The sequence below is a fragment of the Streptomyces shaanxiensis genome, from assembly GCF_039537145.1.
GTDB lineage: Bacteria > Actinomycetota > Actinomycetes > Streptomycetales > Streptomycetaceae > Streptomyces > Streptomyces shaanxiensis.
On the sequence record NZ_BAAAZY010000019.1, the window covers coordinates 310,645 to 356,957 of the forward strand.

Genomic DNA, 46,313 nt, shown 5'->3' on the forward strand with positions numbered 1-46,313 from the left:
GGACACGGCGGCGGCGCCGGCCGCGGCCGCCAGCCCGAAGTCGCCCATGATCAGTGCGAGTTGGCCCGAACCCCAGCCGAGCGCGGAACCGACGGCGTATCCCGCGCACACCAGGGCCAGAACGACTTGCGGAAGCAGTCCCGAACCGCCGCCGGAGGACGACAGACGGGGCAGCATCGCAGCCGGCGAAGGCCGCGCCCGCAGCACCGAGTCGAGAGTGGTCGTGGGGGGCGGCGGCGCACTCACCGGGCCCTCCCGGTCCACGCCGATCCAGGATCCCGAGTGTCCCGGGGCACCGGCTGCGCATGCCGCCTGTGCCGGCGGTGGTGATGGCCGTGATGACAGCCGGGGCCGCCATGATGGCCGCGTCTGCGCGCGGCCGTGCTCCAGGGTCGCCGGCGGCGGCCCCGCCGCGTCGGATCGCTCGTCCATAGGCCGTGCATCGCCCGTCGCCCCCCTCACAAATCTGAAATGTCCATCCCCGGCGCCGAACAGTGCGGCGCAACCCCTGTCGGGACGATACACCAGTCTCGTCACTCAGGGACATAGTGCCTCTACGCTCCGTGACGACCAGCGCATATGCGAGTACGGACCGCTTCCGCAGGGTTGCGGAGGGTACTCGAACCGCATGAAGAGGCTGTTACGCGCGCCGTGCGAGGCACCCGCGCGATGCTCGGCCCGTGGGCATCACTCGCGCGCCTCGCCCGTCGTAAGGATCACGTTGCGCAGGGGCTCCCGGTTCACGTAACGACGCAACTGGTCCACCAGTAGCCGCTTGGCGCGCGGCAGGAACGCGGACGTCGGCCCGCCCACATGCGGGCTGATCAGCACGCCCGGCGCACGCCACAGTGGGTGGTCGCGCGGCAGCGGCTCGGGGTCGGTGACGTCCAGGGCGGCGGTGACCCGCCCGGTCTCCAGCTCGGCGAGCAGCGCCTTGGTGTCGACGACGCCGCCACGGGCGACGTTGACCAGCAGCGCGCCGTTCTTCATGCGGGCGAGGAAGTCGGCGTCGACCAGGTGCCGGGTGGCCTCCGTCAGGGGCGTGGACAGGATGACGACGTCCGCTTCCGGGAGCAGAGCGGGCAGTTCGGTGAGTGGATGCACAGGTCCGCGCGCCGTGGTGCGCTCAGAGCGCGCGACGCGCGCCACCCGCGCGAGTTCAAAAGGTGCGAGCCGGTCCTCGATCGCGGCCCCGATCGAGCCGTATCCCACGATGAGGACGTTCTTGTCGGCCAGCGCGGGCCGGAACCCGCCGAGCCACTCCCCCTTGTCCTGCGCCCGCACGAAGTCGGGGATGCCGCGCAGAGAAGCGAGGATCAGGGTGAGCGTGAGTTCGGCGGTGCTCGCCTCGTGCACCCCGCGCGCGTTGCACAGCCGCACGCCCGGCCGCAGGTGCTTGAGACCCGGCTCCACGTGGTCGGTGCCCGCGGAGAGCGTCTGCACGACCTCCACGGAACTCATCTCCGGCAGGGGACGCTGTCCGAGCGCGGGCGGCTTCATGTACGGGACGACGTAGAAGACGCACTCGGCCGGGTCGGCGGGGAAGTCCTCGGCCCCGTCCCAGAAGCGGTAGTTGGGGCCCTCGGGGAGACCCTCGATCTCGTCCGGCGGGACGGGGAGCCACACGTCAGCAGTCATGCCCAGGAGGCTATGTCAGGCGAACAGGAGTGCAGAGGTTAGGTTGGGGTGCCGGAAGAGGGAGGGTTACGGCCAGGTGGAGCGCAGGACGATCGGCGCGGCGGCACTCGCGGTGGGAGCCGTCGGGCTCGGGTGCATGCCGATGAGCTGGGCCTACAGCTCGTCGCGGCAGCGGGGCGAGGAGTCGGTCAGGGCGGTGCACCGGGCGCTCGATCTGGGCTCGACACTGCTGGACACGGCCGACATGTACGGCCCGTTCACGAACGAGCTGCTGGTGGGGCGGGTGTTGAAGGAGCGCCGCCAGGACGCGTTCGTCTCGACGAAGGTCGGTCTGCTGGTCGGCGAGCAGCACATCGTGGCCAACGGCCGCCCCGGCTACGTGAAACGGGCCTGCGACGCCTCTCTGCGCCGGCTGCAGACTGACGTCATCGACCTCTACCAACTGCATCGCGCGGACCCCGAAGTACCCGTCGAGGAGACGTGGGGCGCGATGGCGGAGCTCGTCCAGGCCGGAAAAGTACGGGCGTTGGGGCTGTGCGCGGTGGGTGCGCGCGGTGGCCGGCGCTCCGGGACGCGCCTGCACGACGGGACGATCCGGCAGTTGCAGCGGGTGCAGCAGGTCTTCCCGGTGAGCGCCGTGCAGGCGGAGCTGTCGGTGTGGTCGCCGGAGGCGCTGGAGACCTTGCTGCCGTGGTGCGAGGCGCGCGGCGTCGGCTTCCTGTCGGCCATGCCCCTGGGCAACGGCTTCCTGACCGGCACCCTGACGCCCGGCCAGGGCTTCGAACCGGACGACGTCCGCGCCCGGCACCCGCGCTTCACCGGGGAAATGATGGCGGCGAACCAGCCGATAGTCGTCGGCCTGCGCCGGATCGCGGCCCGCCACGGAGACGGGGTCACGCCCGCGCAGGTGGCGCTGGCGTGGGTGCTGGCACAGGGGCGGCACGTGGTCGCGGTGCCCGGGGCGAAGCAGGAGCGCTGGGTGACGGAGAACGCGGGGGCGGAGGGGTTGCGGCTGACCGCGGAGGACCTGGCCGAGGTGGCGGAGCTGCCGGGGGCGCGGGGATCCTGGGACTGACGCCGCGAGGATTCCAGGGCTCCGGGCGGAAACCGGCCGGGGTCGGGCGGCGCTGATTCAAGGTTCATGGATCGGGAACCTCTGAGACGCGAGCGGTGTAAGAAAAGTAGAACCCGCCGCGTCGAAGGGACCTTGATCGTGCAACGTCGAGCTGTGACGGCCGTGATGGCCGCGGCCGCACTCCTACTGACGGCCGGCTGCTCCTCCGACGACGGGGGATCACCGGGCGGGGGCAAGAGCGGGACATCCAGTAATGCGGATCCGGGATCGTCGCCCACCCAGCAGACGGCCGAGACCCCGCCGGCGCAGGGCTCGGTCAAGGTGGTGCGCACCGTCGCCGAGGGCCTGAACACCCCCTGGGGCCTGGCCCCGCTCCCCGACGGCGACCTGCTCGTCTCCTCCCGCGACGAGGCCACGATCACCCGGGTCGACGGGGAGACGGGCAAGAAGACCGAGCTGGGCGAGGTGCCGGGGGTGTCACCGGCGGGCGAGGGCGGCCTGATGGGCCTGGCGCTGTCGCCGGACTACGCCTCGGACCACATGGTCTACGCGTACTTCACCTCGGCCTCCGACAACCGCATCGTCCGCATGCTGTACGACGAGCAGCGGCCGTCCGGCGATCAACTGGGCGCGCCCGACACGATCTTCAAGGGCATCCCCAAGGGCTATATCCACAACGGCGGCCGGATCGCCTTCGGCCCGGACAAGATGCTGTACGCGGGCACGGGCGAGAGCGGTGACACCGGGCTGTCCCAGAACAAGGACTCCACGGGCGGCAAGATCCTGCGCCTGACTCCGGAAGGCGAACCGGCCCCCGGCAATCCCTTCCCCGACTCCCCCGTGTACTCGTACGGCCACCGCAATGTGCAGGGTCTGGACTGGGACTCAAAACAGCGTCTGTTCGCCGCCGAGTTCGGCCAGGACACCTGGGACGAGCTGAACGCGATCAAGCCGGGCGGCAACTACGGCTGGCCGGAGGCCGAGGGCAAGTCGGACAACGCCGACTACCTCAACCCACTCGCCCAGTGGGGCACCGACGAGGCCTCCCCCAGCGGGATCGCCTACGCCGAGGGCTCCGTCTGGATGGCCGGTCTGAAGGGCCAGCGCCTGTGGCGCGTCCCGCTGAACGGCACGGAGGCCTCGGCGGACCCGCAGGCGTTCCTGGAGGGCGAGTACGGCCGCCTGCGCACGGTCGTCCCGGCGGGCGGCGACAAGCTGTGGCTGACGACGAGCAACACGGACGGACGGGGCAGCCCCAAGGACGGGGACGACCGGATTCTGGAGGTGCAGGTGAGCTGAGAGCCCTTCACTCCTCCCCGTCCGCCTCCTCCGCCGACGGCTCGGGCTGCCGCCGTACGACCACCTTCCCGGACGCGAGATCTATCGGCCCACGGCCGGGGTCGTTGTCCCCGACGTCCTCGCGGGTCAGTTCCAGACGGTTCTGCTCGTCGCGGGTGTGCTTGCGGCCGGGGGCGAAGAGTTCCTCGAAGGCGTTGAACACGCAACCTCCCTTGGCCGACGTCCCTTACAGCGTAAACCTCAGCTTCTCGTTCCGGATGTGACCGTTTCAGCCGAGAACAACCCCATCCGATGCGCCATCGCGGCGGCCTCTCCCCTCCCGGAGACGCCCAGCTTCCCCAGGATGTTCGACACGTGGACGCTGGCCGTCTTCGGGGAGATGAAGAGTTCCTCGGCGATCTGGCGGTTGGTGCGGCCGGCCGAGACCAGACGCAGGACGTCCCGTTCCCGGGTGGTGAGGCCGAGGGAGTCGGCAGGGTCGGTCGGGGGCGGGGCTGCCGTGAGGGAGAGGCGGGCTCGCTGGGCCAGGTGGGCCGTGGCGTCGGCGAGGGGGCGGGCTCCCAGGTGGGTGGCGGTGGCCCGGGTCAGGCGGAGCAGTTCCGTGGCGCGGGCGCGCTCGTCCTCGCCGCCGATCGCGAGCAGGGCCTCGGCGAGGCGGTGGCGGACCTGGGCGAGGTCGTAAGGGCGTTCCAGGGCCTCGAAGGCGGTGACCACGTCCGACCAGGTGTCGGGGGTGGCCCGGCTCTCGGCGCGGTCGAGTTCGGCTCGGGTCCACTTGTCGTAGGCCAGCCACAGAGGTGCGCCTGTGGTGAGCTTGCGGACGGCCGCGAAGAGCCGTTCCAGGAAGGCGGCTCGGCCCTCCTGCGCGGCGGGTGGTGCGAGGGCGCGGGCGTCGGACTCGGCGAGGGCGGCGGCCAGCAGCAGCGGCCAGGCGTAGCGCTGGGTGCCGGGCGGGAAGCCGGCGCTCAGGGCCCGGTCGGCCTCGGCGCGGGCGTCGAGGAGACGGCCCTCGGCGGCGGCAGTGCCGATGGTGACGCAGGCCATCGGCAGGTTGTTCTGCGGCATGGGGTCGTGAGTGCCGTAGGAGGCGCGGGCGGCTGCGAGATGGCGGGCGGCCTCGGCGACCTCGCCGCGGGCGAACGCAAGGTGCGCGAGCCAGTTGGAGCCGGCGCCTCGTGGCTTGGCGGCCTGCCCGGTCCGCTGGGCGTTCACTGCGGCCTCGGCTGCCTCCTCCCAACGGCCCAGGGAGAACAGTGATTCGGCGAGGTTCGCCCAGATCCAGGCCTCGGAGTCGCGCAGGCCCATCTTCTGGGTCAGCCCCAGCCCTTCGCGCAGGAGGCCCACGGCCTCCTCCGAGCGGCCGATGCCTTCCAGTTCGGACGGCAGGTTCACATGGCTGCGCCCGACCACGGCGGCGAGGCCGCGGTCCAGCACCTCGTCCCTGACCTCGTACATCTGGGCCAGGCCGGCCTCGATCTGACCTGCGTCGACCATGAGTCCGCCGAGTGTGAGCCGCGCGTTGAGTTCGATGTCCTCGGCGCCCACCATGTGCGCGTACTCGACGGCCCGTTCGGCGGCGGACATGGCGGCGGGGCCGGGGGCGTGCAGCATCGACCAGTTGGCGGCGATGGCAAGCACCTCGGCGTGCACCTCGGACGGTGGCAGGCCGCGCACCAGTTGCTGCGCGGTGGCCAGCTCCTTCCAGCCGTCGCCGCGAGCCTGGGCCTGGACCAGCCGGGAGCGCTGGACCCAGAACCAGGCGGCGCGCAGGGGGTCGCCGTCCTCCTCCAGGAGATGCAGGGCCCGCTTGGTGATCTTCAGGGCGCGTTCGCGCTCCCCGCAGAGCCGTCCGGCGACGGCGGCCTCGGCCATGAGGTCGAGGTAGCGCAGGGGTTTGGTGGCGGGGTCGCAGCCGCAGGGCGGATAGACCTCGGTGTAGTCGACGGGGCGCAGCGTGGCCCGTACGTCCTCGGGGGCGGAGTCCCACAGTTCCATCGCGCGTTCCAGCAGCCGCAGTTGCTCGGAGTGGGCGTGCCGGCGGCGGGCGGTGACGGAGGCGTCGAGGACGGCGGGCAGGGCCTTGGCCGGGTCGTGGGCGTGGTACCAGTAGCTGGCCAGCCGCATGACGCGCACGTCGGCCGGGACGAGCGTCGGGTCGGCCTCCAGGGCTTCGGCGTAGCGGCGGTTGAGACGGGAGCGCTCGCCGGGCAGCAGGTCGTCGCCGACGGCCTCGCGGACCAGGGAGTGCCGGAAGCGGTAGCCGTCGCCGCCCGGCGCGGCGATGAGGATGTTGGCGTTGACGGCGGCCCGCAGCGCCTCGATGAGGTCGTCCTCGGCGAGCCGGGCGACGGCGGCGAGCAGCCGGTACTCGACGGTGGAGCCGCCCTCGGCGACGATCCGGGCGACCCGCTGGGCGCTCTCGGGCAGCCTCTCGACACGGACCAGGAGCAGGTCGCGCAGGGAGTCGGTGAGGCCGGCGCAGGAGCCCTCGTGGGTGGCGACGGCGAGTTCCTCGACGAAGAAGGCGTTGCCGTCGGAGCGTTCGAAGATCTCGTCCACCTGGGCAGGGTCGGGTTCGGTGGCGAGGATGCCGGCGATCTGGCGGCCGACCTCGGCGCGGTTGAAGCGGCCGAGTTCGATACGGCGGACCGTGCGCAGCCGGTCGAGTTCGGCGAGGAGGGGGCGCAGCGGGTGGCGGCGGTGGATGTCGTCGGAGCGGTAGGTGGCCAGGACGACGAGGCGGCCGGTGCGCAGGGTGCGGAAGAGGTAGGCGAGGAGGTGGCGGGTGGAGGCGTCGGCCCAGTGCAGGTCCTCCAGGGCGACGACGACCGTGCGGTCCGCGGCGACGCGCTCCAGGAGGCGGGCGGTGAGCTCGAAGAGGCGGGCCATGCCCTCCTCGTCGGACCGGTCCGCCCCGCGGGCCGGCGCCGTCTCGCCCAACTCGGGCAGCAGCCGGGCCAGTTCCTCCTCCTGACCGGCGGCCGCGGCGGCGAGTTCCCCGGGCAGTTCGCGGCGCAGGGCACGCAGCGCGGTGGAGAACGGGGCGAACGGCAGGCCGTCGGCGCCGATCTCGACGCAACCGCCGAGCACGACGACGGCGCCCTCACGGGCGGCGGCGCCGGCGAACTCCTCGACGAGGCGGGTCTTGCCGACCCCGGCCTCTCCCCCGATCACCAACGCCTGCGGGTCGCCTCCGGCGGCGCGGGCGAGGGCGTCGTGCAGCGTCTCCAGCTCGGCTGCGCGACCGACGAACACGGGGCTGACGGACTGGTTCTCCACGGGGGCGAGCATCGCACGCGGTGCGGGAAGTAGGGCAACGGTTTTCGCCGGGCTCGGCGTCGGTGGTGCCGCCCTCTGGGGGCTGCCGCCCCCAGACCCCCGCTTCGGCCCTGAAAGGGCCTCGTCCTCAAACGCCGGACGGGCTGACTTTGCCTGGGCCGGCGCGGAGAAGCCACCGCCGGCTCTTGTCTCCCCCGTTTTCACGCGGCATGCGGATGCCGGTGCCTGCGACGGCGCGAGCTATGCGCATCCTTCTCCCTCACCCCCTCACCGGAACGTTCCGCTGCCTCGCGGCGTGCCGCCCTGCGGACGCGGGCAGCCTCGCGGGCCAGCCGCTCCTGCTCGGCCCGGCGGATCAGTTCGGCGGCACGGAGGTGGTGGAGTTCGTACTCGTACATGGCGGGTCCCCCTGGCTTTTCCTGGTGAGAATCGGATCTCGGCGTCGCTTTCAGCGATGCCTCAACCTTCGTCTCCCAGGGGGGTCCGCCACATCGGGAGAGTTCCGCATCTTCGGCGGTGGGCGGGGCCTTAGACACGCGTAAGGGGCCTCAGAGCGCCGTCCAAAGTGCTTAGGGCGGCCCTGAGGCCCCTCAGGGCCTGCGGTGGGTCAGCCTGCCGAGGGCAGGCCGAGCAACGCGTCGGTGTACTTGAGCACGGCCAGCAGCAGGCCGATGACGCCGAGCACGACGCCGCCCCAGGCGACCGACTTGATCCACGGGGCCTGCGGCTTGCCGGGCGCGCCGAACGCCGGACGGGCGAGCACGACGACGCCGACGATCAGCGCGGCGAGCGCGAAGAGTCCGGCCCACAGGGCGGAGGTCTGCCAGGCGTCGCCGTAGACCTCCTTGATCTGCTTGGCGACGCTCGCGTTCGACGCGGTCTCCAGCTGGCCGACGAGGGTCTCGCGCGCGGCGGCGACCGTACCGATCCAGCCGCCGGTCAGGGAGACGAGGCCGAGCGCCGCGGAGACGATCGCGCCCGCGCCCTGGCCTACGCCGGAGGGGCCCTCTTCCGTGGCCTCGGCGGTCACCTCGTCCCCGGCCTCGGCCTCGTCGTTCTCCGTCACCTCGTCGGAGGCGGTGGCGTCGGTCGTCTTGGTGACGTCCACCTTCTCCTCGTCGGTCTTCGCCTCGGTGCCCGTCTCGGCCCCGGTCTCGTCCACTGTCTTCGTTCCCATGCCTCGCACCGTACGGACGCTGTCTGAGAGCTTTCTTAATGATCCTTGTGAGCGGCACGCGCGCGTGCCTCACGCCAGTCGGGGGCCAGGATCGACCACACCTCGAGGTCGTGCCGCACCCCACGATAGGGGTAGCTCTCCCGGCGCACGCCCTCGCGGGTCATCCCGAGCCGCCGTGCGACATCGAGGCTCGGCGTGTTCCCGGCGGCCGCGATCCACTCGACGCGGTGGATGCCGCGCCCCTCGATCGCGAAGTCGATGAGGACGCGCATCGCGCGCGTGACGAGCCCGCGCCCGGTGCCGGCGGGCTCCAGCCAGCAGCCGACCTCGCAGTTGGCGTTCTCGGCGTCGAAGTTGAGGAAGAGCACCCCGCCCACCAGCTTGCCCTCCAGCCACAGGCCGTGCAGGGAAGCGGTGTCGGCGGCGCGCATGTCGGCGTACCGCTGGAGCGTCTCGCGCGCGGAGTCCACGTCGACGGCCTTGGAGCCGAAGGGGACGTACTGGTTGATGAACTCCCTCCCCCGCTCCAGGTGGGCCAGGAACTCTTCGGCGTGCCACGGCTCCAGGGGACGCAGTTCGGCTCCGTCGTCACCCAGCGATATCGCGTACATCCCGCTGTCGCTCCTCCTCCGCCAGCACGTCCGCCACCTCGGCGTCCGTCGCGGCGGCCAGCCTCTCATGGGCGGCACGGGACTCGGGCGGCTCGATGCTGATGCGGGGCAGGCGCCGGTCCAGCCAGCGGGGCAGCCACCAGTTGGCGCCGCCGAGCATGTGCATCAGGGCGGGGACGAGGAGGGTGCGGAGCACGAAGGCGTCCAGGGCCACCGCGGCGGCGAGGGCGATGCCGAACATGGCGATCACTCGGTCGCCGCTGAGGACGAAGGCGAGGAAGACCGAGATCATGATGACCGCGGCGGAGTTGATCACCCGGCCGGTCTCGGCGAGGCCGATCCGGACGGCCCGCCGGTTGTCGCCGGTCTCCAGCCATTCCTCGTACATCCGGCTGACCAGGAAGACCTGGTAGTCCATGGAGAGGCCGAACAGCACGGACACCATGATGACCGGGAGGAAGGGCTCGATCGGGCCCGCGCGGCCCAGGCCGAGCAGCTCGCTCCCCCAGCCCCACTGGAAGATCGCGACGACGACGCCGAAGGCGGCGGCGACGGCGGCGACGTTCATCGCCGCGGCCTTCAGGGGGATGCCGACGGACCGGAAGGCGAGCAGGAGCAGCAGACAGCCCAGGCCGATGACGACGCCGACGAACAGCGGCAGCTTGCCGACGATGACGTCGGCGAAGTCGTCGTAGCCGGCCGTCATGCCGCCGACGTGCACATCGAGCGAGGTGCCGGTCTCGGCGCGCGGCAGGACCTCGGAGCGCAGCCGGTCGACGAGGTCGCTGGTCTGCCGCGACTGCGGGGAGGACTCCGGTACGACGGTGAGGTACGCGGTGTCGCCGCCGGTGTTGTACGTCACCGGGGTCACCGACGCGACGCCCTCGGTGGCGCGCAGGGTCGCGTCGAGGTTGTCGAGGGCGAGCTTGTCGTCGCCGCCGTCGACCTCGGTGACCAGGGTGAGCGGGCCGTTCACGCCGGGTCCGAAGCCGTCGGCGAGGAGGTCGTAGGCCTGGCGTGTGGTGGAGGTCTCCGGGTTGTTGCCCTGGTCGGAGGTGCCCAGGCGCAGGCCGAGGGTGGGCAGGGCGAGGACCGTGATGACGGCCAGGGCGATCGCGCCGAGCGCCTTGGGGTGGCGCTCCACGAACGCCGACCAGCGGGCGGCGAACCCGGCCGGCACCTCGGGCTCGGGACCGTGTTCGGTCAGCCGGCGCCGCTCGCGGCGGCTCAGGGCGCGCATGCCGATGAAGGACAGCAGGGCGGGCAGCAGGGTCACGGAGGCGGCCACGGTCAGGACCACCGTCAACGAGGCGGCTATCGCGACGCCGTTGAGGAAGCCCAGCCGCAGGATCAGCATCCCGAGCAGGGCGATGCACACGGTCGCGCCCGCGAACACCACCGCACGTCCGGTGGTCGCCACGGCGTTCGTGATCGCCTCGGGGACGGAGAGCCCTCGTTTCAGCCCGCGCCGGTGCCGGGTGACGATGAACAGCGCGTAGTCGATGCCGACGCCGAGCCCGATGAGCATGCCGAGCATGGGCGCGAAGTCGGCCACGGTCATGGCGTGCCCGAGCAGGACGATCCCGGCGTAGGCGGTGCCGACACTCACCAGCGCGGTGGCGATGGGCAGCAGCGAGGCGGCGAGCGAGCCGAAGGCCAGGAACAGCACGACAGCCGCTACGGCCACCCCGACGACCTCGGCGATGTGCCCGCCCGGCGACTCGGTGAGCCCGACGGCACTGCCGCCCAGCTCCACCTGGAGCCCGTCGGTCTCGGCGGCCTTGGCCGCGTTCACGACGGCCCGCGCCTCGCCCTCGTCGAGGTTCTCGGCGCTGTCGTCGAAGGTGACGGTGGCGTACGCCGTGTGCCCGTCCTCGCTGATCCGGGCGGCGCCCTGCTTGCCGTACGGGCTGCCGACGGCCGCGACACCCGGCAGCTCCGCGATCTCGTCCAGGGTGCGGGTCATGGTCTGCTCGACGTCGACGGCGCGGACACTGCCGGACGAGGTGTGCCAGACAACGGTGTCACTGTCGCCGCCGAGGCCGGGGAAGCCGTCCTCGAGGAGCTGGGTGGCCCGGCCGGACTCGGTGCCCGGGACGTGGTAGTCGTTCGAGTACGCGGTGCCCGTGACGGCGGCGGCCGCGGTCACCCCGCCGAAGGCGAGCAGCCAGAGCAGTACGGCGACGAGGCGGCGCTGGACACACCAGCGTGCAAGAGCTGCCACGAACGAGCTCCCGGGGCGATTTGTGGATCTTTGACCGGGATAAGTCGTTCATGAAGTGAACAGCCCGCAAAGAACGCATGAGCGATGTGAAGCAAACTCTCGCAGGCGGCAGAGATCGTTTGCCGCGTTCGTGGGTTTATTCACAGGAATGCGAGGCAGATCACAGGACAGTAACGTTCACTCTGTCGTTCTCGCGTGACGCCTCTCACATCAGTCGAACTGGTCGCCCATCGCCATCACCATCACTCCGGCGACCAGCAGCCACAGCGCCCGCCGGGTGCGCCCCCGCGAGCCGAGGAACGCGGCGAGTGCGCAGACGGCGGCACCGAAGGCGTAGGCGGCCGGGACGAGGGCCGGGGCGGAGCCTGTCGCACGAAGGGTCGAGGCGGCCAGCCCCGCGAGGGCGAGGAGCACACCGGTCCCGGCCGCCGTCCAGCGGGCCCGCCGCGCCACCTGCGCCGGATCCTCGGCGTCCGCCAGGTCTTCGTCGCGCTCGTCCTCCGGCGTCTCGAACCGCTCCTCCTGCTCCTCCCGCGTGTCGGATATCTCGGAATCACCGCGTCCACTCATGGCGGGCGAGCGTAGCGCGTCGCGCCGAGAAACCGGATGCGGGTCCGAAGGGCGGGCTGCTAGCTTCCGGAGGTCAGCCGTTCCCGCGGCACATCGCCGCCGACCTGGGCAGGTGCATTGTTTGAGCGTCCGGCCGAGCTCCTCCGTATCCCTTTCCGCCTTCCAGGACTCAAGGAGCCCCTTCACCGATGCCGGACATCACCCCGAGGACCTCGAATGAGGACCTCGCCGAGCGGCTGACCCACGCCCGCTACCCGCGCAGCAACAGTTACGACCCCCGCTGGGTCGTCGAGAACCAGATGGGCCCGAACGCACTCTGGCTGCTGGAGTGGCTGGCCCCCGCCCTCGGCCTGGACGCCCTGCGGCCCTGCGCACGCGTCCTCGACCTGGGCTGCGGCCGGGCCATGACCTCCGTCTTCCTGGCCAGGGAGTACGACGCCCAGGTCACCGCCGCCGACCTGTGGATCAAGCCCGACGACAACGCACGGCGCATCGCCGAGGCCGGCTTCGCCGACCGTGTGCTGCCCGTGCACGCCGAGGCGCACGACCTGCCGTTCGCCGAGGGCGGCTTCGACGCGATCGTGAGCATCGACGCGTACCAGTACTTCGGCACGAACGATCTCTATCTGCCCACGCTCATCCGCCTGTTGAAGCCGGGCGGGCGGATCGGCGTCGTCGTACCGGCGCTGCGGGAGGAACCGGACGGCATCGAGCCGCCGGAGCATCTCAAGCCGTGGTGGGAGCCCGACTTCTGGTGCTTCCACACCGCCGACTGGTGGCGACGGCACTGGACACGCAGCGGCGCCGTCGAGGTCGAAGCGGCCGACTGGCTGGACGACGGCTGGCGGGACTGGCTGCTGTGGTGCGACGTGATCGCCGAGGAGAGCCCCGAGGAGTTCCATCGCACGATGGCCCGCCGGGTCGGCGAGATGGTGCGGCTGGACGAGGGCCGCGCGCTGGGCTTCGTACGGCTCGTGGGACGCCGTATCTGAGAACGCGCCGAGGGGGATGCGTCACCGTCGACGCATCCCCCTCGGGGTTCACCACCGTGGGTCTCAGCCCTCGCTGACGCCCAGCTTCTCCAGGATCAGCTCCTTGACGCGCGCGGCGTCGGCCTGACCACGGGTCGCCTTCATGACCGCGCCGACCAGGGCGCCGGCCGCGGCCACCTTGCCACCGCGGATCTTGTCCGCGATGCCCGGGTTGCCGGCGATGGCCTCCTCGACGGCGGTGGTGAGGGCGCCCTCGTCGGAGACGACCTTCAGACCGCGCTTGTCGACGACCTCGTCCGGGGTGCCCTCGCCCGCGAGAACGCCCTCGATGACCTGGCGGGCCAGCTTGTCGTTCAGGTCACCCTTCGAGACCAGCTCGGTGACCCGGGCGACCTGCGCCGGGGTGATCGCCAGCTCGTCGAGCGCCTTGCCCGACTCGTTGGCGCTGCGGGCGAGTTCGCCCATCCACCACTTGCGGGCGGAGGCCGCGTCGGCACCGGCGTCGATCGTGGCGACGATCAGGTCCAGCGCGCCGGCGTTGAGGATCGCCTGCATGTCGGTGGCCGAGATGCCCCACTCCGCGAGGAGCCGGGTACGGCGGGCCAGCGGCATCTCGGGAAGCGCCGCCCGGATCTCCTCGACCCACTCGCGCGAGGGGGCCACCGGAACGAGGTCCGGCTCGGGGAAGTACCGGTAGTCCTCGGCCTCTTCCTTCACGCGGCCCGAGGTCGTCGACCCGGTGTCCTCGTGGAAGTGCCGCGTCTCCTGGATGATCGTCCCGCCGCCGCTCAGCACGGCCGCGTGCCGCTGGATCTCGTAGCGGGCCGCGCGCTCCACGGACCGCAGCGAGTTGACGTTCTTCGTCTCCGAGCGCGTACCGAACTTCTCGGTGCCGTTCGGGCGCAGCGACAGGTTCACGTCGCAGCGCATCTGGCCCATCTCCATGCGGGCTTCCGACACACCGAGCGCCTTGATGAGCTCGCGCAGCTCACGGACGTACGCCTTCGCCACCTCGGGGGCACGCTCGCCCGCGCCCTCGATCGGCTTGGTGACGATCTCGATGAGCGGGATGCCGGCGCGGTTGTAGTCCAGCAGCGAGTGCGAGGCGCCGTGGATTCGGCCCGTCGCACCGCCCACGTGGGTGGACTTGCCGGTGTCCTCCTCCATATGGGCGCGCTCGATCTCCACGCGGAAGGTCTCGCCGTCCTCCAGCTGTACGTCGAGGTAGCCGTTGAAGGCGATCGGCTCGTCGTACTGGGAGGTCTGGAAGTTCTTCGGCATGTCCGGATAGAAGTAGTTCTTCCGGGCGAAACGGCACCACTCGGCGATCTCGCAGTTCAGCGCGAGACCGATCTTGATCGCCGACTCGACGCCGGTCGCGTTGACGACCGGGAGCGCGCCGGGCAGGCCGAGGCAGACGGGGCAGGTCTGCGTGTTGGCGTCCTGACCGAGTTCGGTCGAACAGCCGCAGAACATCTTGGTCTTGGTGCCGAGTTCGACATGGACCTCGAGGCCCATGACGGGGTCGTACGACGCGAGTGCGTCCTCGTACGACACCAGGTCGGTCGTGGTGGTCACGGTGAAACTTCCCTCTCAGCCCAGCAGGACGTCGTCGTCGCCCAGCCGCTTCAGCTCGCGGTAGAGGATGGCGAGGCCGGTGACGATCGCGACGGCGGACACGCCGGCGTCGATGAGCCGCAGCGTGTCGCTCTCGACGCGGGCCTTCTTCGCCTGCTTGGCGACGTTGACCGCACCGAACGCGGTGGTGGCCATGGACAGGTACAGACCGGACTTGGACTTCTTGAAGTCCTTGGCCTTGGACAGCTTGCTCACAGCGACGGTGCCTCCTCCAGGAGCGGGTGCCCCCACTTTTCCACGAAGGCGGCCTCGACGGCGGCCCCCACCTTGTACAGGCGGTCGTCCTTCAGCGCCGGGGCGATGATCTGCAGGCCGACCGGGAGGTTGTCCTCCGGAGCCAGACCGCAGGGCAGCGACATGGCCGCGTTGCCCGCGAGGTTCGTCGGGATGGTGCAGAGGTCGGCGAGGTACATCGCCATCGGGTCGTCGGCGCGCTCGCCGATCGGGAAGGCGGTGGTCGGCGTCGTCGGCGAGACGATCACGTCGACCTGCTCGAAGGCCTTCTCGAAGTCGCGGGTGATGAGCGTACGGACCTTCTGCGCGGAGCCGTAGTACGCGTCGTAGTACCCGCTCGACAGGGCGTACGTGCCGAGCATGATGCGGCGCTTGACCTCGGGGCCGAAGCCCGCCTCACGGGTGATCGACGTGACCGCCTCGGCGGAGTTCGTGCCGTCGTCGCCGGTCCGCAGGCCGTAGCGCAGGCCGTCGAAGCGGGCGAGGTTGGACGAACACTCGGAGGGCGCGATCAGGTAGTACGCCGACAGCGCGAGGTCGAAGGACGGGCAGTCCAGCTCGACGATCTCGGCGCCCAGGTCCTTGAGCAGCGCGACGGACTCGTCGAAGCGCTGGATGACGCCGGCCTGGTAGCCCTCGCCGCGGAACTGCTTGACGACGCCGACGCGCATGCCCTCGACGCTGCCGTTGCGGGCGGCCTCGACGACCGGCGGGACGGGCGCGTCGATCGACGTCGAGTCCAGCGGGTCGTGTCCGGCGATGACCTCGTGCAGGAGCGCCGCGTCCAGGACCGTACGGGCACAGGGACCGCCCTGGTCGAGGGAGGACGAGAAGGCGACCATGCCGTACCGCGAGACGGCGCCGTACGTCGGCTTCACGCCGACCGTGCCGGTGACGGCGGCCGGCTGGCGGATGGAGCCGCCGGTGTCGGTGCCGATGGCGAGGGGCGCCTGGAAGGAGGCGAGCGCTGCGGACGAGCCGCCGCCGGAGCCGCCGGGGATCTTGGTGAGGTCCCAGGGGTTGCCGGTCGGCCCGTAGGCGCTGTTCTCCGTCGACGACCCCATGGCGAACTCGTCCATGTTGGTCTTGCCGAGGATCACGACGTCGGCGGCCTTCAGCTTCTTGGTGAGGGTCGCGTCGTACGGCGGGATCCAGCCCTCGAGGATCTTCGAACCGACGGTCGTCGGAATGCCCTCGGTGGTGAAGATGTCCTTGAGCGCGAGGGGAACACCGGCCAGCGGACCGAGCTTCTCCCCCTTGGCACGCTTCTCGTCGACGGCCCGGGCCTGGGCGAGAGCGCCCTCGCGGTCGACGTGCAGGAAGGCGTGCACCTTCTCGTCGACGGCCTCGATGCGGGCGAGGTGGGCCTCGGTGACCTGCACGGCCGTGAGCTCACCGGAAGCGATCTTCGCGGCGGTCTCGGCGGCCGTGAGCTTGATGATGTTGTCCGTCATGGCGGTTAGTCCTCCCCCAGGATCTGCGGCACCTTGAAACGCTGCTGCTCCTGGGCCGGGGCGCCGGAGAGCGCCTGCTCGGGGGTGAGCGACGGACGGACCTCGTCCGCGCGCATGACGTTCGTCAGCGGGAGCGGGTGCGAGGTCGGCGGTACGTCTTGGTCGGCGACCTCACTGACGCGTGCGACCGCGCCGATGATGTCGTCCAGCTGTCCCGCGAAGTGCTCGAGCTCTTCGGGCTTCAGCTCCAGACGCGCCAGCCGTGCGAGGTGGGCGACCTCCTCGCGCGTGATGCCAGGCATGCAGCGATCCTCTGGGGTGAGTGTGTGTGGTTTGGGGCCAATCCTATGGGGCGGGCACCGATGCCCGTGAAACGGTTTCCCTCGGGCCGCGTGCCTGGACTCCACCACGGTTCGACAGCGCCCCGATAGGGGCGCGGGGAACTGCGCGACCAGCCACGACGATGCCCGCAGACGAACGACGACACATCGCAGCACTTCCAGCGAAGCGTCCGTCACTCTGCGGCAGGCAGTGCCGCCCTCGGTCGCTGCCACCCGCGCGACCCCCGCGCCCGCAGCCACGCCGTCGTCTCCTCCGCCGGCATCGCCGCCGCGACCAGCCACCCTTGTACGGCGTCGCAGCCCAGGTCCCGCAGGCGTTCCCAGGTCTCGTCGTCCTCGACGCCCTCGGCGACGACGAGCAGGCCGAGCGAGTGGGCCAGGTCCACCGTGCAGCGCACGATCTCCGCGTCCTCGACATCGAACGCGAGCCGCGCCACGAACGAGCGGTCGATCTTCAGCTCGCTCACGGGCAGCCGTCTGAGGTGCACGAGGGACGAGTAGCCCGTGCCGAAGTCGTCCAGGGACATCTTCACGCCGTGCCCGGTCAGCCCGGCCAGCGTGTCGGCGGCACGCTGCGGGTCCTCCAGGAGCACGTGTTCCGTTATCTCCAGCTGGAGCGCTCCCGCCGGAACACCGTGCCGGGCGAGCCGCGCGGCGACGGAGCCGGCGAACCCGGGGGTGTGGACGTCACGGGGAGAGACGTTGACCGCGACGGGCACGTACAGGCCCTGCGACCGCCACTGCGCCACCTGCCCGAGCGCCGTCTCCAGCACGTACTCCGTCAGATGCGGCATCAGCCCCGACGACTCGGCGATCGCTATGAACTCGTCCGGCGGCACCTTCCCGCGTTCGGGATGCACCCAGCGCACCAGCGCCTCCAGCCCGGCGACCTGCCCGTCGAAGCGGACCTTCGGCTGGTAGTGCAGCTCGACCTCCTGCGCGTCGAGCGCGCGGCGCAGATCCCCCAGCAGGCCCAGCCGGTCCGGGGTGTTGGAGTCCCGCTTGGACTCGTAGACCTCTACGCCCGTACGGTCCCGTTTCGCCTGGTACATCGCCACGTCCGCGCGCCGCAGCAGCCCTTCGGCGTCGAGCGCGTGGTCGGGGAAGACCGCGACGCCGGCGCTGGCCTCCAGGACCAGGGTGAGCCCGTCGAGGTCGAGCGGGGAGCTGAGGGCGGTGACGAGACCGCGGGCGACCCGGGTCGCGGACGTCGTGGAGTCGGCGACCGGCAGTAAGACGGCGAACTCGTCACCGCCGAGCCGCGCGGCCTCCGCTCCGCGCGGCAGGGCCAGGCGCAGCCGGTCCGCTATCTGCAACAGCAACCGGTCTCCGGCCAGATGACCGAGAGTGTCGTTGACCGATCGGAAACGGTCGAGGTCGATCAGCATCAGGGCGGAGCGAGCGCCGATGCGCTCGGCGTCGTCGAGCGCGGTCCAGATGCGCTCCAGCAGCCACTGCCTGTTGGGCAGACCGGTCAGAGGATCGCGCAGCTGTTCCTCCGCCCTGGCCCGCGCGATCCACAGGGTGGAGTCGAGGGCGATGAGGGGGATGGAGAACAGCGGCAGCAGCAGAGGCTTGGCGATGGCGACCACGCACACCAGCGGCGCGATGCCGAGCAGCGCGACGGCGACCAGTCCCTGTCTGACCAGGGCGGTGCGGGCGACGGTGGGCAGGCCGCCGTGCGGGGTGTGCAGATACCAGAGCAGGACGCGGGTGACCGCCAGATAGGCGGCGGCGACGAGCACGACACCGGGGGCGGTGTAGAGCGTCCAGGTGTCGGGGTTCCAGGGGTTCTCGACGGTCGGCACGCGGCCGAAGGCGGCCAGCACGAGGGCGCCCGCGGCGATGCCGAGGATGTCCACCGCGCCGTGCAGCACGCCCTGGCGCCAGCGGCCCCGGCGGGCTATGCCGACCAGGACGACGACGGTGAGGCTCACCATGCCGGCGGGCACCCAGCCGTACAGCATCAGCACGGCGAGGGTGAGGGCGGCGCCGGAGCCGGTGCCGCCCCACCAGCGGGCGCGGCCGAGCGCGACCAGATGGCCGACGATGACGCCGGTCAGTACCGCCAGGGACCAGCCGACGGTGCCGGACGGGAAGAGGGCGTGGTTGCCGGTGAACGCCCGGTAGAACCCGGCGCCGAGGACGAATCCGGCCGCCGCGACGATCGCCGCGGGCAGCGCGGGCCAGGACAGGTGCCGTTCGTGGTCGGCGTCCTGCAGCCCGTCGGTGCGCTCGGCGCCGAGCCGCGCGGCGGCGCCGCCGTCCGTCACGGTGTGCGGCCCGGCGGCGCCCCCCGCGCCTCTTTCCGCGCGCGAACGCTCCGCGGCCCGCGCCGCCCACCCTCGCCATGCGCCGGCGATCCGGCGCAGCCGTGAGTCCGGGGCGGCGCTCTCGGTCGGTTCCATTCCCGTCCCTCTCACAGCCGGCGGTGCCCACGCCACGCGGCCCGATGCCCGACAACAACCTTCAACGGCACCGCGTTGGAAAACCCTTCCCCTTGCCCTTCAAAGCCCGTCGGGAGCAAGGAGATGCCCCGACCGCAGCTGGGCACGGCAGGCGCACCTCTCAACAGTAGGCGGCAGAAGGCTTCCACGGGCCCCGGTCGTCGACGGTTGCCCGAATGCGCCCCAGCCACCCGTATGCATCTGGTATGCGCCTATCCGGTGGCCTTCAACCGTTACTCCTCTACAGGTAGAGCAACTTCGGCCGCCGCTTCGGGCCCTTGTTCCAGCAGGACCTTGAATCCGTCCTCGTTCAGAACAGGCACCTTGAGCTGCATCGCCTTGTCATATTTGGACCCCGGGCTGTCACCCACGACAACGAAAGACGTCTTCTTCGAAACGGAACCGGTCACCTTCGCTCCGCGACTTTGCAGCGCCTCCTTGGCGCCGTCACGCGTGAAGTTCTCCAGCGTGCCGGTGACGACGACGGTAAGCCCTTCCAGCGGACGCGGCCCCTCGTCCTCTCCGGAGCCTTCCTCCTCCATGCGGACGCCGGCGGCCTTCCACTTGCGAAGGATCTCCTGGTGCCACTCCTCGGCGAACCACTCCTTGAGCGAGGCGGCGATGATCGGGCCGACGCCGTCGGTGTTCGCCAGCTCCTCCTCACTGGCCTGTTCGATGCGGTCGATGGAGCGGAACTCGCGGGCGAGCGCCTGGGCGGCGACCGGACCGACGTGGCGAATCGAGAGCCCGTTGAGGAAACGGGCGAACGGCCGGTTCTTGGCTTCCTCGACGTTCTTGAGCAGGGCGAGGGTGTTCTTCTTCGGTTCACCCTTCTGGTTGGCGAAGACGGTGACGACCTTCTCCTCGCCCGTCTTGGGATCGCGCTTGGGCAGGCCGCTGTCCTGGTCGAGGACGTACGCCTTGATGGGGAGCAGCTTCTCGACGGTGAGATCGAAGAGGTCGCCCTCGTCGACGAGCGGTGGATCGACCGGTTCGAGAGGACGCGTGAGCGCGGCCGCCGCCACGTCGCCGAAGTGCTCGATGTCGAGGCACTCCCGGCCCGCGAGGTAGGAGACACGCTCCCTCAACTGGGCCGGGCACGTACGGGCGTTGGGGCAGCGCAGGTCGATGTCGCCCTCCTTCATGGCCCGTAGCGGTGTCCGGCACTCCGGGCACTCGGCCGGCATCACGAACTCACGCTCGGTGCCGTCCCGCAGGTCGACGACCGGCCCCAGGATCTCCGGGATGACGTCGCCTGCCTTGCGCAGCACCACCGTGTCGCCGATGAGGACGCCCTTGGCCTTGACGACGTCCTGGTTGTGCAGCGTGGCGAACTCGACCTCGGAGCCGGCGACGGTGACGGGCTCGACCTGGGCGTACGGCGTGACACGACCGGTGCGTCCCACACCCACCTTGATGTCGATCAGCTTGGTGTTGACCTCTTCCGGCGCGTACTTGTAGGCGATCGCCCAGCGCGGCGCCCGCGCCGTGGAGCCGAGGCGGCCCTGCAGCCGGATCTCGTCGAGCTTGACGACCACGCCGTCGATCTCGTGCTCGACCGAGTGCCGGTTCTCGCCGAAGTACGCGATGAACTCCCGTACCCCGTCGAGGTCCTCGACCACCTTGTTGTGCCGCGCGGTCGGCAGGCCCCAGGTCTTGAGCAGGTCGTACGCCTGGGAGAGGCGGGTCATGCCGTCGGCACCCTCCAGGGCGCCGATGCCGTGGACGACCATGTGCAGGGGCCGGGTGGCGGTGACGCGCGGGTCCTTCTGGCGCAGTGAACCGGCGGCGGCGTTGCGCGGGTTGGCGAAGGGCTTGTCGCCGGCCTCGACCAGGCGGGCGTTGAGCTCCTCGAACTTCTCCATCGGGAAGTAGACCTCGCCGCGGATCTCCACGAGGTCGGGGATGCGGTCGCCCTTCAGACGGTCCGGGATGTCCGCGATCGTCCGGACATTGGGCGTGATGTCCTCACCGGTGCGGCCGTCGCCGCGCGTTGCCGCGCGAGTGAGGCGGCCCTGCTCGTAGGTGAGGTTGACGGCGAGGCCGTCGACCTTGAGCTCGCACAGGAAGTGGTACGTGGATGTGCCGACGTCCTTGTGGACGCGCTCGGCCCACGCGGCGAGCTCCAGGTCGTCGAAGGCGTTGTCCAGCGAGAGCATGCGCTCGCGGTGCTGGACCGCCGTGAACTCCGTCTCGTACGCGCCCGCGACCTTCTGGGTCGGCGAGTCCGGGGTGCGCAGCTCCGCGTACTCGTCCTCCAGCGCTTCGAGTGTGCGCAGGAGCTTGTCGAACTCCGCGTCGCTGATGACGGGAGCGTCCTTCACGTAGTACCGGAAGCGGTGCTCCTCGATCTGCTCAGCGAGCTTCGCGTGCTGCTCCCGTGCCTCGGTGGGCACCGTCGTCTCCGCTTGCTTGTCGCCGGCCACCGTGTTGTCCTCCCGTTACTCTGGGTTGTCCGCGAGGGATCTCGCCGCCCGGACGCAGTGGGCGAGGGCCGTGCGCGCGTACGCGGGGGAGGCCCCCGCGAGTCCGCACGACGGCGTGACCGTGACCGCCTCCGCGAGAAGCCCCGGTGACAGCCCCAGCCTGCGCCACAGCGTCCTGACACCCATGACGCTACCGGCAGGGTCTGACAACGGGCCGTCCGTGCCGGGGACGACACCGGCGAACAGCCGTGTGCCTCCTTCCACCGCCTCGCCGATCGCGTCGTCGTCACGCTCGGTGAGGAGGGCGAAGTCGAAGGAGATCGCCGCCACCCCCGTCCGGCGCAGCAGGGCGAACGGGACGTCCGGTGCGCACGAGTGCACCACGACGGGGCCGTCGCCGTGAACCCCGACGACATCCCGGAGGGTGGCCTCGACGATCTGCCGGTCCGGGGCCCGGTGGGTGCGGTAGCCGCTGGCGGTCTTCACCTGTCCGCGCAGGACGGCGACGAGGGAGGGCTCGTCGAGCTGGAGGACGATCTTGGCTCCGGGTACGCGGCGCCGGACCTCCTCGAGATGCAGGCGCAGCCCTTCGGTGAGCGAGGCGGCGAGGTCACGGCAGGCACCGGGGTCGGAGAGAGCGGCCTCGCCGTTCTTCAGCTCCAGCGCCGCGGCCAGCGTCCACGGCCCCACGGCCTGGACCTTCAGCAGCCCCTCGTACTCCTGGGTGAACTCCTCCAGCGCGTCGAGGTCCTCCCCCAGCCACGACCTGGCCCGCCTGGTGTCCCGCCCCGGCCGGTCCCCGATCCGCCATCCGCTGGGCTCCACGCGCGCGTACAGCTCGACGAGCATCCCGGCGGTCCGCCCGATCATGTCCGCACCGGGGCCGCGCGCGGGCAGCTCGGCGAGGTACGGGAAGTCCTCGAAGGAGCCGGTGACGGTCTTGGCGGTTTCTCGGGCGTCGGTGCCCGGCATGGAGCCGATGCCGGTGGCCATGCCGAAGCGAATGTCTGCGTTCACACGTGCAGCCTATGGTTTCGCCCCCGCCGCCCCTACCCGTCCCGTCCCTGGGGGCTGCCGCCCCCAGCCCCCCGCTTCGGCCCGAAGGGCCTCGTCCTCAAACGCCGGACGGGCTGACATGCCTGGGCCGGCATCGAAGGAGTGCGGTCACCTTCCCGGCCGCACCGTCAGGTCGTTCACCTCCGCGTCCCTCGGCAGGTCCAGGGCCATCAGGATCGTCGTCGCCACCGACTCGGGGTCGATCCACTTCGAGGCGTCGTACTCCTTGCCCTCCTGCTGGTGGACCTTGGCCTGCATGGGGCTGGCCGTGCGGCCGGGGTAGACCGTGGTGACCCGCACGCCGTTCGCGTGTTCCTCGTGACGGAGGGAGTCCGCGAGGGCCTTGAGGCCGTGCTTGGACGCGGCGTACGCGGACCAGTCGGCGTGGGCGTTGAGGCCGGCGCCCGAGTTGACGAAGATCACGTGGCCGCGGGCGGCGCGGAGCTGGGGGAGGAAGTGGCGGGTCAGCTCGGCCGGGGAGATCAGGTTGACGTTGAGCTGGTGGCGCCAGGACTTCGGGGTCAGGTCGCCCACCGGGCCCAGGTCCACGACACCGGCGATGTGCAGCAGGGAGTCCACCCGGTCGGGCAGCGCCTGGTGGGAGAACGCCCAGGACAGCTTGTCGGGGTCCGCCAGGTCGCCGACCAGCGTCTTCGCGCCGGGGAACTGCGCCGCCAGCTCCTTCGCGCGGCCCGCGTCGCGCGCGTGGAGGACGAGCTCGTCCCCGCGCGCGTGCAGGCGGCGGGCGACGGCCGCGCCGATGCCGGAGCCCGCTCCGGTGATCACATGAGTAGCCATGCCCGCCATGCTCGCATCAGCGGGGGGTCACTCGATCCCCCGGCTCTCCTCCAGGTAGGCCAGCGCACCCACCGGCTCCTCGGCGAAGAACACCAGGTCGGTCAGCGGGCGGGGCAGGAAGCCCTCGTCCTCCATACGGCGGAACTGCTCCTTCAGGCCGTCGTAGAAGCCCGCGGTGTTGAGCAGGACCACCGGTTTGTCCGTGTGGCCGTGCTTCTTCAGTTCCAGGATCTCCGTGGCCTCGTCCAGCGTCCCCGTGCCGCCAACCATGACCACCACCGCGTCGGCCTTCTCCAGGAGCAGACCCTTGCGCTCGGCGAGGTCCTTCGCGATCACCATCTCGTCGACACCGGCGCGCGCCTTGGCCGCCAGGAACTCGACGGAGACCCCGACGAGCCGTCCGCCCGCCTCCTGCACCCCGTCGGCGACCACCTTCATGAGCCCGACGTCGGAGCCGCCCCACACGAGCGTGTGCCCGCCCTTGCCCAGCAGTTTCGCGAACTCGCGCGCGGGGCGCGTGTAACGGTCGTCGAGGTCGGCGGCGGAGAGGAAGACACAGATACGCATGAGGTCACCGTACGTGGGAAGAACCGGGGGCCCGCGAGCGCTTTTCGGATATGACTGACGGACACACGATCACGATCGAGCAGGGCACGCGACGCGTGCGGGTGCTTCACGGCGACGAGGTCCTGGCGGAGAGCGACCGGCCTCTCCTCCTGCGGGAGACGGGCTGTCCCGTGCGCTACTACATCCCGCCCGAGGATGTACGACTGGACCTGCTGACTCCCTCCGACACGCACACGTACTGCCCGTTCAAGGGAACGGCCTCCTACTGGTCGCTGCCGGACGCGGCGGACCTCGTCTGGGCGTATCCGGACCCGAAGCCGGACGTGGCCGCGATCAAGGACCACCTCTGCTTCTACGAAGTCGAAGTGTCGTGAGCGATTAGATCCGTGCCGTACGGCAGTCTCCAGAGGCATGGACAAGAAGACCATTTCGCGCGACGGCACCTCGATCGCGTACGAGAGCACCGGTCAGGGTCCGGCGGTGATCCTGGTCAGCGGTGCGATGTCCACCGGTGGCACCGTGGCGCCGCTGGCCGTGCCTCTGTCGGACCGCTTCCGGGTCGTCGTGTACGACCGGCGAGGGCGGGGCGAGAGCGGTGACACAGCGCCGTACGCGGTGGAACGGGAGGTCGAGGACCTCGCGGCGCTGATCGAGGCGGTGGGCGGCGAGGCGGCGCTGTACGGCGTCTCCTCGGGCGGCGCGCTCGCACTGGAGGCGGCGGCGAGCGGGCTGCCGGTGCGTCAGGTCGCGGTGTACGAGGTGCCGTTCGCCGTCTACGAGGGCGGTGCGAAGGAACGCGCGGAGTACACCGAGCGGCTCACCGATGCGCTGGCGGACGGCCGGCGCGGGGACGCGGTCGTGCTCTTCCTGCGGCTCACCGGCCTGGCCGAGGAGATGATCCAGGGCGCCCGCCAGTCCCCCATGTGGCCTGGTATGGAGACGATCGCGCCGAGCCTCGCCTACGACAACGCCGTGATGGGCGACGGACTGGTGCCCCGGGCCCGGCTCGCCTCCATCGGCGTTCCGGTGCTGTCCGTCGCGGGCAGCGAGAGCCCGCCCTGGATGCGCGAGGCGGCACAGGCGGTCGCGGAGACCGTGCCCGGCGGGACGTACCGGAGCCTGCCCGGGCAGACCCACATGGTGGAGGCGGATGTCCTCGCGCCGGTGCTGGTGGAGTTCTTCGGGGGGTGACCGGAGTCTCCACGCGCGCGTGCGGCCCCCTCACGGACCCGAGGCATGGGTCCGTGAGGGGGCCGGTTCGGTTCACAGGTGCCGAGCTGGAGTATCCCGTGATCTTTGCGCAGCGGCACCGCCGGAGACGCGCGGCTTCCTGAGGGGACGGAGAAACTGCGTCAGTCAAACAGCCGACGCCGTCGCCCGTACCGTCGACGCGATCGTCGCCGAGCCGACCACGCGCGTGCCGTCGTACAGGACGATCGCCTGGCCGGGAGCCACGCCGCGGACCGGCTCGGTGAACGAGACCTCGAGAGAGCCGTCGACCAGCTCGGCGGTGACCTCGGTCTCGCCGCCGTGGGCGCGGAGCTGGGCGGTGTAGGTGCCGGGGCCGGTCGGGGCCACGCCGCACCAGCGGGGCTTGACGGCGGTGAGGGCGGTGACGTCCAGGGACCCCGCCGGGCCGACCGTCACGGTGTTGTTCACCGGCGAGATGTCGAGGACGTAGCGCGGCTTGCCGTCGGCGGCCGGGGTGCCGATGCGCAGGCCCTTGCGCTGGCCGATGGTGAAGCCGTACGCGCCCTCGTGCGTGCCGAGCTTGGTGCCCGACTCGTCGACGATGTCGCCCTCCGCCTTGCCGAGGCGGTTCGCGAGGAAGCCCTGGGTGTCGCCGTCGGCGATGAAGCAGATGTCGTGCGAGTCGGGCTTCTTCGCGACCGCCAGGCCCCTGCGCTCGGCCTCCGCGCGGATCTCGTCCTTCGTCGTCACCGTGTCGCCGAGCGGGAACATCGCGTGCGCCAGCTGCTTCTCGTCCAGGACGCCGAGGACGTACGACTGGTCCTTGGCCATGTCGGAGGCGCGGTGCAGCTCACGCGTGCCGTCCTCGTTCAGCACGACCTGCGCGTAGTGGCCCGTGCAGACGGCGTCGAAGCCCAGCGCCAGCGCCTTGTCGAGCAGGGCCGCGAACTTGATCTTCTCGTTGCAGCGCAGGCACGGGTTCGGGGTGCGGCCGGCCTCGTACTCCGCGATGAAGTCCTCGACGACGTCCTCGCGGAACCGGTCGGCGAGGTCCCACACGTAGAACGGGATGCCGATCACGTCGGCCGCGCGGCGGGCGTCGCGGGAGTCCTCGATGGTGCAACAGCCCCGCGCGCCCGTGCGGAAGGACTGGGGGTTCGCGGAGAGCGCGAGGTGGACGCCGGTCACGTCGTGCCCCGCCTCGGCGGCGCGGGCGGCGGCGACGGCGGAATCGACACCGCCGGACATGGCGGCGAGGACGCGGAGGGGGCGGGAGGGCTGCGCGGTGTGAGTCATAACCCTTCCAGGGTACGGGGGCGCGGGAACCAGGACCCGCGAGTATCCGTTGACGATCACATGGGACAGCGGAAGGCTCCGAAGGACGGCGACCGGAAGGTCGGGCGTCGCGCATTGCTCATCGGCGGGACGGCGGCCGCCGTGGGCACGGCCGTGCTGGCCCGCGACGAGCTGGCGCGCCTGTGGTGGCGGGTGCCGGGCGTGGAGAAGCCGCGCAAGGAGGGCGAGGTCGACTTCGCCGGGGCGCGGTGGGTGGCGGCGTCGGACGCGAACTGGCGGCGGGCGGACCGGCCCGACGACTACGGCATAGACATGGTGATCATCCATGTCACCCAGGGCAGCTTCGCCAGCGCGGTGAAGGTGTTCCAGGACCCGGAGCATGGTGCCGCCGCGCACTACATCGTCCGCAAGGACGGCCACATCACGCAGATGATCCGCGAGCTGGACGTCGCGTACCACGCGGGCAACCGCGACTACAACGAGCGCAGCATCGGCATCGAGCACGAGGGCTTCGTGGACCGGCCGCAGGACCTGACCGACGAGATGTACGAGGCCTCGGCGCGGCTGACGGCCCGGATATGCGCGCGGTACGACATCCCCGTCGACCGCGAGCACATCATCGGGCATGTGGAGGTGCCGGGGACCGACCACACGGATCCCGGGGAGCACTGGGACTGGGACCGGTACATGAAGCTGGTGCGGGAGGCCAGTACGGCCAAGGCGTGAGCCGTCGTGGGCAGCGTGCGCGGCGGTAGGGCGTACGCCCTACGGCGCGGTCAGAAGAGGGCCGCGATCAGGGCCACGGCGGGTGCCAGTCCCTGCCCGAGCGCGCCTCGCCACAGCTTCGGGAAAGAGGCGACGAAGACGACGGCGGAGGCGATCAGGAAGGCACAGAGGTAGACGATCAGCGCGCGGCCGACGGTGGTGTCGTCCGTCTGCAGGGCGATCACTCCGGCGATCAGGCCCAGGCCGAGGAGCAGGTTGTAGACCGCAACGCCCGAGCGCCACAGGGTTACTTCGGGAGCGTCGGCCGGGGACGTCGTGAGGAAGACGCGGACGGCCGGGCGGTCGTAGTAGAAGCGTTCCAGGACGCCGACGACGATGTGGATCAGCGCGGCGATCAGGGCGAAGACCTGCGTGACGAGGTTCACGGTCGGGAGTGTCCACCTCGGTCCTGACCTCGGCAAGAGCGCACGCAGGGTGCTGCACGCTCCCGGACAGGGCCTAGGTGAGGCCTGCCGCACGCGCCCGTTCCACCGCCGGGCCGATCGCCTTGGCGACCGCCTCGACGTCGGCCTCCGTTGAGGTGTGGCCGAGGGAGAAGCGGAGGGTGCCGCGGGCCAGGTCGGGGTCGGTGCCGGTGGCCAGGAGGACATGGCTGGGCTGGGCGACGCCCGCGGTGCAGGCGGAGCCGGTGGAGCACTCGATGCCCTGGGCGTCCAGGAGCAGCAGCAGGGAGTCGCCCTCGCAGCCGGGGAAGGTGAAGTGCGCGTTGGCCGGGAGGCGGCCGCCGGGTGCCGGGTCGCCGCCGAGGATGGCGTCCGGGACGGCCGTACGGACCGACTCGACCAGGGCGTCGCGCAGGGCGCCGATCTCGGTGGTGAACCATGCGCGCTGCTCGGCGGCGAGGCGGCCGGCCACCGCGAAGGAGGCGATCGCCGGGACGTCGAGGGTGCCGGAGCGGACGTGGCGCTCCTGGCCACCGCCGTGCAGGACGGGTACGGGGGTGTACTCGCGGGCGAGGATCAGCGCGCCGATGCCGTACGGGCCGCCGATCTTGTGGCCCGACACCGTCATCGCGGCGAGGCCGGAAGTGGCGAAGTCGACAGGGACCTGACCGAAGGCCTGGACGGCGTCGGCGTGCAGGGGGACGTCGAACTCCCTTGCCACCTCGGCCAGTTCACGGACCGGCATGACCGTGCCGATCTCGTTGTTGGCCCACATCACGGTGGCCAGGGCGACGTCGTCGGGGTTGCGGGCGATGGCTTCGCGCAGGGCGTCCGGGTGGACCCGTCCGTGGGAGTCGACCGGGAGGTACTCGACGTCGGCGCCCTCGTGCTCGGCGAGCCAGTGGACGGCGTCGAGGACGGCGTGGTGTTCGACGGGGCTGGCCAGGACGCGGGTGCGGGTGCCTGCCGGGTCGGCGTCGCGACGGGACCAGTAAAGGCCCTTGACCGCGAGGTTGTCGGCCTCGGTGCCGCCGGAGGTGAAGACGACTTCACTGGGGCGGGCGCCGAGCGCTTCCGCGAGGGTTTCGCGGGCCTCCTCGACGGTGCGCCTCGCGCGGCGGCCGGATGCGTGGAGGGAGGAGGCGTTGCCGGTGACGCTCAGCTGGGCGGTCAGTGCCTCTGCCGCCTCCGGGAGCATGGGGGTCGTCGCGGCGTGGTCGAGGTAAGCCATGGTGACGCCGATTCTACGGGCCCCTGTCGGCCGACCTCGTGCCAAGGTTGGCCTGGGCTGCGGCCAGGTCGCGCGACTTGCCCGCGCTGCGGTTGGGGGGGTGGCGTTACACCCGGCCCACCCGGTGCCGCAGGCCGCGCCCACGGGCCGGTGCGCCAGGTTTCGGCAGGCCGTGGCGCCTTGCCTGCGCCACCCTCGAGGTGGGTTGCGAAGCGCTCGGCGCTGCCGGCCGTGCCCACCCGTTCCGCCCTGCGGAACGACTGCCCACGGCGGTTGACGCCGGCAGCCGAGGGTCGAGGCTCAGCGCGCGGCGGCGGGGCTTTGCGCGCGGCGGTTGGCTCACGGCGGTCAGTGGCAGCGACCGGGAGCCGATGGTCGGGGCTCGACGCGCGGCGGGGGCTTGGCCCACGGCGGTTGGCCCACGGCGGTTGGCGCACGGCGGTTGGCGCACGGCGCTCAGTGGTCGGTGCCCGGCAGCAGGGGATGGGGCTCGACGCGCGGCGGCAGGGGCTCGGCGGTCACTGATCGACGGTCGGCACACGGCTCTGTGGTCCACGGTGCCGGTCGGCGTCGACAGTCCACAGCCGGCGCTCAGCGCTCGCCACTCAGCGCACGCCACCCCCGGCGCGCGGCGCGCGGCGCGCGGCGCGCGGCGCGCGGCGCGCGGCGCGCGGCGGCACCAACGACCGCACACAGTCTGCGGCGCCCCCTGCGTCCCAGCTGCGGCGCACCCCTGCGCCGCCCCGCCTGCGGCTGCGGCTGCGGCTGCGGCTCGTCCCCGGCCGCCTGCCGTCAGCTCGGGACGCTCTGCACGCTCCCGCTCGCGGTACCTAGAAGCTCCACGACAGCGTGTTGTCCACCTGCATGAACGTCAGCAGGACCAGCAGGTCGGCGACGCCCAGGCCCATGCCCAGGAACGCCCGGCCCCGGCGCTTCGTACCGCGCCACAGGGACACCGCCGCCAGGACGATGGCGGTCGGGCCGAGGAAGATGTTGAAGACCAGAAGGCCGAGGAGGCCGAGGACGAAGGACGCCACGGCCATGCCGTCGGCGTCGCGGGTGCGCGTGCCGGGGCGGGCGGTGGCCGGTGCGGTGAGGTGCATGAGTGTCAGCTCCCGAGGAGTCGGTCGGGTGGGCGGAGTCAGTTGCGGCGGGCGTGACGCTCGCGGGCGGCGAAGATGGCCAGCCAGGCGGCGATCACGGTGGCGGCGACGGCGGTGAAGGCGAGCGGTGCGTGGGCCACGGCGCCCAGCAGCACGCCCAGCAGCAGGAGTGCGGCAACGAGGAACAGCATGGGTCGGATCCCCCTTCGAGATCTCTCACGTGATCTCTCGCGTTACGTTTCGGTGAACAGTTGTAGTAACAGTTGTTCACTGACTCCAAGTCTAGCGCGCCCCACGGCTTTTCAATTCCAGAGAACAGTTGTTAACTGCATGGTATGAGTCACACCCTCGGCATCCGGCAGGCCCAGAAACAGAAGACCCGGCAGGCGCTCCTGGACGCTGCGTTGGGGCTGCTGGAGGAGCAGAGCCTGAGCAGTCTGGGTCTGCGCGAGGTCACCCGCGAGGTCGGCGTCGCCCCCACGGCCTTCTACCGGCACTTCCGCTCCACCGCCGACCTCGGCGTCGCCCTCGTCGAGGAGGCGCTCGGCAGCCTGCACCCCATGATCCGCACGATCGTCGCCTCCGCCGGCGACAGCGACCAGCGCATAGAGCGCGCCGTCGAGTTGATCGCCCGGCACGTCGAGACGCACCCGGCCCACGTGCGCTTCATCGCCCGCGAACGGCATGGCGGGGTGCAGTCGGTACGGGAGGCGATCCAGGGCCAACTGGCCCAGTTCGCCGAGGAGGTGAAGGTCGCGCTCACCAAGGACCCCGTCTCCGAAGGCTGGACCGACGACGACCTCCTCATGCTCGCCAACCTCTACGTCGACCAGATGCTGATGACGGCCTCCCTGTTCCTGGACGCCCTGGAGGCAGCCCCGGAGGAACGGCAGCGCGTCGCCCAGGTCGCGACCAGCCGGATGCGGCTGATCAGCATCGGCCGCGACCACTGGCTGGAGTGAGTACCGGCGCCGAGCACTCGCTGGAGTCAGTACCGGCGACGACCACCGGCAACGCCAAGGGGCGGCACCCCCGTTCACCGGGAGTGCCGCCCCTGTCGCACGGATGGCGCACGACTGCCGCACGACTGCCGTACGACTGCCTGACGACTACCGATAGGCACCCTGCGTCAGTTCTTGGTCTCCGTCGCCGCCGCGCTCGGCGCCCCGCTCGGCGCCCCACTGGGAGCCGCCCCGCCGCCCTGGCCACCGCCCGGACCGCCACAGCCGCCGCCCTGCCCACCGCCGGGGCCACCCTGGCCGCCACCCTGAGCCCCACCCTGACCGCCGCCGGGTCCACCGCTGGGCGCGCCACTGGGCGCACCTGACGGCGCACCGGAGGGCGCACCGGACGCCTGCGCGGTAGGCGCACCCGACGGAGCACCGCTCGGCGCCTGGCACGACGACGACTGCTGGCCGGAGTTGCCACTGTTCGAGTTCGACGACGAGTCGCCGGAGCCGCAGGCCACCAGGGCCAGGGGCGAGAGCGCCAGCAGGGCCACGGCGGGGAGGAGACGCGCACGCTTCATGAGAAACAGCTCCATGGATGATGAGGAAAGTCCTGGAGCCGGAACTCAACCAACGGCGCTTAGGCCTTCCTTGAGGGCCTGCTGTCGACGGCCTGTGCGCCGGGCAAAGTGCACCTCAAGGAACCTCGCTGACCTGCGCGTTTCCTCGGAACCTCACGCTACTCGCTGGTACAAGGCCGTGACAGAAGCGGCCGTCCGTGTCGGCGTCAGCTCAGCCGTGCCCGTGCCAACTGCCGTGACTGCGCCACCAGTCGGTCCGCGCTGTCCCAGACCTCCGCGTCCTCCTCCAGGAACCCGCCCGCGAGGTTGCGCGTCGTGATCGACACCCGCAGGGGGCCCGGAGCCGGGCGGCAGCGTACGTGGACCGTCAGTTCCACCGTCGGGACCCAGCCCGAGATGCCGATCTCGAAGGCGGTGGGCGGCAGGGCGTCGACCGCCAGCAGCAGGGAGAGCGGGTCGGCGTCGCGGCCGTCGGCCAGGCCGAACCAGGCGCGCATCTCGCCCTTGCCCGAGGGCCGGCCGAGGGCCCAGCCCAGGGTGGACGGGTCGAGCTTGAGCATCAGGCGGTCGGCGATGGCCGAGCTGCCGGAGACCGGGGCGGGACCGTCCTCGGGGCCGAAGCAGTGCTCCATGGGCGGGATCGCCGGCGGCCGGGCCGTCGTACGGACGTCGTCGGGGAGGGTGTCGAGGTCGCCGTACGAGGCGAGGACGCGGATGCGCTCCACCTCGCGGCCCTGCTCGTCGTACTGGAAGAGCGAGGCCTGGCCGGTCGACAGCGTGCGGCCCGTGCGCACCACGTCCGTGCGGACGACCGCCGGACCCGGCTGGGACGCCGTCAGATAGTGCGCGGAGATGGTGAACGGGTCGCTGTGCGGGAGGGCGTCCGCGAGGGCGCGGCCGAGGACGGCGAGCAGATAGCCGCCGTTGACGGCGCTGATGATGGTCCAGCCGGCGGAGAGGTCGATGTCGTAGACGCCGGGTTCGCGCAGGGTCAGCGCGGTGTCGCGGTCGAACTCGCTGTCGCCGATCGTGGCCCGCGGGGCCGTCGGTGCGGAGGCTGCTTCTGGCATGGATGAACGGTACAACAGCTAACTACTAAGCGGTAGCTTTTCCATCCTTCAGGCGCCCGGCCTGGCATGGAGACACGGGCAACTTTTCGGTAAGTGTCCCTGCTCGCCCGAAACCCGGAGCCCGTTCTCCCCCTCTATGAGGACATGAGTCTCACCGGGACCCCGTTCCTCTACACGCTGATCGCGCTGTGCGTCGCCGCCGTCGCGCTGCCGCTGGTCCTCTGGTCGCGGGTGCGCGGACCGAGGGTCGTGCGGGCCGCCGCCAGGCTGCTGATGGTGCTGTTCGCCCAGGGCACGGCGGTCGCCCTGGTCTTCACGATGGTCAACAACTCCAACCAGCTGTACGACAACTGGGGCGACCTGCTCGGCACCAGCAACCATGTGCAGGAGGCGGCCGACCTCGGGGCGAGCGGCACCGGCGGGATCGCGCTGGAGAAGCTGCCCAAGGTCCGGCAGGCCTTCAAGCAGGCCAAGGGACCGGGCATGCGCGCGGACGGCGGGGTATTGGTCACGCAGCTCAAGGGCAGGGTCTCCGGTGTGCACGCCGAGGTCCACGTCTGGCTGCCGCCGCAGTACGACGACCCCGCCTACCGCAATCGCCGGTTCCCGGTCGTCGAGGTGCTGCCGGGCTATCCGGGCTCGTCGAAGGCCTGGTACGGGACGATGGACGCGCCCGAGCAACTGGCGCCGCTGATGCGCGGCGGGCAGATCACGCCGTTCATCATCGTCTCGCCGCGCACCACGCTGCTGCCCGGCAAGGACACCGGCTGCGCCAACATCGCCGGCCAGGTGAACGCCGACAGCTGGCTCAGCATCGACGTGCCGAAGATGGTCATGGACAACTTCCGGGCCCAGGCCGCGCCGAACGGCTGGGCGGTCGCCGGGTACTCGGCGGGTGCGCACTGCGCGACGAAGCTGGCCGTCGCCCACCCCGACCGCTACCGGGCCGCGGTCAGCATGTCCGGCTACAACGACCCCGCCGCCGTACCCCAGTCGCTCGCCGGCCGGTCCCCGGCCCTGCGGGCGGCGAACAACCCGTATGTGATCCTCAAGGACTCCCGTGTCCCGCCGCGCGTCGCGCTCTACATGTCCGGCCAGCCCAAGGACGGGTACGAGGCGGCCATGGCCCTCAAGCGGGTCGCGAAGGCGCCGACGACCGTGGACGTGGTGTTCATCCCGAAGAGTGCGGGCGGTCACACCATGGCGCTGTGGAAGCCGCAGGTCGTGCCCGCGTTCCGCTGGCTGACCCAGGTGATGGGGACCCCGCAGCAGGCCGGTTCGGCGCCGGGGACTACTCCTCTCGCACCGTCGAGCGCCGGTTCCAGGCACGCGGAGCTCGCCAGTGGTACCGCATCGCCAGCAGACGCAGCACGAAGGCCGTGACGGCCGCGAAAGCGCTGGTGAGCGGGGTCAGGGCGTCGTAGCGGATACACAGGACGACCATCGTGGCGCCGACCATCGCCGGGACCGCGTACAGATCGCGGTCCCAGCGCAGCAGTGACGGCACCTCGTTGGCCAGGACGTCGCGCAGCACACCGCCGCCCACGGCGGTCGCGAGGCCGAGGCAGGCGGACGCGGTGAGGCCGAGGCCGTACTCATACGCCTTCGTCGTCCCGGCGACGCAGAACAGGCCGAGGCCCGCCGCGTCGAAGACGTTCACGCCGGTCTGGATCCGCTCCACGTGCGGGTGGAGGAAGAAGACGAGGAGCGCGGCGAGCAGCGGGGTGAGGAAGTACCCCAGATCCGTGAAGGCGGCCGGGGGCACGGCACCGATGACCACGTCCCGGAACAGCCCGCCGCCCAGGGCGGTGACCTCGGCGAGGACGGCGATGCCGAAGACGTCGAAGTTCTTGCGGACGGCCAGCAGGGCGCCGGAGATCGCGAAGACGAAGATGCCGATCAGGTCGAGCGTGTGCTGGACGGACGGGCTGAACAGTTGCTGGAGCACCCGTACATTCTTGCGCAGCACAAGGCCCCCGCCTTGCAAAGGAAGGCGGGGGCCCGGGCTGGGTTACTTCTTGTCGTCCGTGTCTGCTGCGGGTTCCGCAGCAGACACTTCGGAATCCGCAGCCTCTGGGGCGTCCTCGGCAGCCGCGGCCTCGGGAGCGTCCTCGGAGACCGGCGCCTCAGGAGCTTCCTCGGCAGCCGGCGCCTCAGGCGCCTCCTCCGTCGGCACCAGCTCCGCCGCCGCCTTGGCCGCGGACAGCAGCACCGTGTCCTGCGGCTGCTGGTCCTCGAAGTTCTCCGGGTGGTGGCAGGCCACCCGCTGGCCGGGCCTCAGTTCGAGCAGCGGCGGCTCCGTCGACTTGCAGACCTCCGTCGCCTTCCAGCACCGCGTGTGGAAGCGGCAGCCGCTCGGCGGCGAGATCGGCGAGGGCACGTCCCCGCGGAGCAGGATGCGCTCGCTCTTGGCGCCCCGGCGCTTGGGGTCCGGCACCGGCACGGCCGACATCAGGGCCTTGGTGTACGGGTGCATCGGCGCCTCGTACAGCGAGGTGCGGTCGGCGAGTTCGACGATCTTGCCGAGGTACATCACCGCGATACGGTCCGAGACGTGCCGGACGACCGAGAGGTCGTGCGCGATGATCACGTACGTCAGGCCGAGTTCCTCCTGGAGGTCGTCCATCAGGTTCACGACCTGGGCCTGGATCGACACGTCCAGCGCGGACACCGGCTCGTCCGCCACCACCAGCTTCGGCTTCAGGGCGAGCGCCCGGGCGATGCCGATGCGCTGGCGCTGACCGCCGGAGAACTCGTGCGGGTAGCGGTTGTAGTGCTCGGGGCTCAGACCCACCAGCTCCAGGAGCCGCTGGACCTCCTTCTTCACCCCGCCCTCGGGCTCGACGCCCTGGAGCCGGAACGGCGCCGAGACGATGCCGCCGATGGTGTGCCGCGGGTTCAGGGAGCCGTACGGGTCCTGGAAGATCATCTGGATGTCCCGCCGCAGCGGACGCATCCCGGCCGTGCTCAGCCGCGTGATGTCCTGGCCCTCGAAGTGGATCGAGCCGCCCGTCGGGTCCTGGAGCCGCGTGATGACCCGGCCCATGGTCGACTTGCCGCAGCCCGACTCGCCGACCACGCCGAGGGTCTCGCCCTTGCGCACCTCGAAGTCGATGCCGTCGACCGCCTTGACCGCGCCGACCTGGCGCTGCAGGACGCCCTTGCGGATCGGGAAGTGCTTCTGCAGGCCCTCGACCTTGAGCAGCACCTCGCGCTCCGCGACGGGAGCCGACGCCTGCGCCGGGACGGCCGCGTCCGATTTCTTCGTCTCACTCACAGCTTCGGCGCAATCTCTTCGGTCCAGATCCGCGTGCGGTCCTCCGGCGAGAGGTGGCACGCGGAGAAGTGCCCGCCGCCGACCTGCTGGAGCTCCGGGCGCACGGTACGGGTGACATCGCCCTTGGGGATGTCCGCGTACGGGCAGCGGGGGTGGAAGGCGCAGCCCGAGGGGACGTTGATGAGGCTCGGCGGCTGACCCTTGACCGGGATGAGCCGGTCGGAGGTCTCCCGGTCGATGCGCGGCATCGAGCCGAGCAGACCCCAGGTGTACGGGTGCTGCGGCCGCTCGAAGACGTCGTCGACGCTGCCGCGCTCCACGCACCGGCCGCCGTACATCACCAGGACGTCGTCGGCGATCTCGGCGACCACACCGAGGTCGTGGGTGATGAGGACGACCGCGGAGCCGAACTCCTTCTGCAGGTCCCGGATGAGGTCGAGGATCTGCGCCTGGACGGTGACGTCGAGGGCGGTCGTCGGCTCGTCCGCGATGAGCAGTTCGGGGTTGTTGACCAGCGCCATGGCGATCATCGCGCGCTGGCGCATACCGCCGGAGAACTCGTGCGGGTAGTTGTCGACCCGCTTGCCGGGCTCGGGGATGCCGACCCGGTCGAGCATCTCGATCGCCCGCTTGCGCGCGGTCTTCTTGTTGACGTCGTGGTGGACCCGGTACGCCTCCACGATCTGGTTGCCGATCGTGTAGTACGGGTGCATCGCGGACAGCGGATCCTGGAAGATCATCGCCATCTCGCGGCCGCGCAGCCGGCGCACCTCGTCCGGGTCGGCGCCGACCAGTTCCTTGCCGTCCAGCCAGATCTCGCCGGACATCCGCACGTTCTTGCCGCGCGAGCCGAGCCGGTGCAGGCCCATGATCGCCAGCGAGGTGACGGACTTGCCGGAGCCCGACTCGCCCACGATGCAGAGGGTCTTGCCCTTCTCCACCTGGAAGGTGAGCCCGTCGACCGACTTGACCAGGCCGTCGTCGGTGGGGAAGTGCACCTTGAGGTCTCGGACCGCGAGGAAGGCGTCGGGCGCGTTCGCGGGTGAGCTCGTGGGCTCGCCCACTGCGGCGCCGGTCTTGGAGAGTTCGGTCACGAGAGCCTCACGCGCGGGTCGGCGGCGGCGTACAGCAGGTCCACCAGGAGATTTGCGATCACGACGAAGAAGGCGGCGAGCAGGGTGACGCCGAGGATCGGGGGCAGGTCGTTGTCGGTGATGCCCTGCACCGCGTACTGGCCGATGCCGGGCAGCGAGAACACGGTCTCGGTGATCACGGCGCCGCCGAGCAGCAGGCCCAGGTCCATGCCGAAGACGGTGATGATCGGGGTCAGCGCGGCCCGCAGCCCGTGCCGGGCCACCACCTTGCGCTCGCGCAGGCCCTTGGCGCGGGCCGTGCGGATGAAGTCCTCGTTCATCGTCTCCAGCATGCCCGAGCGGGTGAGCCGCGCGTAGATGGCGGAGTACAGCAGGGCGAGCGAACACCAGGCCGGGAAGAGCGTGTTGGCCCACTGGGCCGGATTCTCGGTGAACGGTACATAGGTGCGGCCGAAGATCGGCCACTGGAAGGTGAAGAGCAGCAGCGCCAGGTTGCCCGTGAAGAACATGGGCAGCGAGACACCGGCGAGCGCGACGCCCATGAACGCGCGGTCGAAGAAGCTGCGCGGCTTGAGCGCGGAGATCACGCCGATCAGCACACCGGACACCAGCCACAGCACGGCGGCGCCGCCGGCCAGCGAGAGGGTCACCGGAAGGCGGGAGGTGAGCTGCGGCCAGACCTCGACGTGGTTCTTGAAGGAGTAGCCGAAGCACGGCGCGTTGCAGTGCGTCGTGGTGGGGCCCAGGTCATAGGTGGCGCCGGCCACGATCCCCTTGATGAAGTGCCAGTACTGGACGTACAGGGGCTGGTCCAGACCGAGGTTCTGCTTGACCGCGGCGATGTCGGCCTTCGTCGGGCTCTTTCCGATGTACTGCTGCGCGAGTTGGTCGGCGGTCTGGCCGGCCATCCGTGGCAGCAGGAAGAAGATCGCGAAGGTGACCGCGGTGACGACCAACAGCAGGATCACTGCCGCGAACGTCCGACGGAGGATGTACGAGATCACGGGGACCGGCGCTGGTGCCCGCGGGCCGCTGAGCCCGCGGGCACCAATGCCTTCACCTGCCTTCCGGGGCTACTTCTTGGTCGTGCCGATGTTGAGGTAGTCGTACTGACCGCTGAAGGCCGCCGTGGACACCAGGTTGGTGAAGTTGGCGGGGCGGTACAGCAGGACCTTGAAGTAGGTCAGCGGGACGATCGCCGCCTGGTCCATCGCGCGCTTGTCGATCTGGGCGTACAGGCTGTTGCGCTCGGCCTCGTCCTCGGTGGCGATGGCCTTCTCCAGCGTCTCGTTGATCTCCTTGTCGTCGATGTACGAGAGGTTGGTGTTGCCCGAGGCGCCGATCGCGTCACCGTGCAGGATCTGCTGGAGGAAGCCGTAGCCGGACGGCCAGTCGGCACCCCACTGCATCATGTGCAGACCGATGTTCTGCTTCTTGTCGAACTCCGGCACACCCGCGTAGTCGGTGAAGTACTTGCCCGACGGGTACTGCTTCAGGCTGGCGTTGATGCCGACCTTCTTCAGCGAGGCGATGATCGCGGTGGCCGCGTCGATCTCCTGCGGGCGGTCGCTGCGCGCCGAGATGTTGGTGCTGATGGTCGACTTGCCGCAGGCCTTCAGCTGCTCCTTGGCCTTCGCCGCGTCGCCCTTGTTGCCGTCGGTGGCGTAGACGTCCGCCTTCTCGTAGCCCGGGATGTCCGGCGGAAGGACGGTGGTGGCGATGTCACCGCGGATCGGGCCGCCCTCGGCGGTCTGCACGGAGACCTTGTCGATGGCGTACTGGACGGCCTTGCGGCACTCGACCTTGTCGAACGGCGCGACCTGGGTGTTGATCGCCATGTAGACCAGGCGGCCACCGTAGGTGTTGTCCGTGTTGGCCTTCAGCGAGGCGTCGTTGACGACCTTCGCCTGGGTCGCGGCCTGGACACCGGTACCACCCAGGTCGATCGCCGTACCGGCCTGGACGTCCTGGTCGATCGTCTCGGCGTTGACCTTGAGCTTGACGACGATCTTGTCCGGGTACTGCTTGCGCAGCGGGTCCGTCTTCGCGTCCCAGTTCTTGTTGCGGACGAGGACGGCCTGCTTGCCCTCCTCGTAGCTCTCGAACTGGTACGAGCCCGAGGAAACGATGCTCTTGACGTAGTCGATGCCCTTGTCCTTGGCCTGGGGCACCGGCGCGGTCTGCGGCGTCGCGACCAGGTAGTCGAACTCCTGGAAGGCACGGTTGAGCTTGAAGACGATCGTGGTGTCGTCCGGCGTCTCGATGGACTTCAGGCCCTCGGCGCTCTTGTCCTTGTAGGGGCCCTTGTACTTGTCGCCGCCCTCGAGGAACTGCTGGAAGTAGTTCGGGCCGAGGGAGAGCACGTCACGCGCGAAGTTGGAGCGCTCGACGGCGTACTTGACGTCCTTCGAGGTGATCGGCGTGCCGTCCTGGTACTTCAGGCCCGAACGCAGCTTGTACGTCCAGGTCTTGCCGCCGTCGCTGGGCTCACCGGGGCTCGCCGCGAGGTCCGGGACCAGCTCGTTGCCGGCCTCACCGGCGGCGGGCTTGAAGGTCATCAGCGGGCGGGCGTACAGCCGGCTGAGGTTGTACATGTACGCGTAGTACGTGTTGCCGGGGTCGAAGGAGTCCGGGACGTCCGAGTACTCGTACGTGACCGTCCCACCCTTCTGGGTGGAGGCGTTGACGACACCCTTGGTCGCTGCGTTGGCCCCAGCCGACTTGTTTCCGTTGTTGTCCGAGTTGTCATCGGCCTTGCTGCAAGCCGAAAGCAGCAAGCTCGCACTGCCGATGGCCGCGATCGCGGCCAGCGCTGACCTTCGCATGATGGTCTGCTTCCCCTCCATTGTTGGAAAACCTGTTGGACTCTCTGCGCGACCGCGGTTCAGCGGCTGCGCGGGTCGAGAGCGTCACGGAGACCGTCGCCGAGCAGATTGAACGCCAGCACGGTCACGAAGATGGCCAGACCAGGCACGATCATGAACTGGGGGTCGACCTGGTAGTAGTCGACCGCCTGGTTGATCATGCCGCCCCAGGACGCCTGCGGGGGCTGGATGCCGACGCCGAGGAAGCTCAGGGACGCCTCGAAGAGGATGTTGGTCGGGATGAGCAGCGTCGAATAGACGATGATCGGGCCCACGAGGTTCGGCAGCAGCTCCCGGAAGAGGATGTACGGCCCCTTGGCCCCCATCCCCCGGGAGGCGTCGACGAACTCCCGCTCGCGCAGGGCCAGCGTCTGGCCCCGGACGATACGGCCCAGATAAGGCCAGTTGAAGAAGCCGATGACGAAGATCAGCACGCTGATGTGCAGCGGCAGGCCTTCCAGCCCGAAGGCACCGCCCTGCAGGGTGGCGGAGATGGCGATCGCGAACAGCAGGAGAGGGAACGCCAGGAAGGTGTCCATCAGCCGGCTGATGATCGTGTCGACACGTCCGCCGTAGTAGCCGGCCACGACACCCAGGACGGCGCCGATCGTGTTGGACAGGATCGTGGCCCCGAAGGCGACGACCAGCGAGACCCAGGAGCCCTCCAGGATCCGGGTGGCGATGTCCCGGCCGAACTTCGGCTCCACACCGAGCGGGTGCTCCCAGCTCATGCCGCCGAAGTCACCCTTGGGCAGCGAGGTGTTGGGGTCGATCAGATCCTGGTTGAGGGCGTTGGGGTCCAGGCCGAACATCGCCTGGATGGGACGGGAGAGGATCGCGAGCAGGATCAGCAGGATCACGATGACCCCGCCGGCCACGGCAACCTTGTCCTTCTTGAAACGGGACCAGGCGATCTGCCCCAGGGAACGACCCTCGATCTGCCCCTTGTCGACGCCGACGAGTACAGCCTCCGGCTGTGCCTCTGCCTGCGCCCCAGTGGTCTCGATCGGTGCGGTCACAGTGACCTGACCCCTCTCGCCGGCGGTAACCGGCCTACACCCGCCGTGGATTACGGCTTTGTCGACTTGCGGTCGATCACAGGATCGACCGATCCCGTGTCTGGATGGGGAGTCTTCAGCGTCGTCGCGATCACCCGCCAGATCTGGCGAAGAAAGTATGCGCAACCGTGATGCAGACCTGGGGATTCCGTTATCCGAACAGTGGGTAGCGACCCCCGGACGCCGGACAGTTGAGACACAGCGGCAAAATCATTGACCTTCGCGACGATTCGCCGCCATCTACGCGCGAAGAAATATGGCCGTAACGTAAAGGCTGCGGTACGGCGTGGGAACGGCCGTGAAGATCCGCTTCCGCTCAGTAGCCCCCGCGGACCGGCGGATAGCCGTATCCGGCGGCGGGAGCCTGGGCGGGCGCCGCGTGTGCCTCGCGGTCGTAGAAGGGGCGGCCGTTCGCGCGCATCCACATGGCGACCGGGTCGCACTCGTCGGACATCGCCACGGTCGAGACGGGCAGCCCGTCCGGGACCGCGCCGATCGACTGCGACATCATCGAGCGCACCGAGTCCACGGCGGGCGGGCTGGTGTCGTACACGTCGAGCCCGATGGCGAGATACGGCGCACCGAGCGCCGGCTGCACCCAGGCACGGCGCAGGGCGCGAACGGCCGGGGTGCGGTGGGCGTTCTGCGCGAGCAGGGCGTAGAACTGCGGGATCTCGATCCCGGGTTCCGACAGCCGGAGGGGACCGGCGGGCTGGCGGTCCAGGCCGGTGGCGATGCGGCGCAGGTCGAGCCAGGGGATGCCGACGCCACCGCCCTGGGCGTGCGGGTTCAGCCACAGGCCGTAGTGGTCCGGGTAGAGGGTGCGGGCCACGTCGACTCCGTCGACGACCTCGTACGAGCGGTTCCAGCCGCTGGCCGACAGCTCCTGGGCGGAGGTGACGCACGGGGCGTAGCCGTAGCCCTCGACCTCCATGTTTCCGTACTGGGCGTCCGGGGAGCCGGCCTGGCCGTGCCACAGCAGCATCCAGATCTGGCCGGTGGACGGGGTCGCGAGCGCGCGCAGGAGGGCCTCGTAGGCGTCGTAGCGCCCGGGCGTCACCTGGCGCAGCATGTGCTCGACCTGTCCGGTCGAGGTCGTGCCGCTCGCGCTCACCTTTACCGCCCCTTCGGGAAACGTCGTGACTCCGTCGGCTTGGCCGACCGAGCGTCGTGACTCCGTCGATTTGAACCGACCGAGCTATGAGCCCAGCTTAGGCGCTCCGCCGGGAGAGCCGTGGAGAGCTCGGGACCTATTGTGGTCCGCGGGCTGCTGGTCGTGTGTGGCTTGTCGCGCCCACGCGGCGGAGCCGCACATGTATACAGCCCCGCGCCCCGTCAGGGCGCTGCCCCCTGAGGGACGTTACGAGTCCCGTTGATAGAAGGGGCGCACCTTTGCGCGCATCCAGTCGATCACCGGGTCCTGGGCGACGTCGAGGAGGACCAGGTTGACCGGCCACTGGACCGGGGTTCGGCCCAGGGTGCGGGCGAGGGCGTCCATGGGAGCGGCGCGCAAGTCGCCCTCCCATTGGGAGAGTTCGACGCCTATGAACATCACCGGCGCGGCCGTTTCGATCGCCGCGAGGCAGCGGCGGGCCGTGGCGACCACTCCGGTCGCCGCGAACTCGGCCGAGGCGGTCGCGAGGAAGTCGATCGGGTCTTCCTGCCAGTCGGGCTCGTAGAGCCTGACGCGGCCGCCGGTGGTGAGGCCGTCCAGCGGGGTGCGGCCCACGCGGCACAGCTCGGCCACCGCCGTCGGGGGCAGCGGGACGCCGACCACGCCGTCGGGGTTCACGGCGATGCCCACCTGCGGGGGCAGGCCACGGGCGAACTCGACCGCGGGGGCGATGGTGTACGACATGTGGGAGCCGACGACCTGGCGGAACTGTTCCTCGGAGCTGAAGACCGGGACGTACACCTGGCCCTCGATCTGCACCGTGGGCAGGTCCAGCGGGCCGCTGTGCGGGCCGCCGCCGTTGGGCAGGGGCACCCAGACGAAGCTGCGGCCCAGCACCTCGATGATCCGGCCGCCCGCCGAGGGCATGCCGAGGGAGGCCGAGAGCACCTCCTCCAGCTCGTTGCCGGGCCATCCGCCGTGCGGGTGGAGGTGTGCGTGTGCCGGGAAGTCCGCGGGGAGATCCGCTGCGAAGTCCATCTGAATGACCGCCTGCTGTGAACCACGTCTGTGGCTCGAAAGGCTATCGGGTGTCCGGCCCGCGCAGGTCCGCGACCGCGAGGTCCGCCAGGTTCGCGGCCGCGAGGTCCGCCAGGTCCGCGGCCGCGAGGTCCGCCAGGTCCGCGGCCGCTCAGCCCACGAACCCGATCCGGCGCAGTACGTCCGCCGCCGACCTGTCGATCAGCACCGCCGAGCCGCACCGCTGGGGCAGGTCGCCCTTCTCCACCGAGCGCAGCAGGCCGGAGGCCGCTCTGCGGTGGCGCAGGAAGGCGTAGCGCGAGACGCCTCGGCCGCGCTCGCGCTGGCCCTCCAGGGCCGTGTGCGGGGTGACGTCGAGCAGCAGCAGGTGCAGGGTGCCGCCGCGGCGGCGGGCCTCGCGGGCCAGCCAGCCGCGCACCCAGGCCTGCGTACCGCAGTCGTGCACGACGACGCCCGCGCCGGAGCGCAGGGCGCGGCGCAGTCCGGCGTAGTGCGCGAGGCGGACCAGGGGGCGGTAGAGGGGGTAGGGGAGGAAGCCGGGCATGCGGGCTTCCCAGCGGTCCCGGGTGTCCTGGGAGTCGATGCGGACGCCCTTCACGGTCCGCTTCATCAGCGTGGACTTGCCGCTGCCGGGCAGACCGGTGACCACGACGAGGTCCTTGGGGCCGAAGAGCAGGGCGTGCGGGCTGTGTCCGGAGCGCTCGCGCAGGTCGCGGACCACGGGGACCGGGCGCGCGTCGCGCGCCGCCCGGACGGGAGTCGTGGGCTGCTTCGGCAGCGCGAGGCCCGAGGTCGTGGCGTACGCCGTGGTCCTCTTCACCTTGATCGTCCTCCCCTGGAGCGGGTCACGAGTCCCATCCCCGTCGAGTGTAAAGAGAAGGTAATACCCGGCGTCTCTCGTTTCCGTTCTCTTACCGCAACAAGCCTGCTACAGGGTGCTGTATTTCCCTGTGGACCCTGTGTGACACCTGTACCCGACCCCCCTGCCGCGACGCCCGGATGCGTGCAATGATGTGCGCGCCAACTGCATACCGGCCGTTTGAATCCGCGCGGGAGAGTCCCCAGCAGCAGTGCGTCGCTGGGGCGCCGAAGGAGCAAGTCCCTCCCTTGAATCTCTCAGGCCCCGTTACCGCGCGGGCGAGGCACATCTGAAAAGCGGGCCGCTGCGTCTTCAGCGGCTCCACCCAAGGTGCAAGCCGTGACCTCGTCATACGCGGGTCATGGCGAACCTCTCAGGTTCCGATGACAGATGGGGAGGAACGACCTCGCCCGTGATGTCATGCCCTGGGAGACGACCGACCGATGAGCAGTACAGGAGAACTCCGTCACACCGCGCTCGATGCCCTGCATCGTTCGCTCGGCGCGACGATGACCGACTTCGCCGGCTGGGACATGCCGCTGCGCTACGGCTCCGAGCGCGACGAGCACAACGCCGTACGCACCAAGGCCGGCCTGTTCGACCTCTCGCACATGGGCGAGATCACGGTGACGGGGCCGGAGGCGGCCCAGCTGCTGAACCACGCCCTCGTCGGCAACATCGCCTCCGTCGGTGTCGGCCGCGCCCGCTACACCATGATCTGCCAGGCCGACGGCGGCATCCTCGACGACCTGATCGTCTACCGGCTCGCCGGGACCGACGCCGCTTCTTCCGAATACCTGGTCGTCGCCAACGCCTCCAACGCCCAGGTCGTCCTGGACGCGCTGACCGAGCGCGCCGCCGGCTTCGACGCCGAGGTCCGTGACGACCGGGACGCCTACGCACTGCTCGCCGTCCAGGGCCCCGAGTCCCCCGGCATCCTGAAGTCCCTCACCGACGCCGACCTGGACGGCCTGAAGTACTACGCCGGCCTGCCCGGCACCGTCGCCGGCGTCCCCGCGCTCATCGCGCGCACCGGCTACACCGGCGAGGACGGTTTCGAGCTGTTCGTGAAGCCGGAGCACGCCGTCGAGCTGTGGCAGGCGCTGACCAAGGCGGGCGAGGGCGTCGGCCTGGTCCCCTGCGGTCTCTCCTGCCGGGACACCCTGCGCCTCGAGGCGGGCATGCCGCTGTACGGCCATGAGCTGTCGACCTCCCTCACCCCCTTCGACGCCGGGCTCGGCCGGGTGGTGAAGTTCGAGAAGGAGGGCGACTTCGTCGGGCGCGAGGCGCTGCAGGAGGCCGCCTCCCGCGCCGCGGAGAACCCGCCCCGCGTCCTCGTCGGCCTGGTCGCCGAGGGGCGTCGCGTCCCGCGCGCCGGGTACCCGGTCGTCGCCGGCGGCGAGGTGATCGGCGAGGTCACCTCCGGTGCGCCCTCCCCCACGCTGGGCAAGCCCATCGCCATGGCCTACGTCGACGCGGCGCACTCGGCGCCCGGCACGGCCGGGGTCGGTGTGGACATCCGCGGCAGCCATGAGCCGTACGAGGTCGTGGCGCTGCCGTTCTACAAGCGCCAGAAGTAACAGTGGAAGCGGCGGATCCAGCGCCGAAAAGTACACACTGACAGCGGCGACCCCGTGACCCTGCGCACATTTGCGCTGCTCACGCACGCTTCCAGCAGTCCCCCATTCATCACCACTCCCGCGCGTACAGGAGAATTCAGGCCATGAGCAACCCCCAGCAGCTGCGCTACAGCAAGGAGCACGAGTGGCTGTCGACCGCCGAGGACGGCGTCTCGACGGTCGGCATCACCGAGTTCGCGGCCAACGCGCTCGGCGATGTCGTCTACGCCCAGCTCCCCGAGGTCGGCTCGACCGTGACCGCGGGTGACACCTGCGGCGAGCTGGAGTCGACCAAGTCGGTGTCCGACCTGTACTCCCCGGTCACGGGTGAGGTCACCGAGATCAACGAGGACGTGGTGAACGACCCGGCGCTGGTGAACTCCGCCCCCTTCGAGGGCGGCTGGCTGTTCAAGGTACGCGTCACGGAGGAGCCGGCCGACCTGCTCTCCGCCGACGAGTACGTCGCCCACACCGCCGGCTGAGGAGTCACATCCCCCTATGTCTGACAAGTCGCTTCTGAACACACCCCTGCACGAGCTGGACCCGGCGATCGCCGCCGCGCTCGACGCCGAGCTGGAGCGCCAGCAGTCCACCCTGGAGATGATCGCCTCCGAGAACTTCGCGCCGGTCGCGGTCATGGAGGCGCAGGGCTCGGTCGCCACGAACAAGTACGCCGAGGGCTACCCCGGCCGGCGCTACTACGGCGGTTGCGAGCACGTCGACGTCGCCGAGCAGATCGCCATCGACCGGGTCAAGGAGCTGTTCGGCGCCGAGTACGCCAACGTCCAGCCCCACTCCGGCGCCTCCGCCAACCAGGCCGCCCTGTTCGCCCTGGCCCAGCCCGGCGACACCATCCTCGGCCTGGACCTCGCCCACGGTGGCCACCTCACCCACGGCATGCGGCTGAACTTCTCCGGCAAGCAGTTCAACGTGGTCGCCTACCACGTGGACACCGCCACCGGTCTGGTCGACATGG

General features: G+C 70.6%; 45 protein-coding genes and 2 riboswitches (1 of these 47 running past the window's edge). Of the genes, 11 read left to right on the top strand and 34 right to left on the bottom strand.

The window, feature by feature from the left end; genetic code table 11:
* Together ABD932_RS31920 and ABD932_RS31925 are read right to left on the bottom strand one after the other, a co-directional pair.
* A protein-coding gene (locus ABD932_RS31920; RefSeq protein ID WP_345018001.1) for a putative bifunctional diguanylate cyclase/phosphodiesterase crosses the window boundary here: on the bottom strand, positions 1-246 show its 5' end (the start). Its footprint begins 2,760 nt before the window's first position; the window shows 246 of its 3,006 coding nt (coding positions 1-246); its start codon is at positions 244-246; its stop codon lies beyond the left edge, outside the window.
* 441 nt (positions 247-687) lie between these two features.
* On the bottom strand, positions 688-1,638 hold the full coding sequence (locus tag ABD932_RS31925; RefSeq protein ID WP_345018003.1) for a 2-hydroxyacid dehydrogenase: 951 nt from the start codon (positions 1,636-1,638) through the stop codon (positions 688-690).
* Positions 1,639-1,714: 76 nt separating this feature from the next.
* Between ABD932_RS31925 and ABD932_RS31930 the strand changes: the two genes are divergently transcribed.
* Positions 1,715-2,713, top strand: a complete 999-nt coding sequence (locus tag ABD932_RS31930) for an aldo/keto reductase (RefSeq protein ID WP_345018005.1) — start codon at positions 1,715-1,717, stop codon at positions 2,711-2,713.
* 165 nt (positions 2,714-2,878) lie between these two features.
* Positions 2,879-4,012: a PQQ-dependent sugar dehydrogenase gene (locus ABD932_RS31935; RefSeq protein ID WP_345018099.1), complete on the top strand. Its 1,134-nt coding sequence runs from the start codon at positions 2,879-2,881 to the stop codon at positions 4,010-4,012.
* Between the two features lie 7 nt (positions 4,013-4,019).
* Here the strand turns inward: ABD932_RS31935 and ABD932_RS31940 are convergent, their stop codons facing one another.
* The 7 genes from ABD932_RS31940 to ABD932_RS31970 all read right to left on the bottom strand — a co-directional run bounded on the left by ABD932_RS31940 (position 4,020) and on the right by ABD932_RS31970 (position 11,873).
* On the bottom strand, positions 4,020-4,214 hold the full coding sequence (locus ABD932_RS31940) for a DUF6191 domain-containing protein (protein WP_345018007.1): 195 nt from the start codon (positions 4,212-4,214) through the stop codon (positions 4,020-4,022).
* A 38-nt stretch (positions 4,215-4,252) separates the two neighbouring features.
* On the bottom strand, positions 4,253-7,303 hold the full coding sequence (locus tag ABD932_RS31945; RefSeq protein ID WP_345018009.1) for a helix-turn-helix transcriptional regulator: 3,051 nt from the start codon (positions 7,301-7,303) through the stop codon (positions 4,253-4,255).
* A gap of 188 nt (positions 7,304-7,491) precedes the next feature.
* Positions 7,492-7,689: a hypothetical protein gene (locus ABD932_RS31950; RefSeq protein WP_345018011.1), complete on the bottom strand. Its 198-nt coding sequence runs from the start codon at positions 7,687-7,689 to the stop codon at positions 7,492-7,494.
* 209 nt (positions 7,690-7,898) lie between these two features.
* Complete coding sequence (locus ABD932_RS31955; protein WP_345018013.1) at positions 7,899-8,468, bottom strand: hypothetical protein; 570 nt, start codon at positions 8,466-8,468, stop codon at positions 7,899-7,901.
* A 35-nt stretch (positions 8,469-8,503) separates the two neighbouring features.
* Positions 8,504-9,079 (bottom strand): GNAT family N-acetyltransferase, encoded by a 576-nt coding sequence (locus ABD932_RS31960; RefSeq protein WP_345018015.1) that lies wholly within the window; start codon positions 9,077-9,079, stop codon positions 8,504-8,506.
* Positions 9,057-11,303 carry an MMPL family transporter gene (locus ABD932_RS31965; protein ID WP_345018017.1) on the bottom strand — a complete coding sequence of 749 codons (2,247 nt, stop codon included), beginning with the start codon at positions 11,301-11,303 and terminating at the stop codon, positions 9,057-9,059. Before ABD932_RS31965 ends, ABD932_RS31960 begins: the two co-directional genes overlap by 23 nt.
* Before the next feature lie 210 nt (positions 11,304-11,513).
* On the bottom strand, positions 11,514-11,873 hold the full coding sequence (locus ABD932_RS31970) for a hypothetical protein (RefSeq protein ID WP_345018019.1): 360 nt from the start codon (positions 11,871-11,873) through the stop codon (positions 11,514-11,516).
* Positions 11,874-12,061: 188 nt separating this feature from the next.
* Here ABD932_RS31970 and ABD932_RS31975 point away from each other — a divergent pair, with 188 nt between their 5' ends.
* A complete protein-coding gene (locus tag ABD932_RS31975) occupies positions 12,062-12,865 on the top strand; it encodes an SAM-dependent methyltransferase (protein ID WP_345018021.1) in 804 nt (267 codons plus the stop codon).
* 63 nt (positions 12,866-12,928) lie between these two features.
* Here ABD932_RS31975 and gatB read toward each other — a convergent pair whose 3' ends face one another.
* From gatB to ABD932_RS32020, 9 genes are all read right to left on the bottom strand, one after another.
* Positions 12,929-14,443 carry an Asp-tRNA(Asn)/Glu-tRNA(Gln) amidotransferase subunit GatB gene (gatB, locus tag ABD932_RS31980; protein ID WP_345018023.1) on the bottom strand — a complete coding sequence of 505 codons (1,515 nt, stop codon included), beginning with the start codon at positions 14,441-14,443 and terminating at the stop codon, positions 12,929-12,931.
* A 15-nt stretch (positions 14,444-14,458) separates the two neighbouring features.
* Entirely contained in the window at positions 14,459-14,698 is a 240-nt protein-coding gene (locus ABD932_RS31985; RefSeq protein ID WP_345018025.1) for a hypothetical protein, read from the bottom strand.
* Positions 14,695-16,191, bottom strand: coding sequence for an Asp-tRNA(Asn)/Glu-tRNA(Gln) amidotransferase subunit GatA (gene gatA / locus ABD932_RS31990; protein ID WP_345018027.1), 1,497 nt, complete (start codon positions 16,189-16,191; stop codon positions 14,695-14,697). Before gatA ends, ABD932_RS31985 begins: the two co-directional genes overlap by 4 nt.
* Positions 16,192-16,196: 5 nt before the next feature.
* The gene (gatC, locus tag ABD932_RS31995) at positions 16,197-16,493 is read right to left on the bottom strand and encodes an Asp-tRNA(Asn)/Glu-tRNA(Gln) amidotransferase subunit GatC (protein WP_007384860.1); all 297 of its coding nucleotides are present in this window, start codon (positions 16,491-16,493) and stop codon (positions 16,197-16,199) included.
* A gap of 212 nt (positions 16,494-16,705) precedes the next feature.
* Complete coding sequence (locus tag ABD932_RS32000) at positions 16,706-18,940, bottom strand: putative bifunctional diguanylate cyclase/phosphodiesterase (protein WP_345018030.1); 2,235 nt, start codon at positions 18,938-18,940, stop codon at positions 16,706-16,708.
* A gap of 272 nt (positions 18,941-19,212) precedes the next feature.
* On the bottom strand, positions 19,213-21,405 hold the full coding sequence (gene ligA, locus ABD932_RS32005; RefSeq protein WP_345018032.1) for an NAD-dependent DNA ligase LigA: 2,193 nt from the start codon (positions 21,403-21,405) through the stop codon (positions 19,213-19,215).
* 15 nt (positions 21,406-21,420) lie between these two features.
* Positions 21,421-22,398, bottom strand: a complete 978-nt coding sequence (locus ABD932_RS32010; protein ID WP_345018101.1) for a methionine synthase — start codon at positions 22,396-22,398, stop codon at positions 21,421-21,423.
* 171 nt (positions 22,399-22,569) lie between these two features.
* The gene (locus ABD932_RS32015; protein ID WP_345018034.1) at positions 22,570-23,259 is read right to left on the bottom strand and encodes an SDR family oxidoreductase; all 690 of its coding nucleotides are present in this window, start codon (positions 23,257-23,259) and stop codon (positions 22,570-22,572) included.
* 27 nt (positions 23,260-23,286) lie between these two features.
* Positions 23,287-23,826 (bottom strand): LOG family protein, encoded by a 540-nt coding sequence (locus ABD932_RS32020; protein WP_345018036.1) that lies wholly within the window; start codon positions 23,824-23,826, stop codon positions 23,287-23,289.
* A gap of 50 nt (positions 23,827-23,876) precedes the next feature.
* Between ABD932_RS32020 and ABD932_RS32025 the strand changes: the two genes are divergently transcribed.
* A complete protein-coding gene (locus ABD932_RS32025; RefSeq protein ID WP_345018038.1) occupies positions 23,877-24,200 on the top strand; it encodes a DUF427 domain-containing protein in 324 nt (107 codons plus the stop codon).
* A gap of 37 nt (positions 24,201-24,237) precedes the next feature.
* Positions 24,238-25,017 (top strand): alpha/beta fold hydrolase, encoded by a 780-nt coding sequence (locus tag ABD932_RS32030; RefSeq protein ID WP_345018040.1) that lies wholly within the window; start codon positions 24,238-24,240, stop codon positions 25,015-25,017.
* A gap of 165 nt (positions 25,018-25,182) precedes the next feature.
* Here the strand turns inward: ABD932_RS32030 and mnmA are convergent, their stop codons facing one another.
* Positions 25,183-26,313, bottom strand: a complete 1,131-nt coding sequence (gene mnmA / locus ABD932_RS32035) for a tRNA 2-thiouridine(34) synthase MnmA (RefSeq protein ID WP_345018042.1) — start codon at positions 26,311-26,313, stop codon at positions 25,183-25,185.
* Positions 26,314-26,373: 60 nt separating this feature from the next.
* Here mnmA and ABD932_RS32040 point away from each other — a divergent pair, with 60 nt between their 5' ends.
* Positions 26,374-27,039 (top strand): N-acetylmuramoyl-L-alanine amidase, encoded by a 666-nt coding sequence (locus ABD932_RS32040; protein WP_345018043.1) that lies wholly within the window; start codon positions 26,374-26,376, stop codon positions 27,037-27,039.
* A 50-nt stretch (positions 27,040-27,089) separates the two neighbouring features.
* On the opposite strand, the gene ABD932_RS32045 is transcribed toward ABD932_RS32040, so the two are convergent.
* From ABD932_RS32045 to ABD932_RS32060, 4 genes are all read right to left on the bottom strand, one after another.
* Positions 27,090-27,464, bottom strand: coding sequence for a DUF1304 domain-containing protein (locus tag ABD932_RS32045; protein ID WP_345018045.1), 375 nt, complete (start codon positions 27,462-27,464; stop codon positions 27,090-27,092).
* A gap of 73 nt (positions 27,465-27,537) precedes the next feature.
* Entirely contained in the window at positions 27,538-28,713 is a 1,176-nt protein-coding gene (locus ABD932_RS32050; RefSeq protein WP_345018047.1) for a cysteine desulfurase family protein, read from the bottom strand.
* Positions 28,714-29,543: 830 nt separating this feature from the next.
* Positions 29,544-29,816 carry a DUF4190 domain-containing protein gene (locus tag ABD932_RS32055; RefSeq protein WP_345018049.1) on the bottom strand — a complete coding sequence of 91 codons (273 nt, stop codon included), beginning with the start codon at positions 29,814-29,816 and terminating at the stop codon, positions 29,544-29,546.
* Positions 29,817-29,854: 38 nt separating this feature from the next.
* Positions 29,855-30,007, bottom strand: coding sequence for a hypothetical protein (locus tag ABD932_RS32060; protein WP_345018051.1), 153 nt, complete (start codon positions 30,005-30,007; stop codon positions 29,855-29,857).
* 144 nt (positions 30,008-30,151) lie between these two features.
* On the opposite strand from ABD932_RS32060, the gene ABD932_RS32065 reads away from it, so the two are divergent.
* Positions 30,152-30,778 carry a TetR family transcriptional regulator gene (locus ABD932_RS32065; protein WP_345018053.1) on the top strand — a complete coding sequence of 209 codons (627 nt, stop codon included), beginning with the start codon at positions 30,152-30,154 and terminating at the stop codon, positions 30,776-30,778.
* A gap of 167 nt (positions 30,779-30,945) precedes the next feature.
* Here ABD932_RS32065 and ABD932_RS32070 read toward each other — a convergent pair whose 3' ends face one another.
* Both ABD932_RS32070 and ABD932_RS32075 read right to left on the bottom strand, forming a co-directional pair.
* Complete coding sequence (locus ABD932_RS32070; RefSeq protein WP_345018055.1) at positions 30,946-31,344, bottom strand: hypothetical protein; 399 nt, start codon at positions 31,342-31,344, stop codon at positions 30,946-30,948.
* A gap of 206 nt (positions 31,345-31,550) precedes the next feature.
* Positions 31,551-32,414, bottom strand: a complete 864-nt coding sequence (locus tag ABD932_RS32075; protein ID WP_345018057.1) for a thioesterase family protein — start codon at positions 32,412-32,414, stop codon at positions 31,551-31,553.
* Between the two features lie 144 nt (positions 32,415-32,558).
* Between ABD932_RS32075 and ABD932_RS32080 the strand changes: the two genes are divergently transcribed.
* Complete coding sequence (locus tag ABD932_RS32080; RefSeq protein ID WP_345018059.1) at positions 32,559-33,797, top strand: alpha/beta hydrolase; 1,239 nt, start codon at positions 32,559-32,561, stop codon at positions 33,795-33,797.
* Here the strand turns inward: ABD932_RS32080 and ABD932_RS32085 are convergent.
* From ABD932_RS32085 to ABD932_RS32125, 9 genes are all read right to left on the bottom strand, one after another.
* Positions 33,706-34,362, bottom strand: coding sequence for a trimeric intracellular cation channel family protein (locus ABD932_RS32085; protein WP_126400341.1), 657 nt, complete (start codon positions 34,360-34,362; stop codon positions 33,706-33,708). The genes ABD932_RS32080 and ABD932_RS32085 overlap by 92 nt on opposite strands.
* Before the next feature lie 63 nt (positions 34,363-34,425).
* Positions 34,426-35,691 carry an ABC transporter ATP-binding protein gene (locus tag ABD932_RS32090; RefSeq protein ID WP_345018061.1) on the bottom strand — a complete coding sequence of 422 codons (1,266 nt, stop codon included), beginning with the start codon at positions 35,689-35,691 and terminating at the stop codon, positions 34,426-34,428.
* Positions 35,688-36,785 (bottom strand): ABC transporter ATP-binding protein, encoded by a 1,098-nt coding sequence (locus tag ABD932_RS32095; RefSeq protein WP_345018063.1) that lies wholly within the window; start codon positions 36,783-36,785, stop codon positions 35,688-35,690. Before ABD932_RS32095 ends, ABD932_RS32090 begins: the two co-directional genes overlap by 4 nt.
* Positions 36,782-37,789 (bottom strand): ABC transporter permease, encoded by a 1,008-nt coding sequence (locus ABD932_RS32100; protein ID WP_345018065.1) that lies wholly within the window; start codon positions 37,787-37,789, stop codon positions 36,782-36,784. Before ABD932_RS32100 ends, ABD932_RS32095 begins: the two co-directional genes overlap by 4 nt.
* Before the next feature lie 69 nt (positions 37,790-37,858).
* Positions 37,859-39,610 (bottom strand): ABC transporter substrate-binding protein, encoded by a 1,752-nt coding sequence (locus ABD932_RS32105; protein ID WP_486389372.1) that lies wholly within the window; start codon positions 39,608-39,610, stop codon positions 37,859-37,861.
* Positions 39,611-39,669: 59 nt separating this feature from the next.
* Positions 39,670-40,668, bottom strand: coding sequence for an ABC transporter permease (locus ABD932_RS32110; RefSeq protein WP_345018069.1), 999 nt, complete (start codon positions 40,666-40,668; stop codon positions 39,670-39,672).
* A gap of 355 nt (positions 40,669-41,023) precedes the next feature.
* Positions 41,024-41,821 (bottom strand): enhanced serine sensitivity protein SseB C-terminal domain-containing protein, encoded by a 798-nt coding sequence (locus ABD932_RS32115; protein ID WP_345018071.1) that lies wholly within the window; start codon positions 41,819-41,821, stop codon positions 41,024-41,026.
* A 246-nt stretch (positions 41,822-42,067) separates the two neighbouring features.
* The gene (locus ABD932_RS32120; protein WP_345018073.1) at positions 42,068-42,859 is read right to left on the bottom strand and encodes an enhanced serine sensitivity protein SseB; all 792 of its coding nucleotides are present in this window, start codon (positions 42,857-42,859) and stop codon (positions 42,068-42,070) included.
* A 151-nt stretch (positions 42,860-43,010) separates the two neighbouring features.
* Positions 43,011-43,685 (bottom strand): AAA family ATPase, encoded by a 675-nt coding sequence (locus tag ABD932_RS32125; protein WP_345018103.1) that lies wholly within the window; start codon positions 43,683-43,685, stop codon positions 43,011-43,013.
* Positions 43,686-43,899: 214 nt separating this feature from the next.
* A riboswitch (glycine riboswitch) is annotated at positions 43,900-44,001 on the top strand.
* Positions 44,002-44,118: riboswitch (glycine riboswitch) on the top strand. It begins immediately after the preceding riboswitch.
* A gap of 43 nt (positions 44,119-44,161) precedes the next feature.
* Here ABD932_RS32125 and gcvT point away from each other — a divergent pair.
* The 3 genes from gcvT to ABD932_RS32140 all read left to right on the top strand — a co-directional run.
* Positions 44,162-45,298, top strand: coding sequence for a glycine cleavage system aminomethyltransferase GcvT (gene gcvT / locus ABD932_RS32130; protein ID WP_345018075.1), 1,137 nt, complete (start codon positions 44,162-44,164; stop codon positions 45,296-45,298).
* Between the two features lie 143 nt (positions 45,299-45,441).
* Positions 45,442-45,819, top strand: coding sequence for a glycine cleavage system protein GcvH (gcvH, locus tag ABD932_RS32135; protein WP_062717581.1), 378 nt, complete (start codon positions 45,442-45,444; stop codon positions 45,817-45,819).
* Positions 45,820-45,835: 16 nt separating this feature from the next.
* The coding region (locus ABD932_RS32140; protein ID WP_486389373.1) for a PLP-dependent aminotransferase family protein at positions 45,836-46,313 on the top strand (478 nt) is incomplete at its 3' end.

Coding starts and splice junctions, on each gene's coding strand:
- ABD932_RS32015 (WP_345018034.1), bottom strand. CDS start 23,259: ATGGCTACTCATGTGATCACCGGAGCGGGCTCCGGCATCGGCGCGGCC.
- ABD932_RS32030 (WP_345018040.1), top strand. CDS start 24,238: ATGGACAAGAAGACCATTTCGCGCGACGGCACCTCGATCGCGTACGAG.
- ABD932_RS31960 (WP_345018015.1), bottom strand. CDS start 9,079: ATGTACGCGATATCGCTGGGTGACGACGGAGCCGAACTGCGTCCCCTG.
- ABD932_RS32075 (WP_345018057.1), bottom strand. CDS start 32,414: ATGCCAGAAGCAGCCTCCGCACCGACGGCCCCGCGGGCCACGATCGGC.
- ABD932_RS31970 (WP_345018019.1), bottom strand. CDS start 11,873: ATGAGTGGACGCGGTGATTCCGAGATATCCGACACGCGGGAGGAGCAG.
- ABD932_RS32020 (WP_345018036.1), bottom strand. CDS start 23,826: ATGCGTATCTGTGTCTTCCTCTCCGCCGCCGACCTCGACGACCGTTAC.
- ABD932_RS31975 (WP_345018021.1), top strand. CDS start 12,062: ATGCCGGACATCACCCCGAGGACCTCGAATGAGGACCTCGCCGAGCGG.
- ABD932_RS32050 (WP_345018047.1), bottom strand. CDS start 28,713: ATGGCTTACCTCGACCACGCCGCGACGACCCCCATGCTCCCGGAGGCG.
- ABD932_RS31945 (WP_345018009.1), bottom strand. CDS start 7,303: ATGCTCGCCCCCGTGGAGAACCAGTCCGTCAGCCCCGTGTTCGTCGGT.
- ABD932_RS32040 (WP_345018043.1), top strand. CDS start 26,374: ATGGGACAGCGGAAGGCTCCGAAGGACGGCGACCGGAAGGTCGGGCGT.
- ABD932_RS32080 (WP_345018059.1), top strand. CDS start 32,559: ATGAGTCTCACCGGGACCCCGTTCCTCTACACGCTGATCGCGCTGTGC.
- ABD932_RS32025 (WP_345018038.1), top strand. CDS start 23,877: ATGACTGACGGACACACGATCACGATCGAGCAGGGCACGCGACGCGTG.
- mnmA (WP_345018042.1), bottom strand. CDS start 26,313: ATGACTCACACCGCGCAGCCCTCCCGCCCCCTCCGCGTCCTCGCCGCC.
- ABD932_RS32120 (WP_345018073.1), bottom strand. CDS start 42,859: ATGGACTTCGCAGCGGATCTCCCCGCGGACTTCCCGGCACACGCACAC.
- gcvH (WP_062717581.1), top strand. CDS start 45,442: ATGAGCAACCCCCAGCAGCTGCGCTACAGCAAGGAGCACGAGTGGCTG.
- gatC (WP_007384860.1), bottom strand. CDS start 16,493: ATGCCTGGCATCACGCGCGAGGAGGTCGCCCACCTCGCACGGCTGGCG.
- ABD932_RS32000 (WP_345018030.1), bottom strand. CDS start 18,940: ATGGAACCGACCGAGAGCGCCGCCCCGGACTCACGGCTGCGCCGGATC.
- ABD932_RS31935 (WP_345018099.1), top strand. CDS start 2,879: ATGGCCGCGGCCGCACTCCTACTGACGGCCGGCTGCTCCTCCGACGAC.
- ABD932_RS32065 (WP_345018053.1), top strand. CDS start 30,152: ATGAGTCACACCCTCGGCATCCGGCAGGCCCAGAAACAGAAGACCCGG.
- ABD932_RS32060 (WP_345018051.1), bottom strand. CDS start 30,007: ATGCTGTTCCTCGTTGCCGCACTCCTGCTGCTGGGCGTGCTGCTGGGC.
- ABD932_RS31925 (WP_345018003.1), bottom strand. CDS start 1,638: ATGACTGCTGACGTGTGGCTCCCCGTCCCGCCGGACGAGATCGAGGGT.
- ABD932_RS32010 (WP_345018101.1), bottom strand. CDS start 22,398: ATGGCCACCGGCATCGGCTCCATGCCGGGCACCGACGCCCGAGAAACC.
- ABD932_RS32055 (WP_345018049.1), bottom strand. CDS start 29,816: ATGCACCTCACCGCACCGGCCACCGCCCGCCCCGGCACGCGCACCCGC.
- gcvT (WP_345018075.1), top strand. CDS start 44,162: ATGAGCAGTACAGGAGAACTCCGTCACACCGCGCTCGATGCCCTGCAT.
- ABD932_RS31955 (WP_345018013.1), bottom strand. CDS start 8,468: ATGGGAACGAAGACAGTGGACGAGACCGGGGCCGAGACGGGCACCGAG.
- ABD932_RS32070 (WP_345018055.1), bottom strand. CDS start 31,344: ATGAAGCGTGCGCGTCTCCTCCCCGCCGTGGCCCTGCTGGCGCTCTCG.
- gatA (WP_345018027.1), bottom strand. CDS start 16,191: ATGACGGACAACATCATCAAGCTCACGGCCGCCGAGACCGCCGCGAAG.
- ABD932_RS31950 (WP_345018011.1), bottom strand. CDS start 7,689: ATGTACGAGTACGAACTCCACCACCTCCGTGCCGCCGAACTGATCCGC.
- ABD932_RS32105 (WP_486389372.1), bottom strand. CDS start 39,610: ATGCGAAGGTCAGCGCTGGCCGCGATCGCGGCCATCGGCAGTGCGAGC.